This window comes from Micromonospora sp. BL4, assembly GCF_003667505.1.
GTDB lineage: Bacteria > Actinomycetota > Actinomycetes > Mycobacteriales > Micromonosporaceae > Micromonospora.
On record NZ_RCVJ01000154.1, the window covers coordinates 1 to 57,671 of the forward strand.

50 protein-coding genes and 1 tRNA gene (1 of these 51 running past the window's edge) are annotated in these 57,671 nt (G+C 71.6%); 36 read left to right on the top strand and 15 right to left on the bottom strand.

The genetic code is table 11. The features are described 5' to 3' along the window. The 5 genes from EAD89_RS20230 to EAD89_RS20250 form a co-directional block, all read right to left on the bottom strand. A partial coding sequence (locus EAD89_RS20230; protein WP_368666374.1) for a carbohydrate-binding protein occupies nt 1-308 on the bottom strand: 308 nt, incomplete at its 3' end. A 243-nt stretch (nt 309-551) separates the two neighbouring features. Next, nucleotides 552-626 (bottom strand) — tRNA-Arg (locus tag EAD89_RS20235). A 399-nt stretch (nt 627-1,025) separates the two neighbouring features. Continuing rightward, nucleotides 1,026-1,718, bottom strand: a complete 693-nt coding sequence (locus EAD89_RS20240; RefSeq protein ID WP_121654119.1) for a winged helix-turn-helix domain-containing protein — start codon at nt 1,716-1,718, stop codon at nt 1,026-1,028. A 702-nt stretch (nt 1,719-2,420) separates the two neighbouring features. Further along, nucleotides 2,421-3,092, bottom strand: a complete 672-nt coding sequence (locus tag EAD89_RS20245) for a DUF305 domain-containing protein (RefSeq protein WP_121676834.1) — start codon at nt 3,090-3,092, stop codon at nt 2,421-2,423. A gap of 8 nt (nt 3,093-3,100) precedes the next feature. Beyond that, nucleotides 3,101-3,913 (bottom strand): DUF3105 domain-containing protein, encoded by an 813-nt coding sequence (locus EAD89_RS20250; RefSeq protein ID WP_121676835.1) that lies wholly within the window; start codon nt 3,911-3,913, stop codon nt 3,101-3,103. 98 nt (nt 3,914-4,011) lie between these two features. Between EAD89_RS20250 and argS the strand changes: the two genes are divergently transcribed. The 9 genes from argS to EAD89_RS20295 all read left to right on the top strand — a co-directional run bounded on the left by argS (nt 4,012) and on the right by EAD89_RS20295 (nt 21,537). Further along, complete coding sequence (gene argS / locus EAD89_RS20255; RefSeq protein ID WP_121676836.1) at nt 4,012-5,679, top strand: arginine--tRNA ligase; 1,668 nt, start codon at nt 4,012-4,014, stop codon at nt 5,677-5,679. Nucleotides 5,680-5,685: 6 nt separating this feature from the next. Next, entirely contained in the window at nt 5,686-7,071 is a 1,386-nt protein-coding gene (gene lysA, locus EAD89_RS20260) for a diaminopimelate decarboxylase (RefSeq protein ID WP_121654115.1), read from the top strand. 8 nt (nt 7,072-7,079) lie between these two features. After that, complete coding sequence (locus tag EAD89_RS20265) at nt 7,080-8,390, top strand: homoserine dehydrogenase (RefSeq protein WP_199733570.1); 1,311 nt, start codon at nt 7,080-7,082, stop codon at nt 8,388-8,390. Between the two features lie 139 nt (nt 8,391-8,529). Further along, on the top strand, nt 8,530-9,579 hold the full coding sequence (thrC, locus tag EAD89_RS20270) for a threonine synthase (RefSeq protein ID WP_121676838.1): 1,050 nt from the start codon (nt 8,530-8,532) through the stop codon (nt 9,577-9,579). A gap of 162 nt (nt 9,580-9,741) precedes the next feature. Next, nucleotides 9,742-13,029, top strand: coding sequence for an efflux RND transporter permease subunit (locus EAD89_RS20275; protein WP_121676839.1), 3,288 nt, complete (start codon nt 9,742-9,744; stop codon nt 13,027-13,029). 154 nt (nt 13,030-13,183) lie between these two features. After that, nucleotides 13,184-14,428, top strand: coding sequence for an MFS transporter (locus EAD89_RS20280; RefSeq protein ID WP_121676840.1), 1,245 nt, complete (start codon nt 13,184-13,186; stop codon nt 14,426-14,428). Nucleotides 14,429-14,499: 71 nt separating this feature from the next. Next, complete coding sequence (gene thrB / locus EAD89_RS20285; protein WP_121676841.1) at nt 14,500-15,438, top strand: homoserine kinase; 939 nt, start codon at nt 14,500-14,502, stop codon at nt 15,436-15,438. 294 nt (nt 15,439-15,732) lie between these two features. Continuing rightward, entirely contained in the window at nt 15,733-17,904 is a 2,172-nt protein-coding gene (rho, locus tag EAD89_RS20290) for a transcription termination factor Rho (RefSeq protein WP_121676842.1), read from the top strand. A 153-nt stretch (nt 17,905-18,057) separates the two neighbouring features. Next, on the top strand, nt 18,058-21,537 hold the full coding sequence (locus tag EAD89_RS20295; RefSeq protein WP_121676843.1) for a phosphodiester glycosidase family protein: 3,480 nt from the start codon (nt 18,058-18,060) through the stop codon (nt 21,535-21,537). Between the two features lie 53 nt (nt 21,538-21,590). Here the strand turns inward: EAD89_RS20295 and EAD89_RS20300 are convergent, their stop codons facing one another. Further along, complete coding sequence (locus tag EAD89_RS20300) at nt 21,591-22,487, bottom strand: AAA family ATPase (protein ID WP_121654107.1); 897 nt, start codon at nt 22,485-22,487, stop codon at nt 21,591-21,593. Nucleotides 22,488-22,762: 275 nt separating this feature from the next. Between EAD89_RS20300 and rpmE the strand changes: the two genes are divergently transcribed. Continuing rightward, nucleotides 22,763-22,987 (top strand): 50S ribosomal protein L31, encoded by a 225-nt coding sequence (rpmE, locus tag EAD89_RS20305; RefSeq protein WP_007464546.1) that lies wholly within the window; start codon nt 22,763-22,765, stop codon nt 22,985-22,987. Nucleotides 22,988-23,122: 135 nt separating this feature from the next. Next, the gene (gene prfA, locus EAD89_RS20310; RefSeq protein ID WP_121654106.1) at nt 23,123-24,211 is read left to right on the top strand and encodes a peptide chain release factor 1; all 1,089 of its coding nucleotides are present in this window, start codon (nt 23,123-23,125) and stop codon (nt 24,209-24,211) included. A 95-nt stretch (nt 24,212-24,306) separates the two neighbouring features. Here the strand turns inward: prfA and EAD89_RS20315 are convergent, their stop codons facing one another. Further along, nucleotides 24,307-25,854 (bottom strand): diguanylate cyclase, encoded by a 1,548-nt coding sequence (locus EAD89_RS20315; RefSeq protein ID WP_121654105.1) that lies wholly within the window; start codon nt 25,852-25,854, stop codon nt 24,307-24,309. Between the two features lie 72 nt (nt 25,855-25,926). On the opposite strand from EAD89_RS20315, the gene prmC reads away from it, so the two are divergent. From prmC to EAD89_RS20335, 4 genes are all read left to right on the top strand, one after another. Further along, nucleotides 25,927-26,874 carry a peptide chain release factor N(5)-glutamine methyltransferase gene (gene prmC, locus EAD89_RS20320; protein ID WP_121676844.1) on the top strand — a complete coding sequence of 316 codons (948 nt, stop codon included), beginning with the start codon at nt 25,927-25,929 and terminating at the stop codon, nt 26,872-26,874. After that, nucleotides 26,874-27,521, top strand: coding sequence for an L-threonylcarbamoyladenylate synthase (locus tag EAD89_RS20325; RefSeq protein WP_121654121.1), 648 nt, complete (start codon nt 26,874-26,876; stop codon nt 27,519-27,521). Before prmC ends, EAD89_RS20325 begins: the two co-directional genes overlap by 1 nt. After that, on the top strand, nt 27,522-28,133 hold the full coding sequence (locus EAD89_RS20330; RefSeq protein ID WP_121654103.1) for a phosphotyrosine protein phosphatase: 612 nt from the start codon (nt 27,522-27,524) through the stop codon (nt 28,131-28,133). A 106-nt stretch (nt 28,134-28,239) separates the two neighbouring features. Then, nucleotides 28,240-30,354 carry a transglycosylase domain-containing protein gene (locus EAD89_RS20335; protein ID WP_121654102.1) on the top strand — a complete coding sequence of 705 codons (2,115 nt, stop codon included), beginning with the start codon at nt 28,240-28,242 and terminating at the stop codon, nt 30,352-30,354. Nucleotides 30,355-30,382: 28 nt separating this feature from the next. Here EAD89_RS20335 and EAD89_RS20340 read toward each other — a convergent pair whose 3' ends face one another. Then, a complete protein-coding gene (locus EAD89_RS20340) occupies nt 30,383-31,870 on the bottom strand; it encodes an SDR family oxidoreductase (RefSeq protein WP_121676845.1) in 1,488 nt (495 codons plus the stop codon). A 35-nt stretch (nt 31,871-31,905) separates the two neighbouring features. Here EAD89_RS20340 and glyA point away from each other — a divergent pair, with 35 nt between their 5' ends. From glyA to EAD89_RS20405, 13 genes are all read left to right on the top strand, one after another. Beyond that, entirely contained in the window at nt 31,906-33,195 is a 1,290-nt protein-coding gene (gene glyA, locus EAD89_RS20345; protein WP_199733568.1) for a serine hydroxymethyltransferase, read from the top strand. Further along, nucleotides 33,188-33,607 carry a hypothetical protein gene (locus tag EAD89_RS20350; protein ID WP_121654099.1) on the top strand — a complete coding sequence of 140 codons (420 nt, stop codon included), beginning with the start codon at nt 33,188-33,190 and terminating at the stop codon, nt 33,605-33,607. Before glyA ends, EAD89_RS20350 begins: the two co-directional genes overlap by 8 nt. Nucleotides 33,608-33,788: 181 nt before the next feature. Further along, nucleotides 33,789-34,025, top strand: a complete 237-nt coding sequence (locus EAD89_RS20355) for an AtpZ/AtpI family protein (RefSeq protein WP_121654120.1) — start codon at nt 33,789-33,791, stop codon at nt 34,023-34,025. Between the two features lie 11 nt (nt 34,026-34,036). Then, on the top strand, nt 34,037-34,834 hold the full coding sequence (gene atpB / locus EAD89_RS20360) for a F0F1 ATP synthase subunit A (RefSeq protein WP_121676847.1): 798 nt from the start codon (nt 34,037-34,039) through the stop codon (nt 34,832-34,834). 66 nt (nt 34,835-34,900) lie between these two features. Further along, nucleotides 34,901-35,134 (top strand): ATP synthase F0 subunit C, encoded by a 234-nt coding sequence (locus tag EAD89_RS20365; protein WP_030488047.1) that lies wholly within the window; start codon nt 34,901-34,903, stop codon nt 35,132-35,134. Between the two features lie 26 nt (nt 35,135-35,160). After that, a complete protein-coding gene (locus EAD89_RS20370) occupies nt 35,161-35,700 on the top strand; it encodes a F0F1 ATP synthase subunit B (RefSeq protein WP_121654097.1) in 540 nt (179 codons plus the stop codon). Next, complete coding sequence (locus EAD89_RS20375; protein WP_121654096.1) at nt 35,700-36,521, top strand: F0F1 ATP synthase subunit delta; 822 nt, start codon at nt 35,700-35,702, stop codon at nt 36,519-36,521. The genes EAD89_RS20370 and EAD89_RS20375 overlap by 1 nt, the downstream gene beginning before the upstream one ends. A 116-nt stretch (nt 36,522-36,637) precedes the next feature. After that, on the top strand, nt 36,638-38,290 hold the full coding sequence (gene atpA, locus EAD89_RS20380; protein ID WP_121654095.1) for a F0F1 ATP synthase subunit alpha: 1,653 nt from the start codon (nt 36,638-36,640) through the stop codon (nt 38,288-38,290). A gap of 4 nt (nt 38,291-38,294) precedes the next feature. Beyond that, nucleotides 38,295-39,224 carry a F0F1 ATP synthase subunit gamma gene (locus EAD89_RS20385; protein ID WP_121654094.1) on the top strand — a complete coding sequence of 310 codons (930 nt, stop codon included), beginning with the start codon at nt 38,295-38,297 and terminating at the stop codon, nt 39,222-39,224. Beyond that, nucleotides 39,224-40,660 (top strand): F0F1 ATP synthase subunit beta, encoded by a 1,437-nt coding sequence (gene atpD / locus EAD89_RS20390; protein ID WP_121654093.1) that lies wholly within the window; start codon nt 39,224-39,226, stop codon nt 40,658-40,660. Before EAD89_RS20385 ends, atpD begins: the two co-directional genes overlap by 1 nt. Nucleotides 40,661-40,881: 221 nt before the next feature. Beyond that, a complete protein-coding gene (locus EAD89_RS20395; protein WP_121676848.1) occupies nt 40,882-42,024 on the top strand; it encodes an LCP family protein in 1,143 nt (380 codons plus the stop codon). 89 nt (nt 42,025-42,113) lie between these two features. After that, nucleotides 42,114-42,395, top strand: coding sequence for a F0F1 ATP synthase subunit epsilon (locus EAD89_RS20400; RefSeq protein ID WP_121654091.1), 282 nt, complete (start codon nt 42,114-42,116; stop codon nt 42,393-42,395). 12 nt (nt 42,396-42,407) lie between these two features. Beyond that, nucleotides 42,408-42,863, top strand: coding sequence for a DUF2550 domain-containing protein (locus tag EAD89_RS20405; protein WP_121654090.1), 456 nt, complete (start codon nt 42,408-42,410; stop codon nt 42,861-42,863). A gap of 131 nt (nt 42,864-42,994) precedes the next feature. Here the strand turns inward: EAD89_RS20405 and EAD89_RS20410 are convergent, their stop codons facing one another. Together EAD89_RS20410 and EAD89_RS20415 are read right to left on the bottom strand one after the other, a co-directional pair. Next, complete coding sequence (locus EAD89_RS20410; RefSeq protein WP_121676849.1) at nt 42,995-43,423, bottom strand: VOC family protein; 429 nt, start codon at nt 43,421-43,423, stop codon at nt 42,995-42,997. Further along, the gene (locus tag EAD89_RS20415; RefSeq protein WP_121676850.1) at nt 43,399-43,971 is read right to left on the bottom strand and encodes a cob(I)yrinic acid a,c-diamide adenosyltransferase; all 573 of its coding nucleotides are present in this window, start codon (nt 43,969-43,971) and stop codon (nt 43,399-43,401) included. The genes EAD89_RS20410 and EAD89_RS20415 overlap by 25 nt, the downstream gene beginning before the upstream one ends. On the opposite strand from EAD89_RS20415, the gene murA reads away from it, so the two are divergent. Together murA and EAD89_RS20425 are read left to right on the top strand one after the other, a co-directional pair. Then, on the top strand, nt 43,970-45,409 hold the full coding sequence (gene murA / locus EAD89_RS20420) for a UDP-N-acetylglucosamine 1-carboxyvinyltransferase (RefSeq protein ID WP_121654087.1): 1,440 nt from the start codon (nt 43,970-43,972) through the stop codon (nt 45,407-45,409). The genes EAD89_RS20415 and murA overlap by 2 nt on opposite strands. Nucleotides 45,410-45,485: 76 nt before the next feature. Beyond that, nucleotides 45,486-46,334: a 3-hydroxyacyl-CoA dehydrogenase family protein gene (locus EAD89_RS20425; protein WP_121654086.1), complete on the top strand. Its 849-nt coding sequence runs from the start codon at nt 45,486-45,488 to the stop codon at nt 46,332-46,334. 57 nt (nt 46,335-46,391) lie between these two features. On the opposite strand, the gene EAD89_RS20430 is transcribed toward EAD89_RS20425, so the two are convergent. Together EAD89_RS20430 and EAD89_RS20435 are read right to left on the bottom strand one after the other, a co-directional pair. Further along, nucleotides 46,392-47,237: an ABC transporter permease gene (locus EAD89_RS20430; protein ID WP_121654085.1), complete on the bottom strand. Its 846-nt coding sequence runs from the start codon at nt 47,235-47,237 to the stop codon at nt 46,392-46,394. After that, nucleotides 47,234-48,085, bottom strand: coding sequence for an ABC transporter ATP-binding protein (locus EAD89_RS20435; protein WP_121654084.1), 852 nt, complete (start codon nt 48,083-48,085; stop codon nt 47,234-47,236). The genes EAD89_RS20430 and EAD89_RS20435 overlap by 4 nt, the downstream gene beginning before the upstream one ends. 151 nt (nt 48,086-48,236) lie before the next feature. Between EAD89_RS20435 and EAD89_RS20440 the strand changes: the two genes are divergently transcribed. Continuing rightward, complete coding sequence (locus tag EAD89_RS20440) at nt 48,237-50,243, top strand: protein meaA (protein ID WP_121676851.1); 2,007 nt, start codon at nt 48,237-48,239, stop codon at nt 50,241-50,243. A 28-nt stretch (nt 50,244-50,271) separates the two neighbouring features. On the opposite strand, the gene EAD89_RS20445 is transcribed toward EAD89_RS20440, so the two are convergent. Beyond that, complete coding sequence (locus tag EAD89_RS20445) at nt 50,272-50,568, bottom strand: DUF1540 domain-containing protein (protein ID WP_074314020.1); 297 nt, start codon at nt 50,566-50,568, stop codon at nt 50,272-50,274. 1,153 nt (nt 50,569-51,721) lie between these two features. On the opposite strand from EAD89_RS20445, the gene EAD89_RS20450 reads away from it, so the two are divergent. Continuing rightward, nucleotides 51,722-52,279 carry a hypothetical protein gene (locus tag EAD89_RS20450; RefSeq protein ID WP_121676852.1) on the top strand — a complete coding sequence of 186 codons (558 nt, stop codon included), beginning with the start codon at nt 51,722-51,724 and terminating at the stop codon, nt 52,277-52,279. Between the two features lie 105 nt (nt 52,280-52,384). Here EAD89_RS20450 and EAD89_RS20455 read toward each other — a convergent pair whose 3' ends face one another. Then, nucleotides 52,385-53,002 carry a DUF4126 domain-containing protein gene (locus tag EAD89_RS20455; RefSeq protein ID WP_121676859.1) on the bottom strand — a complete coding sequence of 206 codons (618 nt, stop codon included), beginning with the start codon at nt 53,000-53,002 and terminating at the stop codon, nt 52,385-52,387. 71 nt (nt 53,003-53,073) lie between these two features. On the opposite strand from EAD89_RS20455, the gene nucS reads away from it, so the two are divergent. Beyond that, the gene (gene nucS, locus EAD89_RS20460) at nt 53,074-53,733 is read left to right on the top strand and encodes an endonuclease NucS (protein WP_121676860.1); all 660 of its coding nucleotides are present in this window, start codon (nt 53,074-53,076) and stop codon (nt 53,731-53,733) included. A gap of 55 nt (nt 53,734-53,788) precedes the next feature. On the opposite strand, the gene EAD89_RS20465 is transcribed toward nucS, so the two are convergent. Beyond that, nucleotides 53,789-55,285, bottom strand: a complete 1,497-nt coding sequence (locus EAD89_RS20465) for an aldehyde dehydrogenase family protein (RefSeq protein ID WP_121676853.1) — start codon at nt 55,283-55,285, stop codon at nt 53,789-53,791. Nucleotides 55,286-55,540: 255 nt separating this feature from the next. Here EAD89_RS20465 and EAD89_RS20470 point away from each other — a divergent pair, with 255 nt between their 5' ends. The 3 genes from EAD89_RS20470 to EAD89_RS20480 form a co-directional block, all read left to right on the top strand. Then, a complete protein-coding gene (locus EAD89_RS20470; protein ID WP_121656004.1) occupies nt 55,541-55,957 on the top strand; it encodes an FHA domain-containing protein in 417 nt (138 codons plus the stop codon). 199 nt (nt 55,958-56,156) lie between these two features. Next, on the top strand, nt 56,157-57,227 hold the full coding sequence (locus tag EAD89_RS20475) for an alpha/beta fold hydrolase (RefSeq protein ID WP_199733569.1): 1,071 nt from the start codon (nt 56,157-56,159) through the stop codon (nt 57,225-57,227). 125 nt (nt 57,228-57,352) lie between these two features. After that, nucleotides 57,353-57,671: the beginning of a 3-hydroxyacyl-CoA dehydrogenase family protein gene (locus tag EAD89_RS20480; protein ID WP_121676854.1), read on the top strand. Its footprint extends 1,472 nt past the window's final position; 319 of the gene's 1,791 nt are visible here — the first part of the coding sequence; the start codon lies at nt 57,353-57,355; its stop codon lies off the right edge, out of view.

A 57,671-nucleotide genomic window follows, 5' to 3' on the forward strand; every position in this document is an offset into this window, starting at 1 on the left:
GTCGGCGGCGGGGTGCCGCCCGAGCAGGCGCCCAGGTCACGCCAGAGCGACGGGGTCGAGGCGGGGTTCCAGCCGGCGCCGGGATGGGCGGTGTGGGTGACCAGAGCCTGGTAGAGCCGGCCGCCGTAGGTGACCTGCGTGCCCGCCTGGTAGGTCCTGCCCTCGGCCCAGGCCGGCGCGGTGCAGGCGACCATCAGGGTGGCGTCCGCCGAGGACACGGCGGCGGTGCTGCTGGGGACGAAGGCGACGGCGGTCGCGACGGTCATCGCCGCCCCGGCCACCACTGCGAAAATCCGACGGCTTCTCATGGCTCACTCCCCAGGCATCGACGACCCGCGACCTCCACATATTGACGTTCGTGAAGTTTAATATCAAGGGTTGTTAACAGATCCGAGGAAGACGGAGTGCGGCCGGCGTCGTAGCGACCGGGCCGGCGGTGCCGCGCGCGTCTGTTTCGGCACGGAACCCCGCCGTGGACGGCTGTCGGCCGCGCACATGATGAAGGCCCCTGACCGGTTGAACCCTGGTCAGAGGCCTTGCGTGCTGAGCTTTGGTGCCCCCGGCAGGATTCGAACCTGCGCCCCCGCCTCCGGAGGGCGGTGCTCTATCCCCTGAGCTACGGGGGCTCAGCGACTGGAGAAGACTAGCAAACCTCCTCCGCGAACGCCGAATCGGTATCCGGCGCCCGGATCGTGTCGCCAACGGCCCGACCGCCCTGGTCGCCGGGGGCCGTGATGGTCCGCGCGGCCCTGTTGTTCTTGACGGCCTGTTGATCCTTGCCGGCCTGTTGATTCGGGCGGTCCTGTTGGTCCGAGCGGGCTTGGTCCTGGCGGCCCTGATGGTTCGGGCGGCCTTGTTGGTCCGGGCGGCCTTGTTGGTTCGGGCGGTCCTGTTGGTCCGAGCGGGCTTGGTCCTGGCGGCCCTGATGGTTCGGGCGGCCCTGATGGTTCGGACGGCCTTGTTGGTCCGGGCGGTTCCTGCGATCCGGGCGGCGAATGGTCAGGCTGCGACCACCCCGGAAGCGGTCAGGCCGCGACCGCCCGGCCGCAACTGGGCAGCGGGTGCAGCACGATCCGCCGGGGGAGCCGACGCGGCCACTCGTTGCGCGGCCATGAGCCGTCCACGATCAGGTGAACCGTGCGCTGTTCCTCGCCGCTCAGTCGCAGCACGAAGTCGCGAGGGAGCGGCGGGTCGACCGTCGGCGTGGTGATCATGAAGCGCACCCGGCCGCGGGACGAGACGGCGGAGATCACGTCGGCCGCCGGCATGGTCCCGCGCAGCCGTACCCGGCCGATCCAGTAGACCTCGGCGAGGTGCTCCTGGGCAGCCCGGGTGATCGCCGGGTACTCGCTGCGTACCCAACGTTCGACCGCGCTGACGCAGAGCCCGCAGGCGCGCTCGCGCGGTTCCCGCGGACCCAACCCCCAGGCCCGCAGGTACGCGCCGACCGCGCCCGCGTCCAGCGGCAGGTCGAACCTGCGCTGGATGAGCGTGGTGAGGCTCTGCCGCGTCCACAGCTCCTCGTCCAGGCCGAACTCGTCGGGGTGGACGCCCCGCAGCACGTCGATCAGTTCGAGTTCCTGTTCGCGGCTGAGCATTCCCGGCTCGCCCTGCCGCTGTCCGCGACGGACGGCTGCCACCGCCCCGTCACCGCCGATGGTGTGGCGTCGGCACCAGCTGGTGACCGAACGCCGTGCGTCTCTGAGTGCAACCCCCACGTCCTGCGCAACGAGCCCGAATCGCAACTGGTCACGATATGTGTGGAGAAAACTCTCTAAGCAACGTAATCGGTTGCACCGCTCAAATCGACCAGACCGCGCAGCAAGGAACAAAGCGCCCAAAAGTCAACGTCCAGAGCCCAAGTGGATCAAGCCCCGCCCGCTGAATCGGCCTTGATCCACTCCAGGTCGGCGATATCGGGGCATCCGCTCGTGGGGACACCCCGACATCGGCGATCTGGAGTGGATCAAGGTGCACGGGTCGTTGTCACCCCCGCCCACGCCCGCCGCTCGCAGCCCGCGCCCTGCCAGCCGGCCCGCGCCCTGCCAACCGGCCCCGCCTGCCTTCCGCGCCCCGTGCCGCTCACCGCTCGCCGTCCGTGGCCCCGCGCCGTCGCGCTCGCCATCCGCGCCGCTCGCTCTCCGCGTCGGCGCGCTCGCCCTCCACGTCCACGCCGCTCGCTGTTCGCCGACCACGTCCAGGCCGCTCGCCGTCGGCGTCCGGGCCCGCTCGCCGTCCATGTCCGCGCCGCTCGCTGTTCGCTGACCATGTCCGCGCCGCTCGCTGTTCGCCGACCACGTCCAAGCCGCTCGCCGCTCGCCGTCTGCGCCGCTCGCCGTCCGGGCCGCTTGGCCGGCGCGCCGACAGAAACGGGCCCGCGCCCCGCCGCTGTGCGGCAGAACGCGGGCCCGTCCGGTCGCTCAGCCCTTGGCGGCCTGTGCCTGGAGCTGCCGGAGGTTGTTCAGCTCGGTCTGCTGGGTGGCCTTCATCGTCTGCGCCACCCGCACGACCTCGGCGTTGTCGGTCTCGGCGAGCGCAGCGTCGATCATGTGGATGCCACCCAGGTGGTGGTTGTACATCAGGGCCAGGAACTGCCGGTCGACCTCGATGCCCTTGGCGTCGCGCAGCGCGGCCATCTCCTGCGGGGTGGCCATGCCGGGCATCAGCCCGTTCTTGACGCCGGCCCCGTCGGACATCCACGACATCGGGGGCTCGGACCCGGTCGGGCTCAGCTCCCACTCCCGCAGCCAGGTCTGCATGGCGCCGATCTCGCCCTGCTGCTCGGTGGCGATGTCCACGGCGATCTGGCGTACCTCGGGCAGCGTCGCCGACCGGTAGGCGGTCAGGCTCATTTCCACCGCCTGGGTGTGGTGCGTGGTCATGTCCCGCGCGAAGCCCGCCTCGACCGAGGTGTCACCGGGCCGGGTGAGCCCCGGGGTGAGCAGGCCGCCGGCGTACCCGAGCAGCAGGCCCACCACCAGCATGGCGGCGAGCGCCAGCAGGCCGTAGCGCCGCGTCGGGGCCCGGTCGCCGTGATCCGGAGCGACCGGAGCCTCGTCGTGCGCGCTGTCGGTGGTGGCGGGAGCGGTCATTGCGGTCCTTACTGGGTCGGCGGCTGCTGCTGAAGCTCACGCGGCGTGGTGCCGGTGGCGGTCACACCCTGGTTGCACAGCGCGGTCGGGCCTTCGACGGAGGCGTTCACCCGCAGGTCCTTGATGAACTCGTCGATCCGCGAGTCGTCGGCGTTGTCGAGCTTGAGCTGGTAGCCCCACGCCTGCAGCGAGATCGGCTTGTCCAGGCCCTCGTACGGGCTCATCATCGTCTTCTCGACGCCCCGCACCTTGCCGGCGAGCTTGTCGACCTGGTCCTTCGGCAGGTCCGGGCGGTAGGTGATCCACACCGCGCCGTGCTCCAGGCTGTGCACCGCGTGCTCGTTGGCGATCGGGGCGTCGTACACCTCGCCCATGCAGTTCTGCCAGGCGGCGTTGTGCACCCCACCCACCGGCGGCGTGAACTTCCAGGTCAGCGGACCGGACTTGTGCGACTCGTACTTCAGGCTTTCCGGGTCCGACTTGCGGATGTTGACGATGCCGTCGATGGCGTTGGCCCGCTTGTCCCACGGCTTGGAGCCCTGGAACGACGCCCAGGCGCCGTAGCCGATGATGCCGGCCGCCAGCACACCCACGGCGACGAAGAGCGCGATCGGGCCCCAGGCCCGGCCCTGGCTCACCTTGACCGGGGCGATCGGCTTGCGGGGACCCTTGCCACCTGCCCGGGGGGAACCCGCCGGCTTGCCTGTCGGCTTGCCGGAACCAGCCTTGGCGCCGGACGCCGGCCGGCCTGCGGCCGGCTTCTTGCCGGTGCTGACCACGGTCGGGCGGCGCTCAGGGCCACCCGGGGTGCTGATGCTCATCGTGCCTCGTCAGGTCGGTTGGTCAGGGGAGGTGGCGGGCCGGATGACGCGCAGGGTCGCCGCCGAGTGCCCGAGTCTACCCCCGATAACATGGTTCGGTGACTCCTGCAGAACTAGCCTCGGTCGTCCTCACCGCTGCCCACGCCGTCTTCGCCGAGCGTGGCCTGGATCACGCCGCGCTGCCGGAGCGTACGGCGGTGGAGCGACCCCGCAACCCCGAGCACGGCGACTACGCCTCGACGCTCGCCCTGCAGTTGAGCAAGAAGGTGGGCGTACCGCCGCGTGAGCTGGCCGCAGCGCTGGCCGATGAGCTGGGTCGGGCGCCGGGGGTCAAGTCGGTGGAGATCGCCGGGCCGGGCTTTCTGAACATCCGGCTCGACGCGGCCGCCGCCGGTCAGCTCGCCCGGGTGATCGTCGAGGCGGGCGCGGAGTACGGCCGCAGCGACCGGCTCGCCGGTGAGAAGATCAATCTGGAGTTCGTCTCGGCCAACCCGACCGGCCCGGTGCACATCGGTGGGGTCCGCTGGGCGGCCGTCGGTGACGCGCTCAGCCGGCTGCTGCGGGCCACCGGCGCCGAGGTGGGCACGGAGTACTACTTCAACGACGCCGGGTCGCAGATCGACCGGTACGCCCGCTCGCTGCTCGCCGCCGCCAAGGGCCAGCCCACGCCGGAGGACGGCTACGGCGGGGCGTACATCGGGGAGATCGCCGCCGAGGTGCAGGCCCGCCGGCCGGAGGTGCTGACCCTGGACGACGTCGCCGCCCAGGAGGTGTTCCGGGTCGAGGGCGTCGCGCTGATGTTCGACGAGATCCGCTCCTCGTTGCGCGACTTCGGGGTGGAGTTCGACACCTACTTCAACGAGAAGGACCTGCACGACCGGGGTGAGCTGGACCTCGCCCTGGCCCGGCTGCGCGAGCAGGGCCAGGTCTACGAGGCCGAGGGCGCCACCTGGCTGCGCACCACCGACTTCGGCGACGACAAGGACCGGGTGCTGCGCAAGTCCGACGGCGAGTGGACCTACTTCGCCGCGGACTGCGCCTACTACCTGGACAAGCGGGAGCGCGGCTTCGAGCGGGTCGTGATCATGCTGGGCGCCGACCACCACGGCTACATCGGCCGGATGAAGGCGATGGTCGCCTGCTTCGGCGACGACCCGGAGCGCAACCTGGAGATCCTCATCGGGCAGCTGGTCAGCCTGCTGCGCGACGGCGCCCCGATGCGGATGAGCAAGCGGGCCGGCACCGTGATCACCCTGGAGGATCTGGTCGACGCGATCGGCGTGGACGCCTCCCGGTACGCGCTGGCCCGCTACTCCAGCGACTCGCCGATCGACATCGACATCGAGCTGTGGACCCGGGCGACCCGCGACAACCCGGTCTACTACGTGCAGTACGTGGCCGCCCGGACGGCGGGTGTGGCCCGCAACGCGGCCGAGGTGGGGCTGGTCCCGGGCGACGCCGACGACTTCCGCCCCGAGCTGCTCGGGCACGAGAAGGAGAATGAGCTGCTCAAGGCGCTCGCCGAGTTCCCGGCGGTGGTGGCCACCGCCGCCGAGCTGCGGGAGCCGCACCGGGTGGCCCGCTACCTGGAGGAGAGCGTCGCCGCCTCCTTCCACCGGTTCTACGACAACTGTCGGGTGCTGCCGTTGGGCGACGAGGAGGTCACCGACCTGCACCGGGCACGGCTCTGGCTCAACAACGCCACCCGCACGGTGATCGCCAACGGCCTGCACCTGCTCGGCGTCTCCGCTCCCGAGAGGATGTAGTACCTGATGCGTGCTCACGAGGCTGGTGCGCTGCACGGCGACATCGGCAACCGGGGGCCGGCCTGGCTGCGTACCCCCGACGACGTCAACGCCCTGATGCCGGCGCTGTGGCCGCGGACGGTGACGCGCGGCGCCGACGGCGCGGTCGCCGTCGCGGGCCTGAGCGTCCGCGACATCGCGGCCGAGTTCGGCACCCCGGTGTACGTGCTCGACGAGGACGACCTGCGCTCACGCTGCCGGGACTTCCGGGCCGCCTTCCCGACCGAGGACGTCTACTACGCGGGCAAGGCGTTCCTGTGCCGGGCGGTGGTCCGGATGATCGCCGAGGAGGGGCTGCACCTCGACGTCTGCACCGGTGGTGAGCTGGCCACCGCCCTCGCGGCCGGGATGCCGCCGGAGCGGATCGGCTTCCACGGCAACAACAAGTCGGTGGTCGAGCTGGCCCGGGCGCTGGACGCCGGTGTCGGGCGGATCATCCTCGACTCGTTCACCGAGATCGACCGGCTCACCGCGCTGGCCCGCGAGCGGGGCGTCCGCCCCCGGGTGCTGGTCCGGGTCACGGTCGGGGTCGAGGCGCACACCCACGAGTTCATCGCCACCGCCCACGAGGACCAGAAGTTCGGGTTCTCGCTGGCCGGCGGGGCGGCCGCGGCGGCCGCGTTCAAGGTGCTCGACGAGGACGTGCTGGAGCTGCGTGGCCTGCACTCGCACATCGGCTCGCAGATCTTCGACGCCAGCGGTTTCGAGGTCTCCGCCCGCCGGGTGCTCGCCCTCCAGGCGCAGATCCGCGACGCACGCGGGGTGGAGCTGCCCGAGCTGGACCTGGGCGGCGGCTTCGGCATCGCGTACACCACCCAGGACGACCCGGCCGCTCCGCAGGACCTGGCCAAGCGGCTCCGCAAGATCGTCGACTCGGAGTGCGCCGCCGAGCGGCTGGCCGTGCCGCGGCTCTCCATCGAGCCGGGGCGGGCCATCGTCGGGCCGTCCGTGTTCACCCTCTACGAGGTCGGCACGGTGAAGGACCTCGACGGCATCCGGACGTACGTCAGCGTCGACGGCGGGATGAGCGACAACATCCGCACCGCGCTCTACGACGCCTCGTACTCGGCGACGTTGGCCTCCCGCGCCTCGACCGCGCAGCCGATGCTCGCCCGCGTGGTGGGAAAGCACTGTGAGTCCGGGGACATCGTGGTGAAGGATGAATTCCTGCCCGCCGACGTGCAGCCCGGAGATCTTGTCGCGGTGCCCGGCACGGGCGCCTACTGCCGCAGCATGGCCAGCAACTACAACCACGTGCCGCGGCCCCCGGTGGTCGCGGTGCGCGACGGCCAGGCGCGTCTGATCGTCCGGCGGGAAACCGAAGAGGACCTGCTCGCATTGGATGTTGGATGACGTCACCTGTGCGCTTGGCGCTGCTCGGCTGTGGCACGGTCGGCCAGGAGGTGGTCCGGCTGCTGCACGAGCAGGGCCCCGACCTGGCCGCCCGGATCGGCGCTCCGCTGGAGATCGCCGGCATCGCCGTCCGGCGACTCGGCCGCGATCGCGGTGACCTGCCGATCGACCCGACCCTGTTCACCACCGACGCGCTCGGCCTGATCAAGCGCGACGACGTGGATGTCGTGATCGAGGTGGTCGGCGGTATCGAGCCGGCCCGGAGCTGGCTGGTCGAAGCGCTGCGTGCCGGCAAGAGCGTCGTCACCGCCAACAAGGCGCTGCTCGCCGAGGACGGCGTGGCGCTGCACGAAGCGGCCGCCGAGGGCGGCGGCGACCTCTACTACGAGGCGTCCGTGGCCGGGGCCATCCCGCTGCTGCGCCCGCTGCGCGAGTCGCTGCACGGCGACCGGATCAACCGGGTCACCGGCATCGTCAACGGCACCACCAACTTCATCCTCTCCGCCATGGACGCCACCGGCGCCGGCTTCGCCGAGGCCCTCGACGAGGCCACCGAGCTGGGGTACGCGGAGGCCGACCCGACCGCCGACGTGGAGGGCTTCGACGCGGCGGCCAAGGCGGCGATCCTCGCCTCGCTGGCGTTCCACACCCGGGTCGGCGCCGCCGACGTGCACCGGGAGGGCATCACCGAGGTGACCGCCGCGGACGTGGCCAGCGCGCAGGCGATGGGCTGCACGATCAAGCTGCTCTGCATCGCGGCCCGCGGTGTCGACCCGGCCGGCCGGGAGACGGTCAGCGTCCGGGTGCACCCGGCGATGATCCCGCGCAGCCACCCGCTGGCCAGCGTCGGCGACGCGTTCAACGCGGTCTTCGTGGAGGCGGACGCGGCCGGGGAGCTGATGTTCTACGGCCGGGGCGCGGGTGGCGCGCCGACCGCCAGCGCGGTGCTCGGCGACGTGGTGGCGGTGTCCCGCAACCGGCTCGCCGGGGTGCGCGCGGCCAGCGAGAGCGCGTACGCCGACCTCGCGGTCCGGCCGATGGGCGAGGCGCTGACCCGCTACCACGTCAGCCTGGACGTGGCCGACCGTCCGGGTGTGCTGGCCGCGGTGGCGGGCGTCTTCGCCCGGCACGACGTGTCGATCGCGACCGTGCGGCAGGGTTCGGCCGGCGGTCCACCCGGCCGGGACGGCGACGCCGAACTGGTGATCGTCACCCACGTGGCGCCGGACGCCGCGCTCGCCGCGACCGTAAGTGAGCTGCGCGGCCTGGACATCGTCCGGTCGGTGACCAGCGTGCTGCGGGTCGAGGGCGGGGTGTGAGTCGTTGACTCCGGTGGTGGGGCGGCGCGCTCGTCCCGCCAGGTGGGTAACCCGGGGTCTTCCGCCGGTCGCTCCGGCAGGCTGGTCCAGGGTGGCCTGATCCGCAGGTCGGCGCGACGCTAGAGGCGAGGAGAACGACATGTGGCGGGGTCTGATCGAGGCGTACCGGGACCGGCTACCGGTCACCGCGGCCACGCCCGTCGTCACGCTGCACGAGGGGAACACTCCGCTGCTGCCCGCGCCGGTGCTCTCCGCCCGCCTCGGGTGCGACGTGCACCTCAAGGTGGAGGGGGCCAACCCGACCGGCTCGTTCAAGGACCGCGGAATGACCCTCGCGGTCTCCAAGGCGGTCGAGGCCGGCAACAAGGCCATCATCTGCGCCTCCACCGGCAACACCAGCGCCTCCGCCGCGGCGTACGCGGCACGGGCCGGGCTGACCTGCGCGGTGCTGGTGCCCCAGGGCAAGATCGCGCTGGGCAAGCTGGCCCAGGCGCTGGTGCACGGCGCGAAGCTGCTCCAGGTGAGCGGCAACTTCGACGACTGCCTGGCGACGGCCGCCAAGCTCGCTCAGGACTATCCGGTCGCGCTGGTCAACTCGGTCAACATCGACCGGCTGCACGGGCAGAAGACCGCCGCCTTCGAGATCGTCGAGGCGCTCGGTGACGCGCCCGACATCCACTGCCTGCCGGTCGGCAACGCCGGCAACATCTCCGCCTACTGGATGGGGTACGCGGAGGAGAACGCCGCCGGCGCCACGACCCGGACGCCGAAGATGTACGGCTTCCAGGCCGCCGGTGCGGCGCCGATCGTCACCGGCCAGGTGGTGCCGGAGCCGTCGACCATCGCCACCGCGATCCGGATCGGCAACCCGGCGAGCTGGACCAGGGCGCTGGACGCCCGGGACGCCTCGGGCGGTCTGATCGCGGCGGTGACCGACCGGGAGATCCTGTCCGCGTACCGGCTGCTCGCCCGCGAGGTGGGCGTCTTCGTCGAGCTGGGCAGCGCGGCCAGCGTGGCCGGTCTGCTCCAGCAGGCCGCGGCGGGCGCGATCCCGGCCGGGTCGACGGTGGTCTGCACGGTGACCGGCCACGGCTTGAAGGACCCGGAATGGGCGATCTCCACCGCGCCCGCCCCGGTGACCATCCCGAACGACCCGCTGGCCGCGGCCCGCGCCCTCGATCTGGCCTGAGCGGCCACCGCGCCGGCCGGTCGTGGCCCGCGGGGTGGCGATCCGGGGGTGAATCGCGTCCGCTGTCGGTACGGCAGGGGTCCGGCGGGGGTCGGGGTGATCGAGTCAGGCACACTTTCGGGTATCCCCACCCGCAATCTCTTTCAGGAGTGAGCCAGGCCGATGTCGCTGCTCGCCAGATTCAGCCTCGCCAACCGAGGGCTTGTCGCCCTCATCGCGGTGGTGATCACGGCGTTCGGAGCGTTCGCCGTGCCATCACTGAAGCAGCAACTGCTGCCGTCGCTCGAATTCCCGGCCGCGTTCATCGTGGCCCCCTACCCCGGTGCCGGACCCGAGATCGTCGAGTCGCAGGTGACCGAGCCGATCGAGAACGCCCTCCAGGGCATCCCCGGTCTGGACCAGATCACCTCCACCTCCCGCGAGGGGGCGGCCACCGTCCAGGTGCAGTACGAGTTCGGCAGTGACCTGGACGACATGGTCAACAAGATGCAGACCGCGCTGAGTCGTATCGACTCGCAGCTGCCGGAGGACGTCGACCCGCAGGTCATCGCGGGCAGCACCGACGACCTGCCGGCGGTGGTGCTGGCTGCGGCCGGCGGGGGGGACCAGCGGGCGCTCGCCGAGAAGCTGCGCGACACGGTGGTGCCGGAGCTGGAGGCCATCGAGGGAGTCCGCACGGTCGAGGTGAGCGGGACCCGCGACGACATCGTGGTGGTCACCCCGGACCTGGCCAAGCTGGCCGCGGCGAAGCTCCAGCCCACGGCGATCGGCGCCGCGCTGAAGACCAACGGCGTGACGATCCCGGCTGGCGCGGTGAACGACGGCAGCCAGGCCCTCCCGGTGCAGGTCGGCACGCCGGTCGCCACCCTGGACGACCTGCGCGGCATCGTGGTCGCCCCCGGGGCTGCCCCGGTCCGTCTCGGTGACGTGGCGGCCGTCGAGCAGACGCAGGCCCCGGCCACCGCGATCACCCGGACCAACGGCCAGGACAGCCTCGGCATCGCGGTCACCGCGGCGCCGGACGGCAACGCCGTGGAGATCTCGCACGAGATCCGGGACAAGCTGGCCGACCTGAAGGACGCCTCCGGCGCCGAGCTGACCGTGGTCTTCGACCAGGCGCCGTTCGTCGAGAAGTCGATCGAGTCGTTGACCACCGAGGGTCTGCTGGGCCTGGTGATGGCGGTCATCGTCATCCTGGTCTTCCTGCTGTCGGTGCGCTCGACCGTGGTCACCGCGGTCTCCATCCCGCTCTCCGTGCTGGTGGCGCTGATCGCCCTGTGGATCGGCGACTACTCGCTCAACCTGCTCACCCTCGGCGCGCTGACCATCGCGGTGGGCCGGGTGGTGGACGACTCGATCGTGGTGTTGGAGAACATCAAACGACACCTGGAGTACGGCGAGGAGAAGCAGCGCGCGATCATCACCGGCGTCCGCGAGGTGGCCGGCGCGGTGACCGCGTCCACCCTCACCACGGTCGCGGTGTTCGCACCGATCGCGCTGGTCGGCGGGTTCGTCGGGCAGCTCTTCGCGCCGTTCGCGATCACCGTGACGGTGGCCCTGCTCGCCTCGCTGCTGGTGTCGCTGACCGTGATCCCGGTGCTGGCGTACTGGTTCCTCAAGCCGCGCGGCGGCACCGTGGACGACGAGGCGGTGCGTCGCGGCGCCGAGGAGAAGGAGCTGCGCAGCCCGTTGCAGCGGGCGTACCTGCCGGTGATCGGGTTCGCCACCCGCAAGCGGTCCACCCGCTGGATCACCGTCGGTCTCGGCCTGCTGGTGCTCTTCGGCACCTTCGGGCTGGCCCAGAAGCTGGAGACCAACTTCCTGGACGACTCCGGTCAGGACACGCTCAGCTTCCAGCAGGAGTTGCCGGCGGGTAGTGGCCTGGCCGCCACCGACGCGGCGGCCAAGCAGGTCGAGACGGTGCTCGGACGTACCGACGGGGTCGAGACCTACCAGGTGACCGCCGGCGGCGGGGACAACCCGTTCGGGGGCGGCGGCAACAACATCGCGAGCTGGTCGGTGGCGCTCGACGGGGACACCGACGCGAAGCAGATGCGCGAGGTGCTGCGCAAGGAGTTCGACACCCTCGGCGGCGGGCTGGGTGAGATCAGCTTCGGTGGTGGACAGGAAGCCTCGACCAGCCAGCTGGAGGTGATCGTCCAGGCCAGCGACCCGGAGGTGCTGACCCGGGCCGCCGAGGCGGCCCGGACGGCGATGGCCGAGGTGCCGGACGTCGAGGACGTCACCACCAGCCTCGCCGCGGAGGTGCCGCGGGTCGACGTGACCGTCGACCGGGTCGCCGCCGGCCGCGCCGGGCTCACCGAGGCCGCGGTGGGTCAGGTCGTGTCGCAGGCGTTCCGTGGGGCGCCGCTGGGTCGGGTCACGCTCGACGGCCAGCAGCAGAACGTGGTGCTGCGGCTGGGCGCACAGCCGCCGGTGTCGGTGGAGCAGTTGAACGCCCTGCCGATCGGTCCGGTCAAGCTGGGCGACATCGCGAAGGTCAGCCGGGTCGAGGGGCCGCAGCAGATCAGCCGGATCGACGGTGAGCGCAGCGTCTCGGTCACCGGCACGGCGACCGGCTCGAACCTGGGCGCGACCAGCCAGGCGTTGCAGGAGAAGCTGGACGGCATCGACGTGCCGGGTGCGACCTTCACCATCGGTGGGGTCAGCGCGGACCAGGCGGACGCCTTCGGCGACCTGGGCCTGGCGGTGCTGGCCGCGATCGCGATCGTGTTCCTGATCATGGTGGCCACGTTCCGCAGCCTCACCCAGTCGCTGATCCTGCTGATCTCCATCCCGTTCGCGGCGACCGGGGCGATCGGCCTGCTGCTGATCACCGGGACGCCGCTGGGCGTGCCGGCGTTGATCGGCGTGCTGATGCTGGTCGGCATCGTGGTGACCAACGCGATCGTGCTGCTCGACCTGATCAACCAGTACCGGGCCCAGGGCATGGGGGTCCGGGACGCGGTGGTCGAGGGCGGCCGGCGCCGGCTGCGCCCGATCCTCATGACGGCGGTCGCGACCATCTTCGCGCTGCTGCCGATGGCGCTCGGGTTGACCGGTGAGGGCGGCTTCATCTCGCAGCCGCTGGCCGTCGTGGTGATCGGTGGCCTGCTCAGCTCCACGCTGCTGACGCTGATCCTGGTGCCGACGCTGTACACGATGGTGGAACACACCAAGGAGTCGCTGCGGGAGCGGCGCCGCCGGCGGCGGTCCGGCGACCCGGCGGTGGCCGGGCCGACCGAGGCGGAGACCGCCGAGCCGGCCAGCCCGAACAAGGTGGCGGTGCCGTCCGGTGCGCCGGCGGCGACGCACGCCGAGGGTTCGCAGTCGGCGGCGGGGCGACCCGCACCGTCGGGCGCGCTGGTGGAGGGTACGGACCAGTTCGAGGTGCTACGGCTGCCACGCAGCCGCACTTCGCCGCTGCCCCCCGCGGAGCCGACCGAGTAGTCGGACCAGCACCTCGGAACGCCCCCGGCGGGTTCACCTGCCGGGGGCGTTCCGGCTTTCTGCGCGCCGGCCGCTGCCGACCGCAACGGGGGGCCTCTGTCGTTGCTGCTCGCGATCGGTATCGAGCGGTGTCGACCGGGTAGCGTCGCGCTACGTGGCGTCCACCCTCTCCGTCCTGACCGGCAACCGGAGCTTTCGTAACCTCTTCCTCGCTGAGCTGGTCGTCTTCGGCGCCGACTGGTTCGTCATGGTGCCGCTGCTGGTGCTGCTGCCCCAGTTGACCGGCAGCGGGGTCTGGGGTGCGCTGGTGCTGGCCGTCGACACCGGCATCGTGGCGCTGCTGCTGCCGTACACCGGCACCGTGGCCGACCGGTTCGACCGGCGCAAGGTCATGGTCGCGGCGAACGTGGCGGCGCTGGCGGGCGTGCTGCTGCTGCTCGGCGTCCGGGGCGCCGGGACGGCCTGGCTGGCGCTGGTGGCGATCGGAGTGGTCGCGGTCGCCAAGGCGTTCTACTCGCCGGCCGCGCAGGCCGCGCTGCCCAACGTGCTGGAGCCGCACGAACTGGCCGCCGGTAACGCCGTGGCCGGCTCGGCCTGGGGCACCATGACGGTGGTCGGCGCCTCGCTCGGTGGCGTGCTCAGCTCGGCCGTCGGCCCGTACGCCTGCTTCTGGGTGGCGGCCGTCGGCCTGGCGCTGGCCGCGGGCCTCGCCGGGCGGATCCGCCGGCCCTTGCAGGCGCCCCGGGACGTCGACCGCCCGGCCCAACGGACCTGGCCGGCGGTCCGCGAGGCGCTCGTCTACATCGGGCACCGTCCGCGGGTCCTGGCGCTGGTCACGGTGAAGTCGGCCGTCGGCCTGGGTAACGGCGTGCTGACGGTGTTTCCGCTGCTCGCCGGCGTGTACGGGGTCGGCTCGCTGGGTGCCGGCCTGCTCTTCGCGGTACGCGGGGCGGGCGCCCTGGTGGGACCCATCCTGATGCGTCGGGTGCTGACCAACCGGTCCTGGCTGCTGCCGGGGCTCGCGCTGTCCATGTCGCTCTACGGCCTGTCCTACCTGGGCGCGTCGGTGGTCCGCTGGTTTCCGTTGGTGCTGCTGCTGGTCTTCGTGGCGCACTTCGCCGGCGGCAGCAACTGGGTGATGTCGAACTTCGCCCTGCAGGGCGAGGTGCCGGACCGGTTGCGTGGTCGCGTCTTCGCCACCGACATGATGCTCGCGACGCTGGCCATCTCGGTGAGCCAGCTGGCGGTGGCCCTGGTGGTGGACGTGGTGGACGAGCGGGTGGTGCTGGCCGGGTGCGGGCTGGTCACCCTCGTGTACGCGGTCGGCTGGCGGATCGCCACCCGCCGTCTCTCGCTCACCGATCCGGCCGCCGAACCGGTTCCGGACCCGGCCGGCTGAGTTCGTCCGGTCCCACGCTGCGGGCGTCGGACCGGATCGTCGGTGCCGACCCCTAGCATGAGCCCGTGCCGATGAACTTCAGCGCCGGGCCGGTCCGGGTCCGGGTCCCCGCGACCAGCGCCAACCTGGGCCCGGGCTTCGACGCGCTGGGTCTCGCCCTGGGGCTCTACGACGACCTGGCAGCCGAGGTCGCGCCGGCTGGGGTCCGGGTGACCGTGAGCGGGCAGGGTGCCGGTGAGCTGCCCGACGACGATCGGCACCTGGTGGTGCGCGCCATGCGGGCCACCTTCGACGTGCTCGGTGCGCAGCCCTCCGGGCTGATCGTGGAGTGCGTCAACCGAATCCCGCAGGCGCGCGGGTTGGGCTCCTCGTCCGCCGCGATCGTCGCCGGGGTGCTGCTGGCCCGCGCCCTGTCCGCCGACGGGGAGCGCCGGATGGACAAGCCGGCCGTGCTCCGGCTGGCCGCCGAGATCGAGGGCCACCCCGACAACGTCGCGCCGTGCCTGCTCGGTGGCTTCACACTCGCCTGGTCCGAGCCGACCGGCGCTCGCGCGGTGTCCCTGGCGGTCGCCGACGAGGTGCGGCCGACGGTCTTCGTGCCGGCGGAGCGGGGGTTGACCGCGACCGCGCGGGCGGCGTTACCGGCCACCGTGCCGCACGGCGACGCCGCGTTGACCGCCGGCCGTGCGGCGCTGCTGGTGCACGCGCTGACCGCGGACCCGTCGCTGCTGGTGCCCGCCACCGTCGACCGCCTCCATCAGGACTATCGCGCGCCGGGGATGCCGGGCACATCAGCCCTGGTCAACGCGTTGCGAGCGGCTGGTGTGGCGGCTGTGGTCAGTGGGGCGGGGCCGACCGTGCTGGCGCTCAGCGAGCCCCCGCCGAGCTTCCCGGTGGGAACAGACTGGCAGATCTGGCAGTTACCGATAGACGTCAGCGGTGCGCGGGTTGCCCGGGGTAGACTTGGACACGCCGAGCGGGACCCTGTTGCCGCAGGTCGGAAGAGTTGATTACGCTCTAGACCTAGCACAGCCGCGAAGCACGCGATCTCCTGCGGGGCGGCGCACCCCCGAAGCTCTCGGCGGTAAGCCCGTCACCCCTGCCAAGGCCCACGCCGCGCCGCAGTTTCCACAGGTCGCCGCAGACGGCGAGACCTGCTCACCGACGTTTGGTGAGTCGGGAAACCACCGGCTGCTGTGTCACAGACTCCCGCGACGCGTCCTTGCGAGGCGGGTGCACCGAGGCCGCCCGGCCACCTGAGTCCGACTCCGGGCAGTCCCGGCCTTATCGAGGGAAGGAATCCATTGAGCGACACCACCGACGTGACGTCGGATGTTTCCAACGTCGCTGGCGATGCCACCACCGCCGCTCCCGCCCGTCGTCGGCGCAGCGGCACCGGTCTGTCGGCGATGCTGCTGCCAGAGCTGCAGAGCCTGGCTGCGTCGCTCGGCATCTCCGGCACGGCTCGCATGCGTAAGGGCGAGCTGATCGCCGCGATCTCCGAGCGGCAGGGCGGCAACGCCGCCGGTACCCCTCGACCGCGGGCCGAGGTCGCGGCCGCGGCCGCTCCGACGCGCGAGGAGGTGCGGGAGACCGTGGACCGTCCGGCGACGGAGGGACGCACTGACCAGGCGCCGGCCGAGCCGGCCGCCGAGACCGAGGGCCGGGGTCGTACCCGGCGCAGCCGGACCGCCACGGCGGAGGCGCGCGCCACTGAGGCGCGTACCGACGAGGCGGAGGCCGGCGAGCGGACCGACCGGAGCGAGAACCGCCGGGACCGGGCCGAGCGTCCGGAGCGCACCGAGCGTGCCGACCGGGGCGAGCGGGCCGAGCGCACCGAGCGTGCGGATCGGGCCGAGCGCACCGAGCGTGCGGATCGGGCCGAGCGCACTGACCGCACCGAGCGTGCCGATCGGGGCGAGCGTGCCGACCGGGGCGAGCGTGCCGAGCGCACCGACCGGGGCGAGCGTCCCGAGCGCACCGAGCGTGCGGAGCGGGGCGAGCGTGCCGAGCGGGGTGACCGTGTCGAGCGGGGCGAGCGCAACGACCGTGGCGAGCGTGCCGAGCGGGGCGAGCGCAACGATCGGTCGGAGCGTTCCGACCGTGGCGAGCGGGCCGAGCGCAACGAGCGTGGTGACCGCAACGACCGGGGCGACCGCAACGACCGCAACGACCGTGGCCAGCGCGCCGAGCGGGACAACGACGACGATGACGGCGAGGGCGGCGGTCGGCGTGGCCGGCGCAGCCGCTTCCGGGACCGCCGGCGCGGCCGCGGCGAGCGCTCCGAGACCGGTGGCGACGCCGGTGGGCGCGAGCCGCAGGTCGGCGAGGACGACGTGCTCGTCCCGGTGGCCGGCATCATCGACGTGCTCGACAACTACGCCTTCGTGCGGACGACCGGCTACCTGGCCGGCCCGAACGACGTGTACGTCTCGATGTCCCAGATCAAGAAGTACGGCCTGCGCCGCGGTGACGCGATCACCGGTGCGGTGCGTGCGGCCCGTGAGGGCGGCAACAGCGGCGATCAGCGGCGGGACAAGTACAACCCGCTGATGCGGCTGGACACGATCAACGGCATGGAGCCGGAGGAGGCGCGGCGGCGGCCGGAGTTCTACAAGCTCACGCCGCTCTACCCGCAGGAGCGCCTGCGGCTGGAGACCGAGCCGCACATCCTGACGACCCGGGTCATCGACCTGGTCATGCCGATCGGCAAGGGCCAGCGCGCGCTCATCCAGTCGCCGCCGAAGGCCGGTAAGACGATGGTGCTCCAGGCGATCGCGAACGCGATCACCCGGAACAACCCGGAGTGCCACCTGATGGTGGTGCTGGTGGACGAGCGGCCTGAAGAGGTCACCGACATGCAGCGGTCGATCAAGGGCGAGGTCATCGCGGCCACGTTCGACCGTCCGCCGCAGGACCACACCACGGTGGCCGAGCTGGCGATCGAGCGGGCGAAGCGCCTGGTCGAGCTGGGGCACGACGTGGTCGTGCTGCTGGACTCGGTGACCCGGCTCGGTCGGTCGTACAACCTGGCGGCGCCGGCCAGCGGCCGGATCATGTCGGGTGGTATCGACTCCACCGCCCTCTACCCGCCGAAGCGCTTCCTCGGCGCGGCTCGCAACATCGAGAACGGCGGCTCGCTGACCATCATCGCCACCGCGCTGGTGGAGACCGGGTCCATGGCGGACACGGTCATCTTCGAGGAGTTCAAGGGCACCGGCAACGCGGAGCTGAAGCTGGACCGGAAGATCGCCGACAAGCGGACCTTCCCGGCCATCGACATCAACCCGTCCGGCACCCGTAAGGAAGAGGTCCTGCTCGCGCCCGAAGAGCTGGCCATCATCCACAAGCTCCGGAAGGTGCTGCACTCGCTGGACTCGCAGGCCGCGATGGATCTGCTGCTGGACCGCCTCAAGCAGTCCCGCACCAACATCGAGTTCCTGATGCAGATCGCGAAGTCGACGCCGGGGGAGTAACCACCCTCGGTTGACCAACGAAGGGGCACGGCCACCGCGGCCGTGCCCCTTCGTCATGTCCATCGCCCCCTTTGCTCTGCATGGTTGAAGTTTTCCTTCGGTTCCGTCGGTGCATCTTGAAACTTCTATTCGCGATCCGGTTGACTGTCGTCCATGCGTACCCGCAGACGATCCGCCCGCCGCACCGGCGTCCTGCTGCTGACGCCGCTGCTCATCCTGGTCGGTCCGGTGCCGGCGACAGCCGCCGCGCCGGCAGCCGCCCCCGTGGCCCCGTCCACCGTCGCCGAGGACGCGCCGCCCGCGTCGTCCCGGTCGGCCGGCTCGGTCAGTCTGGCCGCCGACCCGGCCACCGCGACCGCCGCGACCGCCGCCGCCGACGGCCTGGAGCCGGCCGGCGGCCTGGAGACCACGAAGGCCACCCGGCCGGTCGCGCCGGGCGTGCAACTCACCTCCTTCGACCGGTACGACGCCGAGGGCTGGCTGCGTGCCGACGCGCTCACCACCGACCTCGGCGGCGGGGCGACGGTCGACTACGTCAACTCCGGAGCCGTCAGCCGGGCCGAGCCGCTGCGGGGGGCGGTGGACCGCTCGCGCGCCGTCGCCGCGGTCAACGGTGACTTCTTCGACATCAACAACTCCGGCGCCGCCCAGGGCGTCGGCATCCGTGACGGCGAGCTGATCCAGTCGGCGGTCAGCGGTCACCGCAACGCGGTGGCGGTCACCGCGGACGGCCTCGGTCGAGTCATCGAGGTGAACTTCGACGGCACGGCCACGCTGCCCACCGGGCCGGTGCCGTTGACGCAGTTCAACAACATCGTGCAGGCCGACGGCATCGGCGCGTTCACCGAGCTCTGGGGGACGTACCCGCGCGAGCGGGCGGTCTCGGGCTCGGCCCGCGTCGTCGAGGTCGTCGTGACCGGTGGCCGCGTGGCCGCGGTGGCCGGCGGGGCCGGTAGCGGCCCGATCGTCGCCGGCAGCACCGTGCTGCTCGGCCGCGACGCCGGGGCGGACGCGTTGGCCGGGCTCCGCCCGGGTGACCCGGTGACGGTGGCCTGGCAGCCGAAGCCGTCCGACGGCAGCACCCTGCACGCGGCGGTCGGCGGTGGCAACGTGCTGGTCCGCGACGGGGTCGTGCAGAGCATCGCCGACCCGACGCTGGCGCCGCGCACGGCGGTCGGCTTCACCGCCGACGGTCGTAAAATGATCATGTTGACCGTGGATGGTCGGCAGGTCGACAGTCGCGGCGTCACCCAGACCGAGATGGGCCGGATGATGGCCGAACTGGGCGCCCACCACGCGCTCAACCTGGACGGTGGTGGCTCGTCCACCCTGCTGGCCCGGGAGCCCGGCGCGCCGGCCGTGCAGGTCGAGAACGCGCCCTCGGACGGCAGCGAGCGGGCCGTGCCGAACGGCCTGGCCATCTACGCGCCGAAGGGCAGCGGCCGGCTCACCGGCTACTGGGTGGAGACTGCCAGCGACCCCACCGCCGCCCCCGGCATCTCACCGGTGCGCGGCGGCCGCCCCGACCGCGTCTTCCCCGGCCTCACCCGCACCCTAACCGCGGCCGGCTACGACGAGACGTACGGCCCGGCGGCCGGCGCACCGACCTGGCGCGTGACTCCGGCGGCACAGGGCCGGGTCGACCGTGACGGGGTGTTCCACGCCCGCGTGCCGGGGGCCAGCACGGTCACCGCGGCGCGCGGTCGGGCAACCGGCTCGCTGGGCCTCACGGTGCTCGGACCGCTGGCCCGAGTCGACTCCACAGTGGAACGGGTCGGGCTGACCGGTCGGGACGGCAACGCCCTCGTCGGTGTGGTCGGCTACGACGCCGAGGGCAACACCGCACCGATCGAGCCGGCCGACCTGACCCTCGACTACGACCGGGACCTGCTGCGGATCACCCCCACCGACGACGGCAACCTCGCCGTCACCGCGCTGCGCGAGACCGGCTCCGGACTGGTCACCGTCCACGTCGGACGCCACACCACCGTCCTGCCGGTCACCGTCGGACTGACCGACGTTCCGGTGGCCGGCTTCGACGACGCCGCGTCCTGGCGGTTCAGCCAGGCCCGGGCCAGCGGCTCGGTCGCGCCCGCGCCGGGCCACACCGGCACGGGCCTGCGGATGTCGTACGACTTCAGCCAGTCCACCGGCACCCGGGCCGCGTACGCGGACCCGCCGGCCTGGATCGAGGTGCCCGGTCAGCCGCAGGCGTTCGGCATGTGGATCCACGGCAACGGCACCGGGGAGTGGCCCAGCCTGCACCTGCACGACGCCCAGGACACCCAGCACGTGCTGCGCGGTCCGCTGATCACCTGGACCGGCTGGCGGTACGTGGAGTTCGCGGTGCCGGCGGGGGTGCAGTACCCGGTGCGTGTCCGCCGGTTCTACGTGGCCGAGACCAACGCCGCCGCGCAGTACACCAGCGAGGTCATCATCGACGACCTGGTGGCGAAGGTGCCGCCCACGGTCGACGTGCCGCCGGTGGCGCCGCGTACCGATCGGGTCGTGGTCCGCGACGGCACCGTGGACGGCGCACCCTGGCGGTTCGCGGTGCTGTCCGACGCCCAGTTCGTCGCCGCCGACCCGGACAGCGACCTGGTCGCCCAGGCCCGGCGGACGCTGCGCGAGGTGAAGGCGGCCCGGCCGGACTTCCTGCTGATCAACGGGGACCTCGTGGACACCGCGTACCCGGCCGACTTCGCGCTGGCGAAGCGGATCCTCGACGAGGAGCTGGGCGACGCGCTGCCCTGGTACTACGTGCCCGGCAACCACGAGATCATGGGCGCCCCGATCAGCAACTTCCAGGCCGTGTTCGGCGCGACCTCGCGGGTGTTCGACCACGCCGGCACCCGGTTCGTCACGCTGAACTCGTCCACCGGGACGCTGCGCGGCGGAGGCTTCGACCAGGTGCGGATGCTGCGCGAGACGCTGGACGCGGCGGCCGCCGACCGGCGGGTCGGGTCGGTGGTCGTCCTGCACCATCACCCGCCGCGCGACCCCAGCCCGGCGCAGGCCAGCCAGCTCGGTGACCGCAAGGAGGCGGCGCTGCTGGAGCAGTGGCTGGCCGACTTCCAGCACCGCACCGGCAAGGGCGCGCTGTTCGTGGGCGGGCACGTCGGCACGTTCCACGCCGACCGGGTCGACGGGGTGCCGTACGTCATCAACGGCAACTCGGGCAAGACGCCGTCCACCCCGGCGGACCAGGGCGGCTTCACCGGCTGGACGGAGTTCGGCGTGGACCCGGTCACCCGGGCCGAGGCCGAACGTGCCCGGCGCGACCCGCTCGCCGAGGGGCCGCGCTGGGTGGACGCGGAGTTCCACGCGCACGTGGACCAGCTCGCGGTGAACGCCCCGCCCAGCGTCGCGGTCGGCGTCCCGGCGTCGGTCACCGCCACGCTGACCCAGCCGGGTGGGCGTACCGTCCCGGTGGCCGCCCCGGTCAGCGCGGACTGGTCCGCCTCGCCGGGGGTGCACATCGGCGCCGCGGCCGGAGTCCGCCCGTGGCACACCGCCCGCTTCGACCCGGCCACCGGCACCCTGACCGCGCTGCGCCCCGGCGCCCCCGTCCGCCTGACCGTCACCGTCAACAACCTTCGCGCCGAAGCCACCGTCAAGCTGACGGCCCGCTGAGGGCTGGGAAGGGCCCCTTCCTGTCGCCTCCCGCGCAGGAAGGGGCCCGCCTTTCAGAAGTCGCCGTCGGCCACCTGGAAGACGGTGAGGCCGAGGGCCCGCCACATCTGGACCACCTGGGCGCGGTCGTCGAACACACCGACCACCCGGTAGCGGTCCCGGATCTCCCGCTCGTAGATCTCCCGCTTGACGACGGAGTCCTTGCGGGAGTCGCCCACCGCGCGTAGGTGCAGGCCGAGGTAGGGCACCCGGACGTGTCGGGCCAGCCACGTCTCGGTGGCCGCCCGCGCCGAGGCGTCCCGCCCGGAGCAGAAGACCACCCCGTACCCGGCGGCGTGCATGGCCCGGACCGCCGCGATCACCGCCGGGTTCGGCTGGTCCTCGCCCACCCTGGTCATGTCGTACGGGCTGCGCGAGACGGCCAGCGCGACGGTGCCGTCGATGTCCACCAGGACGATCTCCGGTGGTTCGGTCGACGGCGGGCGCACGGTGGCGGGTCGTCCGGTGCGGGCCTGTGGCACCGGCAGCGGCAGCGTCCGCCCCTCCAGGTAGCGCTCGTGCAGCCGGCGGATCACGTCCGCGCCGACCCGGTCGGCCTCCGGGCGGGCGGCGTCGCGGCGCAGGCACTCGGCCAGTGGCACGTCGGTGAAGTCGTGCACCTCGAACTCGGCGCCGTACCGGGCGGCCAGGTCGGCCCAGTCCCGCAGGGTTCGCGAGCGCAGGTTGGTGTCGTCCACGCAGACGTCCGCCCGGGTCCGCAGCAGCGCCTCGACCTGCGCCCGCTGGACGGTGGTCACCTGCGCCTCGGCCCACTGGGTGAAGAGCCGCTCGCCGTGCAGCATCCGGCGCAGGTCGTCACGGTTGACCCGGACCACGGACGGCTGGAGGGTCCGGGCGAAGGTCGTCTTGCCGGACGCCGGCAGGCCCCGGGTGGCGATCAGGCGGGTCATCGGCTCCCCTCCGGCTGGGCGGGCGTACCCCCGGCGGGGCACTCGGCGGCGTCCCGCCGGGTGGGTGAATGCCCGGCCGGACGCCGGGAATGCGGACGGGGAGGCACGTGTTGACGATGCCGGACGAGGTGTGCGGCCCGATTACCGGGTCGGCTCAGGCCCATGGCACACTGGTCAATCGGCCACCGGTTCCGGTTCACGCCCGAGCCCGTCGCGCACGGCGCGACGGGCGGTGACGGCGACCCGGCGACCACCAACGAGAGGACCGAGGCGAGATGAAGGCAAACATCCACCCGGAGTACGTGACCACCGAGGTCAGCTGCTCCTGTGGCAACACGTTCACGACCCGCAGCACCGCCAAGGGCGGGGCGATCCACGTCGAGACCTGCAGCGCCTGCCACCCGTTCTACACCGGTAAGCAGCGCGTTCTCGACACCGCCGGCCGGGTCGCGAAGTTCCAGCAGAAGTACGCCAAGGTTCAGGCCAAGAAGGCCAAGTAGTTCCTCGTTCGGCGCCCGCGTCCGGTTTTCCGCCGGACGCGGGCGCCGTCCGCATTCCGCCCTGTTTTCCCGCCCGGCGACCGGCACCTCGGTCCGGCCCGGCCGGCGCCGCACCCTCGAAGGAGCATCCGCAGCATGAGCAGCGAGCGTCTGGCCGGCCTCCTCGACGAGTACGCGGAGCTGGAGAAGCGGCTGGCCGATCCGGCCATCCACGCCGACCAGGCGACCGCGCGGCGGGTCGGCCGCCGGTACGCCGAGCTGGTGCCGCTGCACAAGGCTGCCGGCGAGCTGGAGCAGGCGCGTGCCGACCTAGCGGCTGCCCGTGAGCTGGCTGCCGAGGATCCCTCCTTCGCCGCCGAGACCGAGGCGATCGCGGCGTCCCTGCCGGTCCTGGAGGAGCGGCTCGCCGAGCTGCTCATCCCGCGTGACCCGCACGACGCCAAGGACGTGATCGTCGAGATCAAGGCCGGTGAGGGCGGCGAGGAGTCGGCGCTGTTCGCCGGCGACCTGCTGCGGATGTACAGCCGGTACGCCGAGCGCCACGGCTGGATCACCGAGGTGATCGACGCGCAGGACTCCGACCTGGGCGGCGTCAAGGACGTCTCGCTGTCGATCAAGACCAAGGGCGTCCCGGAGGGCGGCAACGGCGTCTGGTCGCGGCTCAAGTGGGAGGGCGGCGTGCACCGGGTGCAGCGCGTCCCGGTCACCGAGTCGCAGGGTCGGATCCACACCAGCGCCGCCGGGGTGCTGGTGCTGCCGGAGGCCGAGGACGTCGACGTCACCATCGACCAGAACGACCTGCGTATCGACGTGTTCCGCTCGTCCGGCCCGGGCGGCCAGTCGGTGAACACCACCGACTCGGCGGTGCGGATCACCCACCTGCCGACCGGCATCGTCGTCTCCTGCCAGAACGAGAAGTCCCAGTTGCAGAACCGGGAGCAGGCGATGCGGATCCTGCGGGCCCGGTTGCTCGCCGCCGCCCAGGAGCAGGCCGACGCCGCCGCATCGGACGCCCGGAAGGCGCAGGTGCGTACGGTGGACCGCTCGGAGCGGATCCGCACCTACAACTTCCCGCAGAACCGGATCACCGACCACCGGATCGGCTACACCGCGTACAACCTGGATCTGGCTCTGGCCGGCGAGCTGGACGGGGTGCTGGACGCCCTGACCGAGGCCGACCGCGCCGCCCGGCTGGCCGGCGACACCGAGCTGACCCGCCGCTGACCGCAGCGCAGCAACTGACGCAGCGCCGCCGTTGACCGCAGCGCCGGCAGTCGGCGCGCGGTGCCGGCGGGCGGCGCCGACCCGTGTTCGGGCGGTCAGCTCGCGCGCGGGCGGCTCTTGGCTCGCAGCATCTCCCGGTCGGCCTCCTCGAAGGCGACGCTGAGCGCGTCGCGCAGCCCACTCCCGCCGGAGACCTCGGCGAAGCCGATGCTCACCCCGACCGGGGTTCCCGGCACCAGCGACTCCCAGTCCTCGGCGCGGACCGCGGCTTCGATCCGGCGGGCCACCTCGGTGGCCTCGGTCATGCCGGTGTCCGGGAGCACCACCACGAACTCGTCACCGCCGTAGCGGGCCACGAAGTCGCCGCGCCGCATCACCCGGTTGATCACCCCGGCGATGCGTTGCAGCACCAGGTCACCGGAGTGGTGCCCGTGCCGGGTGTTGACCGCCTTGAAGCCGTCCAGATCGCAGACGCCGATCACCACCCGCTCGCCGCGGGTGACCACGGCGGTGATGTACCGCTCCAGCCGCCGCCGGTTGGGCAGCCCGGTGAGCGGGTCGGTCAGCGCCTCTCCCTCGAACCGCGCCGCCTCGCGGCGCATCTCCTCGTGGTCGATCCGGGCGGCGATGCCGTCGATGTAGACGTCGCGCAGCCGGTCGTTGCGCTGCGCGGCGAGCCGGAACGCCAGCCGGTCCGCCCGGTGCGCCGCCACGTGGTCGCCGGCCCGGGCCAGCGCGATGCTGCGCAGGCGGGCCGGCTCGGCCGCGCCGAGCGTCTCGGTGGACACCCGGATGGAGTCCAGGCGGGTGACCGCCTCGATCGGCCGCCCGGCGGCGACGGCCAGGCAGACCTGGCCGAGTTGACGCATGTCGCGCGCGCGGGCGCTGTCCCCGCCGTGGCTGAGCAGGCGGGACGGATCGCCCTCTCCGCCGGACTCCACCCGGTCGCCGAGCGCCGCCTGCCGGGCGGTCGCGTAGCCGTACGCGGCGAGGCTGCTGGGACGCAGCCGGCCGGCCCGCCCGGCATGCATGAACCGGGCCAGGTCGGCCGCGACGTCCCGGAGCACACGCAGGCAGCCGTCGCTGTCGCCGTTGTGGTCCAGCGCCACGGCGTTGCGCAGCCGGATGCCCGGCGCGGCGAACGTCTCCTCCGGGATCCCGGCGGTCAGCCCCAGCTGCCGGGCGCGTTCGATCGCCCCGAGGGCGTACCCGTGGAAGCTGAGGTAGCTGTACGCCATGGCGAGGTCGTGCCAGCCCCAGGCGGTGTCCCGGTCCGGGTCCTCCACCGCGCCGAGCGCCCGGGCAGCCTTCACCAGGTGGGTGACGCAGCGGTCCAGTGCGCCCTGGTGGTGCGCGGCGAGCGCGGCGAGCGCGTTGAGGTGCCCGTGCAGGTAGGGCTCGGCGAGGTCGCGGACCGCCGCCGAGGCCTCCTCGATGGCCCGGGTGAACTCCGCCGTGCGACCGAGATTGATCAGCGCGGAGAGTCGCTGCACCATGGCGTCCGCTCGCGCCGCCGGGTCCGTCGTGGTGCGGATCACCCGCTCCAGCAGGGCGTACGACTCTGCGGAACGACTGGCCTCCTGCAACGCCCGGGCGTGCGTGAGGGCGTCAACCTGGTCATCGACCCGGTCGAGCCAGCCCACTCGCGACCTCCCGTCGTGTGCGCCTCGACGCACCGGTTCGTGGCGTCGCCCGCGACGCTTCATGATTATGACGTGACCACTCTGCCGCAACACCCCCCCGAAGGGACAGGGCGGCTCCGTCCGTCCGCCGCGGTGGCCCGGGCGGCCCGTCTGCTCGCCGACGCCGGGGTGGGCCCGGCCCGGGTGGAGGCCGAGTTGCTGGCGGCGTACGTGCTGGGGGTGCCCCGGGGTCGGCTGGCGCTCGCCGACGACCTGACCGACGACCACCTGGCCCGGCTCGACGAGCTGGTGCGTCGCCGTGCCGCCCGGGAGCCGTTGCAGCACCTGACCGGTCGGGCCGGCTTCCGACACCTGGAGCTGGCGGTCGGTCCGGGCGTCTTCGTGCCCCGGCCGGAGACGGAGCTGCTGGCCGGCTGGGGCCTCGATGAGGGCCGCCGCCGGACCGATCCGTTGGTGGTGGACCTGTGCAGCGGGTCCGGCGCGATCGCGCTGGCGGTCGCTCAGGAGCTGCCGGGCGCGCGGGTGGTGGCGGTGGAGCGGTCGCCGGCCGCGTTGGCCTGGCTGCGCCGCAACGCGGCGGAGCGCGCGGAGGCAGGGGACCGCCCGATCGAGGTGGTCGAGGCCGACGTCACCGCGCCGGACCTGCTGGCCGAACTCGTCGGCCGGGTGGACGTGCTGCTCTGCAACCCGCCGTACGTGCCGGTCGAGGTGGTGGTGCCGCCGGAGGTGGCCGGGCACGACCCGGCGGAGGCGGTCTTCGGCGGCGCGGACGGTCTGGCGGTGATCCGGCCGGTGATCACCCGGGCGGCGGCGCTGCTGCGGCCCGGCGGCGTGCTCGGGGTGGAGCACGACGACACGCACGGCTCGGCGGTGCCCGGGCTGCTGGCCGCGGACGGCCGATTCACCGCGATCACGGAGCATCCGGACCTCACCGGCCGCCCTCGCTACGCCACCGCGTCCCGACGGGCGGACGGCCAGCACGCCCCGAGCGGGACGGCGTGGCAGACTGACTCCTCGTGATGCTCTACGACTGCCGGTCGCCCGCTGATCGGGACCGCGGCATCGCTGCGGCCATCGAGGCGGTCAAGAACGGCGAGCTGGTCGTCCTGCCGACGGACACTGTTTACGGCATCGGCGCGGACGCGTTCACCCCGTACGCGGTCAAGGCGCTGCTGGACGCGAAGGGCCGGGGCCGGCAGATGCCGCCGCCGGTGCTGATCGGCTCGCGGCAGACCCTCGACGGGTTGGTCTTCTCGCTGCCCAGCGCCGCCCGGGACCTGGTGGAGGCGTTCTGGCCGGGTGCCTTGACGATCGTGGTCGAGCACTCGCCGAGCCTCCAGTGGGACCTGGGCGACAAGTCGGGCACGGTGGCGGTGCGGATGCCGCTGCACCCGGTGGCGCTGGAGGTGCTGCGGGAGACCGGCCCGATGGCGGTCTCCTCGGCCAACAAGACCGGCCAGCCCGCCGCGGTCACCGCCGAGGAGGCGCGCGACCAGCTCAGCTACTCCGTGCGGGCATACCTGGAAGCCGGGCCCTGCCCGGATCCGGTGCCCAGCACGATCGTGGACCTGACCGGCGAGGTGCCGCAGCTGCTGCGGGCCGGCGCGATTCCGCTGGAGAAGCTGCGCGACGTCGTGCCGGATCTCGTCGACGACCGGGGAGTCTGAGTGCCCCCGTTCACCGTGCTGCACGTCTGCATGGGCAACATCTGCCGCTCGCCGATGGCCGAGCGGCTGCTCGCCCTGGCCGTGCGGGAGCGGTTGGCCCGGCGTGAGCAGGACCCGGCCCGGGCCGAGGAGCTGCTGCACAGCCACAGCGCCGGCACGGGTGGCTGGCACGCCGGCGAGGAGATGAACCCGCCGGCGGCCCGGCAGGTCATCGGCCGGGGCGGGGACGTCGAGGGGTTCGCCGCGCGCAAGCTGCGTTCGGAGCACATCGACGCCGCCGACCTGGTCCTGACCGCGACGGCGGATCAGCAGGAGTACGTGGTGGCGCTGCGTCCGGACGCGGCGGCCCGCACGTTCGTGCTGGGTGAGTTCGGCCGCCTGCTGGCCGGGGTGGACGCCGCCGCGCTGCCGCCGGCCGAGGCGACCCCGGAGGCGGTGTACGCCCGGGGCGTGGCCCTGGTGGCGGCGGCCCACGACGCCCGGCTGGGCGCCGCGCTGCTGCCGAGCGACGATCTCGACGACCCGTGGGGTCGCGGCGACCAGTGCTTCAGCCGGGTCGCCGACGAGATCGAGGAGACGGTCCACCCGCTGGCCGCCGCGCTGCTGCCCTGAGCGGCGTGCGAGTTTCCTCCGGGTTTGGGGAAAACCCGGGGCGAAAGGGGCGTTCCGGGTCATTCTGAACGGGTCCTAGCGTGACCGGCTCCTGCGGGGAGAGCTGATGATCCGGGCCCATCTCGACAAACTGCTGACCGTGGTGATCGCCGGCGTGCTCGCCGGCTTGGTGCTGGCGGCGGCCGCCCTGCCGGTGGCCCTGGTCTTCGGGATCGGCTTCAGCGCCCTGTCCACGCCCTACTCGGAACTGCCGAACACGCTGCGCACGCCGCCCACCGCCCAGCGTTCCAACCTGTACGCCAACGACGGCACCACCCTGATCACCTCCTTCTACCAGGAGGACCGGGTGGACGTGCCGCTGCACGAGGTCGCGCCGGTGATGCGCCAGGCCATCGTGGCCGCCGAGGACGTCCGGTTCTTCCAGCACAGCGGGGTGGACCTGCGGGGTGTGGTGCGCGCGTTCACCGTGAACAAGCGCGACGGTCAGACCCGGCAGGGCGCCTCCACGCTGACCATGCAGTACGTCCGCAACGTGCTCAGCAGCGATCCCCGGCTGACCGAGAGCCAGCGCAGGGCGGCCACCGACGTCACCACCGCTCGCAAGATCCAGGAGATGCGGTACGCGCTGGCGCTGGAGCGGGAGCTGAGCAAGGACGAGATCCTCACCCGCTACCTCAACATCGCCTACTTCGGGGCCGGGGCGTACGGCATCGCGGCGGCCAGCAAGCGCTACTTCTCCCGGGCTCCCGCCGATCTGACCCTGGCGCAGGCCGCTCTGCTGGCCGGGCTGGTCCAGTCGCCGGACAGCGACGACCCGATCAACGGCGACGCCGACAGCGCGCTGCGCCGGCGGGCGTACGTGCTGGAGCAGATGGTGGAGTCGAGCCAGGTGTCGGCGGACGCGGCGGCGGCGGCGCGGGCCGAGCCGTTGGACCTGCGCCCCAGCGAGACCCCGAACGACTGCACGGCCGTGCCGGACGGGCACAACGACTGGGGCTTCTTCTGCGACTGGTTCACCCGGTGGTGGAGCAACCAGCCGGCGTTCGGGTCGACCGCCGACGAGCGGCAGCGCACGCTGCGCCGGGGCGGGTTCTCCATCGTCTCCTCGCTCGACCCGGCCGTGCAGCGGGCCACCATCGAGCAGGTGCTGCGTATCTACAAGCCGACCGACGCCCGGGCGGTGCCGACCGCGGTGGTGCAGCCCGGCACCGGTCGGGTGCTGGCGATGGCGGTGAACCGCAGCTACAGCGTGGCGGACAACCCGGCCGGACAGAAGAACCACCCGAACACGGTGAACCAGCTGGTCGCCGGTGGCGGGGCGATCGACGGGTACCAGGGCGGGTCGACGTTCAAGCTCTTCACCATGCTGGCCGCGCTGGAGTCCGGCATGCCGCTGTCGACCGAGTTCACCGCGCCGACCCGGCTGCTCACGAAGTTCCCGGTGACCGGTGCGGCGAGCTGTGACGGTCGCTGGTGCCCGGCGAACGCCAGCCCGTCGTCGATGGACGGCCCGCGCACCATGTGGACCGCGTTCGGGCGTTCGGTGAACACGTACTTCGCCTGGCTCACCGAGCGGGTCGGCGCCGACCGGGTGGTGGAGATGGCCGAGCGGCTCGGCATCGTGCTGCGCGCCGACTCCGACGCCCGGCTGGCCCGGTACGGGGCGAAGAACTGGGGCCCGTTCACCCTGGGCGTGGCCGCCACGACCCCGCTCGACCTGGCCACGGCGTACGCCACGGTGGCCGCCGAGGGGACCTGGTGCGCCCCGCTGCCGGTGGTCTCGATCACCGACTCGGCGGGCCACCCGGTCGACGCCGCCAAGCCGGACTGCCGGCAGGCGCTCGACACCGATGTGGCCCGGGCGGCCGCCGACGCGGCCCGTTGCCCGGTCGGCGACCAGTCGATGTACGGGCGTTGCGACGGCGCCACCGCACGCGACCTGCGGGCCAAGCTCGGCCGCCCGGTGGCCGGCAAGACCGGCAGCTCGGAGCGGTACGAGGCGGAGACGGTGGTGGCGTTCACCCCGCAGCTCGCGGTGGCCTCGATGGCGGCGAACCCGGACGACCCACGCGACGCGGTGGGTCAGGCGGTGCAGGGCGCGATGGTGGACGCGGTCGGCGCGGTGCTCGCCTCCGCCCTGCGCGACCAGCCGGTCCAGGACTTCGTCCCGCCCAGCGAACGGGTCGCCTTCGAGGTCACCGGCGCGCGTACGGGCAACTGAGCCCGCGTTCCGGCCGGCCCCGGCGGGCTCAGGCGGTGCGCGCGGCCGGGTGGTCGGGGGCCTGTTCGGCGCCGCGGGCGATGTTGCGGGCCATCCCGCCGAAGACGACGGCGTGGAACGGGGCCACCGACCCCCAGTAGGCGTGCCCGGCCAGCCCGCGCGGCAGGAAGACCGCGCGTTGCAGGTAGCGGCTGCGTCCGTTGTCAGCGGGGAGCACCCGCATCTCCAGCCAGGCTCGGCCGGGCAGTCGCATCTCGGCGCGCAGCCGCAGCAACTCGCCGGGAACGATCTCCTCCACCCGCCAGAAGTCCAGGGCCTCACCGACCTGGAGGCGGTGCGGGTCGCGCCGGCCCCGGCGCAGCCCGACCCCGCCGATCAGCCGGTCCATCCAGCCGCGAATCGACCAGGCGAGCGGAAAAGAGTACCAGCCGTGCTCGCCGCCGACGCCCTCGACGACCCGCCAGAGCTTCGCCGGCGGCGCGTCCACCGTCCGTTCCCGTACGTCGGTGTAGGCGGTGCCGCCGGACCAGTCCGGGTCGGTGGGCAGCGGCTCGGCCGGTGCGTCCGGGCCACTCGCGGTCGACCAGCGCGTCTCCACCTGGGCGTCGCGCACCCTGGCCAGCGCCAGCGCCACCGCCTCGTCGAAGCCGGTCAGCCCGCCCGGCGGGTCGGGCACGTACCGGGCGATGTCGTGTTCGTGCGCGATCGCCTCGTGGACCAGGCTCTCCACCAGCGGGCGGGCGATGGCGTTCGGCACCGGCGTGACCAGACCGACCCAGTGCGAGGAGAGCGACGGGGTGAGCGGGCGGACCGGCACGATGATCCGCCGGCGCAGGCCGGCCACCCGGGCGTAGCGCTGCATCATGTCGCGGAAGCTGAGCACGTCCGGCCCGCCGATGTCGAAGCCGCGGTTGACCTCCGGCGGCAGCGCGGTGCAGCCGGCCAGGTAGCGCAGCACGTCACGGACCGCGATCGGCTGGATCCGGTTGCGGACCCAGCGCGGGGTGACCATGACGGGCAGCCGCTCGGTCAGGTAGCGCAGCATCTCGAACGAGGCCGAGCCGGAGCCGATGATCACCGCGGCCCGGAGCACCGCCGTGGGCACGCCGCTGGCCAGCAGGATCCGGCCCACCTCGGCCCGGGACCGCAGGTGCGGGGAGGGGACCTCCTCGTCGGCCGCCGGCTCCGGGCCGCCCAGGTAGACGATCCGGCGTACGCCGGCCGCCCGGGCCGCCGCCGCGAAGTTGGTCGCCGCCGCCCGGTCGGCGGCCTCGAAGTCGGGCCGGCCCAGCGAGTGCACCAGGAAGTAGGCGACGTCCACGTCGCTGAACGCGGCGGGCAGCGTCTCCGGTCGGCTCAGGTCGCCCTCGACGATCTCGGCGGCCGACGACCAGGGCACGTCGCGCAGCCGCACGGCCTTGCGGGCCAGGCAGCGCACGGTGTGCCCCTCGTTGAGCAGCGATGGCACCAGCCGCCCGCCGATGTATCCGGTGGCTCCGGTGACGAGGCATCTCACGGCTTCCAGTGTGCGGCCCCCTAGACTCGTTCGCTGTGGACACCGAGACGAGCACCTTCTGGGGGCCGGATTTCGCCCAGCTCAGGGCCACCGACCCGGAGATCGCCGGGGTGGTCCTCGGCGAGCTGGACCGGTTGCGCGGCGGCCTTCAGCTGATCGCGAGCGAGAACCTGACCTCGCCGGCGGTGCTGGCCGCGCTCGGTTCGACCCTGACCAACAAGTACGCCGAGGGCTACCCGGGCCGGCGCTACTACGGCGGCTGCGCCGAGGTGGACCGGGCCGAGGAGATCGGCATCGCGCGGGCGAAGGAGCTCTTCGCCGCCGAGCACGCCAACCTCCAGCCGCACTCCGGTGCCAGCGCGAACCTGGCCGCGTACGCCGCGCTGGTGCAGCCGGGGGACACGGTGCTCGCGATGGACCTGCCGCACGGCGGGCACCTGACCCACGGCAGCCGGGTGAACTTCTCCGGCAAGTGGTTCGCCACCGTGGGGTACACCGTCCGTCCGGACACCGAGCTGATCGACTACGACGAGGTGCGGGATCTGGCCCGGGCACACCGGCCCAAGATGATCATCTGCGGCGCCACCGCGTATCCCCGGTTGATCGACTTCGCCGCGTTCCGGGAGATCGCCGACGAGGTCGGCGCGTACCTGATGGTGGACGCGGCGCACTTCATCGGCCTGGTGGCCGGTCGGGCGATCCCGTCCCCGGTGCCGTACGCCGACGTCGTCTGCGCCACCACCCACAAGGTGCTGCGCGGCCCGCGCGGCGGCATGATCCTCTGCCGCGAGTCGCTGGCGCAGCGGATCGACAAGGCGGTCTTTCCGTTCACCCAGGGCGGTCCGCTGATGCACGCGGTCGCGGCCAAGGCGGTCGCGCTGCGCGAGGCCGCCCAGCCCGAATTCCAGACGTACGCCAGCCAGGTGGTCAGCAACGCCCAGGCGCTCGCCGCCGGGCTGGCCGCCGAGGGCATGCGCCCGGTGTCCGGGGGCACCGACACCCACCTCGCCCTGATCGACCTGCGCGAGCTGGAGGTGACCGGCACCGAGGCCGAGGCACGCTGCGACGCCGCGTCGATCACTCTGAACAAGAACGCGATCCCGTACGACCCGCGTCCGCCGATGGTGGCCTCCGGCCTCCGGGTCGGCACGCCCAGCGTCACCACACAGGGCATGCGGGAGGGGGAGCTGCGGCAGGTGGCCGCCCTGATCGCGCGGGCGGTACGCGCCGATTCCGGCGCCCCGGGCGGCGCCGACGAGCTGACCCGGGTCGGTGCCGAGGTGGCCGAGCTGGTCGCCGCGTTCCCGGCGTACCCCCGTGGCTGAGCCCACGATCGCCGACGCCGGCACCGACCGGCGCTGGCGGCTGCGACACCTGCCGGTGCTCCTGGTGGCGTCGGTGGCGCTCGCCGCGGTCGCCGCGGTGGTCGGTGGCGCGACCGGTGGCGTGACGGCCGCGTTCGGCGCGGCGGCCGGGGTCGGCGTCACGGTGCTCAGCTACACCCTCACCACGGTGGTGCTGGCCTGGGCCGACAAGATCAACCCGCAGCTGCTGCTGCCCCTCGGGCTGGGCCTGTACGCGCTGAAGTTCACCCTGCTGGGTGTGGTGATGGTGGCGGTGGCGTCGACCGGCTGGCCCGGTCTGGTCCCGCTCTGCCTCGGCATCGTCGCCGGGGTGGCGGTGTGGACGGCGGTGCACATCTGGTGGCTGACCACGGTGCACGCCCGCCGGGCCTGACCTGGCGATCATCCCATCCTGCGGACGCGTAACAACCTGTCGCCCATCGGTCATTCTCCCACGGGCGGAAGGGGAGTAGCGTGCCCACAGACGACGCGGCCCCCGAGATGCCCACACAACGACGGTTGTGCGGGGGGTGAGGCACAGCCTCGTCTTCCCGGCTGATATCGTTCGCCCCGTCATGGCTGGTGACCAAACCCCCCGTCCCGCCGGTGAACCGGACGACCTTCCGTCCGGCGCCGGTCAGGGTTGGACCGCGCTCAGCTACCTCATCGGAGGCATGCTCGTGTGGGGTTTCATCGGCTGGCTGGTTGACCAGTGGCTCGACACCGGCGGCGTCGCCACCGGGATCGGCGTCGTGCTCGGCATGGCCGGGGGGATCATCCTGGTCGTCCGCCGGCTCGGCACGCCTACTTAGGAAGGGACGCGGTGTTCGGACAGGCGAACGTTCTGGCAGCGGGCCAGGCGGGATTCCCACCCACGGTGGAGGACTTCTACCTGCCCAGCATCCTGCCCTGGGGTGTTGAGAACTCGTACTGGTTCACCAAGATCACGGCGATGGTTTGGATCGCCGTCGGCGTTCTGATCATCTTCTTCCTGGCGAGCTACCGGAACCCGCAGCTGGTGCCGACCAAGAAGCAGTGGTTCGCCGAGTCGATCTACGGCTTCGTGCGGAACAACATCGCCGTCGACATGATCGGCCGCGCGGGTGTGCGGTTCGCCCCTTACTTCACGACGCTGTTCTGCTTCGTGCTGCTGACGAACGCGTTCGCGATCATCCCGTTCTTTCAGATCTCGCCGAACTCGCACATCGCCTTCCCGGCGATCCTCGCGATCATCAGCTACCTGCTGTTCAACTACATCGGCATCAAGCAGCACGGCTTCGTCAAGTACTTCAGGAACTCGCTGATCCCGCCGGCGCCCTGGTACATCCTGCCGCTGCTGATCCCGATCGAGCTCTTCTCGACCTTCATCGTCCGGCCGTTCTCGCTCGCGGTGCGTCTCTTCGCGAACATGTTCGCCGGTCACATGCTCCTGCTGGTCTTCACGCTCGGCGGCTTCGCGATGCTGAGCGCCAACGCCTGGCTGGCCCCGGTCTCGGTGCTCTCCTGGGTGATGACCATCGCGCTCACCTTCCTCGAGTTCCTGGTGATCTGCCTGCAGGCATACGTCTTCACCGTCCTCACCGCCAGCTACGTGCAGGGCGCGCTCGCCGAAGAGCACTGATCCACCGCACCAACCGTTGTCGTCCCGCGTGAGAGTCACGCGTGATAACCAGGAGGAACCACACCAATGGACGCTAGCGTTCTCGCCGCGGTAGAGGGCAGCACCGCCGCCATCGGCTACGGCCTCGCGGCCATCGGCCCGGGCATCGGCGTCGGCCTGGTCTTCGCCGCCTACATCCAGTCGACCGCCCGCCAGCCGGAGTCGTCGCGGATGACCCTGCCGTACGTCTGGATCGGCTTCGCCGTCATCGAGGCGCTGGCGCTGCTGGGCATCGCCTTCGGCTTCATCTGGGCCGGCTGATCCCGCCCTTAGACCGGGAGGTAACCATGTACTTCCTCGCCGCTGAGGGTGGTGAGTCGACCCACAACCCGATCATCCCGCTCTGGCAGGAGATCGTGGTCGGTTCGGTCGCCTTCGCCGTGCTCTGCTTCGTGCTGATGAAGTTCGTCTTCCCCCGCATGGAGCAGACGTTCCAGGCTCGGGTCGACGCGATCGAGGGCGGCATCAAGCGCGCCGAGGCCGCTCAGGCCGAGGCGAACCAGCTGCTCGAGCAGTACCGTGCCCAGCTCGCCGAGGCCCGCACCGACGCCGCGAAGATCCGCGACGACGCCCGGGCCGACGCCGAGGGGATCCGGCAGGACGTCCTCGCCAAGGCGCGGGAGGAGTCCGACCGGATCATCGCGGCCGGCAAGGACCAGCTCGCCGCCGAGCGGGCCACCATCGTGCGCGAGCTGCGCACGGAGGTCGGCACCATCGCGGTGGACCTGGCCAGCAAGATCGTCGGTGAGTCGCTGGCCGACGAGGCGCGGCGCAAGGGCACCGTCGACCGGTTCCTGAGCGGTCTCGAGAGCACGGGGGCCCGCTGATGCAGGCCGCCAGCCGGGAGTCGTACAAGATCGCGGCCGAGCGCCTCGACGCGTACGTCCGCGGCACCGACCCGGCCACGGTGGCCCACGCCGCGAACGACCTGCTCGCGGTCGCCGGGTTGCTGCGGCGCGAGCCGCGGTTGCGTCGGGCGCTCTCGGATCCGGCCCGGTCCGGCACGGACCGCGCCGAACTGCTCAGCGGAATGCTGCGCGGCAAGATCGGCGACGGGGCGCTCGACCTGGTCGCCGCACTGGTCTCCGGTCGTTGGTCGACGCCGACGGAGCTGCTCGACGGTGTCGAGCGGCTCGGCGTCGAGGCCGCGCTGGCCAGCGTCGACGCGGCCGGTGACCTGGGCGAGGTCGAGGACGAGCTGTTCCGCTTCGGGCAGGTCGTCGCCGGCCAGCCCGAGCTCTCCGCGGTGCTCTCCAACTCGTCGGCCCCGGTGGACCAGCGGGGGGTCCTGGTCGGCGAGCTGCTGGCCGGCAAGGCTCGCCTGGCCACCGTCCGCCTCATCGAGGTGGCGCTGGCCGGCTTCGGCGGGCGCTCCTTCGCCGGATCGCTCACCCGGCTGGTGGAACTCGCCGCCGAACGGCGGGACCGCCAGGTGGCGTACGTCACCGTGGCAGCCCCGTTGAGTGACGAGGAGGAGCACCGGCTGGGCGCGAGTCTCGCCGGGATATACGGTCGAGAGGTCTCCGTCAAGCAGACGGTCGACCCTCACGTCCTGGGTGGCGTGAGCGTGCGGGTCGGCTCCGACCTGTACGACGGCACCATCCTGCGCCGCCTCAACGAGACCCGCAACGCGCTCGCGAAGCGCTGACCGGCTCCGCCGCCCGCGTTGCGGCGACTCCGCCGCGAAGCGCCCGGAATGACAGACGCCATTCGGACCGGTCGGTACTAGGTATCCCGGGCCCCTGAATTTTAAGGAAGCAGAGGATGGCCGAGCTGACCATCTCGACGGAGGAGATCCGCGGCGCCCTGGAGCGCTACGTCTCCTCCTACTCGACCGACGTCTCCCGCGAGGAGGTCGGCACCGTCGCCGACACCGGTGACGGCATCGCCCACGTCGAGGGCCTGCCCTCGACCAAGACCAACGAGCTGCTGGAGTTCGAGGACGGCACGCTCGGCGTGGCGCTGAACCTCGACGTCCGGGAGATCGGTGTCGTCGTTCTCGGTGACTCCGCCAAGTTGGAGGAGGGGCAGCGCGTCAAGCGCACCGACCGGGTGCTCTCCGTGCCCGTCGGCGACGCCTTCCTCGGCCGCGTGGTCAACGCGCTCGGCCAGCCGATCGACGGCCTCGGCGACATCGCCGACGAGGGCTACCGCGAGCTGGAGCTGCAGGCTCCGAACGTGATGTCCCGGCAGTCGGTGTTCGAGCCGCTGCAGACCGGCATCAAGGCGATCGACGCGATGACGCCGATCGGTCGGGGCCAGCGGCAGCTGATCATCGGTGACCGGAAGACCGGTAAGACCACGGTCGCTCTGGACGCCATCCTCAACCAGCGGGACAACTGGCGCACCGGCGACCCGAAGAAGCAGGTTCGCTGCATCTACGTCGCCATCGGCCAGAAGGCCTCCACCATCGCCTCGATCAAGGGGCAGCTGGAGGAGGCGGGCGCGATGGAGTACACCACCATCGTGGCCTCCCCGGCGTCCGACCCGGCCGGCTTCAAGTACATCGCCCCGTACACCGGCTCGTCCATCGGACAGCACTGGATGTACGGCGGCAAGCACGTCCTGATCGTCTTCGACGACCTGAGCAAGCAGGCCGAGGCGTACCGGGCCGTGTCGCTGCTGCTGCGTCGCCCGCCGGGCCGTGAGGCGTACCCGGGTGACGTCTTCTACCTGCACTCGCGTCTGCTGGAGCGCTGCGCGAAGCTCTCCGACGAGCTGGGTGGCGGCTCGATGACCGGTCTGCCGATCATCGAGACGAAGGCCAACGACATCTCGGCCTTCATCCCGACCAACGTCATCTCGATCACCGACGGCCAGATCTTCCTGGAGACCGACCTGTTCAACCAGGGCGTCCGTCCGGCGATCAACGTCGGTACCTCGGTCTCCCGGGTCGGTGGCGCCGCGCAGGTGAAGCCGATGCGCAAGGTTGCCGGTTCGCTGCGCCTCAACCTGGCCCAGTACCGCGAGCTGGAGGCGTTCGCCGCCTTCGCCTCCGACCTGGACAAGGCCTCCCGGGCCCAGCTGGACCGCGGTGTCCGGCTGGTCGAGCTGCTCAAGCAGCCGAACTACTCGCCGTACCCGGTGCAGGAAGAGGTCGTCTCGGTCTGGGCCGGCACCGAGGGCAAGCTGGACGACATCCCGGTGGGTGAGGTCCGGCGCTTCGAGTCGGAGTTCCTCCAGTACCTGCGGCACAAGCACGCGGGTGTGCTGGCCGGGATCGCCGACAACCAGTGGAGCGACGACATCGTCGGTTCCCTGGACAACGCGATCAGCGAGTTCAAGCAGGTCTTCCTCGGTAAGGCGGACGAGCGTCAGGTCAACGACGCGCCGGCCGCGCCGCTGGAGGGCGAGGAGAACCGCGAGACGGTGACCCGCTTCCGCGACGGCGCGACCGACCGCCCGGCCGAGAGCTGATCCCATGGCGGCCCAGGTACGCGTTCTTCGTCAACGAATCCGCTCGGCGAAGTCGATGAAGAAGATCACCAAGGCGATGGAGCTCGTGGCGACGAGCCGGATCGCCAAGGCCCAGGCCCGGGTGCAGGCGTCCCTGCCGTACGCCCAGGCCATCACCGGCGTGCTCACGGCGCTGGCGTCCAACGCGCGGATCGACCACCCGCTGCTCACCCCGCGCGAGCGGGTGCGGCGGGCGGGCGTCCTGCTGGTCACCAGCGACCGTGGCCTGGCCGGCGGCTACAGCGCCAACGCGATCAAGATGGCGGAGTCGCTGATCGCGCGGCTCAAGGCGGACGGCAAGGAGCCGGTGCTCTACGTCATCGGGCGTAAGGGCGTCGGGTTCTACCGGTTCCGCAACCGGCCGATCGAGGCCAACTGGACGGGCTTCAGCGAGCAGCCGTCGTTCGAGGACGCCCGCACGGTGGGTGAGACGCTGATCAAGGCGTTCACCGCCGGTGCGGACGACGTCGACGGTGGTGCCGGTGCCGACGGGGTGCTCGGCGTCGACGAGTTGCACATCGTCTACACCGAGTTCCACTCGCTGATGACGCAGAACCCGGTCACCAAGATCGTTGGGCCGATGCAGGTGGAGGACCGGCCGCGCTCCGAGGGGCTGCTGCCGGCGTACGAGTTCGAGCCGGAGGCGGAGGCGCTGCTCGACGCGCTCCTGCCGAGGTACATCAACACGCGGATCTACGCGGCGTTGATCGAGTCGGCGGCGAGTGAGTCGGCGGCACGGCGGCGGGCGATGAAGAGCGCCACCGACAACGCCGAGGAAATGATCGAGAAGTACACGCGTGAGATGAACTCGGCTCGCCAGGCCGGGATCACCCAGGAGATCAGCGAGATCGTCGGCGGCGCCAACGCGCTGGCCGCGTCGGGAAGTGAAGTGTGATGACTGCACCAGTAGAGACCAAAACGGCCACGGGTCGCGTGGTCCGGGTCATCGGCCCGGTCGTCGACGCCGAGTTCCCGCGCGACGCCATGCCGGCCCTGTTCAACGCCCTGAACGTTGACGTGAACCTGTCCGGCGGTGAGAAGACGCTGACCCTGGAGGTCGCCCAGCACCTGGGTGACAACCTGGTCCGTGCCATCTCGATGCAGCCGACGGACGGCCTGGTCCGCGGCGCGGAGGTGCGTGACCGCGGCAAGCCGATCACCGTGCCGGTGGGCGACGCGGTCAAGGGCCACGTGTTCAACGCGATCGGCGAGGTGCTCAACCTCACCGAGGGCGAGACCCTGACCCCGGACGACCACTGGGGTATCCACCGCAAGGCCCCGGCCTTCGCGGACCTGGAGCCGAAGACCGAGATGCTGGAGACCGGCATCAAGGTCATCGACCTGCTCGCCCCGTACGTCAAGGGCGGCAAGATCGGCCTGTTCGGCGGCGCGGGTGTGGGCAAGACGGTGCTCATCCAGGAGATGATCACCCGTGTGGCCCGCAACTTCGGTGGTACCTCGGTCTTCGCCGGCGTGGGTGAGCGCACCCGTGAGGGCAACGACCTCATCGCCGAGATGACCGAGTCCGGCGTCATCGACAAGACCGCGCTGGTCTACGGCCAGATGGACGAGCCGCCGGGCACCCGGCTGCGGGTGGCGCTCTCCGCGCTGACCATGGCCGAGTACTTCCGCGACGTGAAGAAGCAGGAGGTGCTGCTCTTCATCGACAACATCTTCCGCTTCACCCAGGCCGGTTCGGAGGTCTCCACCCTGCTCGGCCGGATGCCGAGCGCGGTGGGTTACCAGCCGACCCTGGCCGACGAGATGGGCGAGCTCCAGGAGCGGATCACCTCCGTCCGGGGCCAGGCCATCACCTCCATGCAGGCGATCTACGTGCCGGCGGACGACTACACCGACCCCGCCCCGGCCACCACGTTCGCCCACCTGGACGCGACCACCAACCTGGAGCGGTCGATCTCCGACAAGGGCATCTACCCGGCCGTGGACCCGCTGGCGTCCTCGTCCCGGATCCTCGCCCCGGAGTTCGTCGGCGCCGAGCACTTCCAGGTCGCCACCGAGGTGAAGCGGATCCTGCAGCGCTACAAGGACCTGCAGGACATCATCGCCATCCTCGGCATCGAGGAGCTCTCCGAGGAAGACAAGATCACCGTGGCCCGGGCCCGGCGGATCGAGCGCTTCCTGTCGCAGAACACCTACGCGGCGGAGCAGTTCACCGGCGTGCCGGGCTCGACGGTCCCGATCAAGGAGACCATCGAGGCGTTCCGCAAGATCAGCGAGGGCGAGTACGACCACTTCCCCGAGCAGGCGTTCTTCATGTGCGGCGGTCTCGAGGACCTGGAGCGTAAGGCTGAGGAGCTGATGAAGGGCTGACCGCCCACTCAGATCCGCAACCAAAAGACTGCCCCGGCAATGCCGGGGCAGTCTTTTGTTCACCTTCGAGTCCTATCATCGCCGCGGTCCGTTACTCGCGGTCGTCGGTTCCCCACCACCCGAGCTACGGTCGTTTCGCGCGCTCACGTGAACGAGCGTTGAAATTGGCAACCTTTCGGCTGCGTGCGCCCGTCTCCTCTTCGTGGGCGTAACGAACGGAGATGCTCGTGGGTCAGGCCGGCAAGAGTGGCCGTAAGGCGTCCATCTGGCGTGGTGTGCCGCGCTGGGCCAGGGTCTGCACGGTGTTCGGCACCGTGCTGACCATGCTCAGCGGGGCCGTGCTGGTCGGCACCGAGGTGCTGATGGCCCGCTACGAGGGCGCGGTCGGCAAGGCCGACCTGTTCGGCGACCAGGCGGCCGGGGCGCAGGCGAAGAAGACCGACATCAAGGGCCCGCTCAACATCCTGCTGGTCGGCATCGACCCGCGTACGCCGACGGCGGCGCCACTGGCCGACTCGATCATGGTGCTGCACGTGCCGTCGTCGATGGACCGGGCCTATCTGTTCTCGCTGCCACGGGACCTCTACGTGCAGATCCCGCCGTTCAAGAAGGCCGACTTCGCCGGCGAGACCACGAAGATCAACGCCGCCATGTCGTTCGGCAGCCGGGTGCCGGGAGGAAACCCCGACGCCGCACGGGGCTTCGAGTTGCTGGCCACCACCGTGCAGAACGTGACCGGCATCAAGCGGTTCGACGCTGGCGCGATCATCAACTTCACCGGCTTCCAGAAGATCGTCGACGCCATGGGCGGCGTCGACATGTACATCGAGCGGGAAGTGAAGTCCGAGCACAAGCAGCCGGACGGTAAGCCGCGGCCGGGCAACACGCGCGGCGAGGGCTACGTCGGCCCGCAGGCGGTCTACGAGAAGGGCAACCAACACCTCAGCGGGTGGCAGGCGCTGGACTACGTCCGGCAGCGCTACCCGAAGAACGGTGTCCCCGACGCCGACTACGGCCGGCAGCGTCACCAGCAGCAGTTCGTCAAGGCCATGGTCGGGCAGGCGTTCAGCGCCGACGTGGTGTCCAACCCAATCAAGCTGGACAAGGTGCTTCGTGCCGCCGGCCAGTCGCTGATCTTCAACGGTCGCGGCAACAGCGTGGTCGACTACGGCATCGCCCTCAAGAACATCCGGCCCAACACGATCCAAATGATCAAGCTCCCCGGTGGCGGTGTCTTCGACGGCAAGAAGTACAAGGGCGAGCAGTTCAAGCCAGGCGTGTCGGACTTCTTCACCGCCCTGCACAATGAACAACTGGACCCGTTCCTGCTGGAGCACCCGGAATTCCAGAACAAGACCAAGTAGTCGTGGCGCAGCTCTCCCCACCCGCCTTGGGGGCGGGTCAGCGTCAGGACTAGACTTTCGGCAATCCGCCGCCGCAGCAAGGAGACAGCGTGGCACAGCAGCTTCACGTCGAGCTCGTCGCCGTCGAGGAGAAGGTCTGGTCCGGTGACGCCGAAATGGTCGTCGCCCGGACGACCGAAGGTGAACTCGGTGTCCTGCCGGGGCACGCGCCGCTGCTCGGCCAGCTCGCCGAGCCCGGCCAGGTCCGCATCAAGCTTGCCGGCGGTCAGCAGGTCTCCTACGACGTGGCCGGCGGCTTCCTCTCGGTGAGCGCCGACGGCGTCACCGTGCTGGCCGAGAGCGCGACCCCGGTCTCCTCGCAGAGCCACTGAGCCGTACCGGGGATGGAGATCGTCGAGGGAGTCGGGATCGGCGTCGCCGTCATCCTGGCTGCGCTCCTCATCCTCTTCGTCCGACGGGCACTGGTCACCCGTAGCGGTGGCATCATCCGGCTCAGCGTCCGGGTCTCCACGATGCTCGACGGCCGCGGCTGGTCGCCGGGCTTCGGCCGGTTCGCCGGTGACGAGCTGCGCTGGTACCGGATGTTCAGCTTCGCGCTTCGTCCCAAGCGGGTGCTCTCCCGCAAAGGGCTCGCGGTGGAGCGCCGCCGGTTGCCCGAGGGGCAGGAACGCCTCTCCATGCCGGCCGACTGGGTGATTCTCCGCTGTACCAGTCACCACGCACCGGTGGAGATTGCCATGGCGCGGTCGACAGTGACCGGTTTCCTCTCCTGGCTCGAGGCCGCCCCTCCGGGGGCGGTCTCGCCGCGTATGGCCTCCCAGGATTGGCCTGCTGCCTGACCTCCTTGGTCACTCTTGGGGGTTTCCGGGGAGCCCGCCCGGCTCCGGGCGGTCAGGCTTGATCCCTCCGCCGGGCGGGCTCCCCGGAAACCCTGCCCGGGGCGCTGTGCGTCGTTCGGGCGCCGCTTTCGTCAACTGCCGTTACCGGTGGTGGCGACCAGTTCTGCCTCGTAGCCCTGGTTGTCGGTGAGGTAGGCGGCGTAGGTGTCGGGGCCGCCGGCGTGTGGGTGTTGGTCCGGGAAGAGCAGTGCCCAGCCATGTGCCGGTGCGGCCGTAACCAGGCGGTCCACGGCGGCCGGCGGGCCGGCGTGGAACGCCAGGTGGTTCAGCCCCGGAGCCAGCCGGTCGTGCCGGGGCCCGGAGAGCGCGGGCGACTGCTCCAGCACGATGTAGGTGGGGCCGAGGCGCCAGGAGCGGCCGGCCGGCCAGTCCTGGCGCAGCGTCCAGCCCAGCTCGCCCAGGAGCCAGCCCCAGCTACGCGTGGCCGCCGCGAGATCGGGAACCCAGACCTCGACGTGGTGCAGTGCGCCGACGTTCAGCGCTTCCCGCCCGGCACCCATAGCACATCTCCCGCCGGATTTGCCGTTCTTGACAGGATAAAGAGCAGATCGGAGAGCCGGTTGAGATACTTTGCCGGGAGCGGGCTGGTCCGTTCCGGATCGTGGCTGACCAGCGCCCACGCTGCCCGTTCGGCACGCCGGGCGATGGTCCGTGCCACGTGCAGCAGCGCCGCGCCCGTGGTGCCGCCGGGGAGGATGAAGGAGTCGAGCTTGCTCAGGCGTGCGTTGTACTCGTCGCACCAGCCCTCAAGGCGCTCGACGTACTCCTCGGTCACCCGCAGCGGCGGATACTTCGGCTCCGGCTCGACCGGCGTGGACAGGTCCGCGCCGACGTCGAACAGATCGTTCTGGATCGACGCCAGCGCGCCCCGCAGTTCCTCGTCGAGCTGGCCCAGGGCGATCGCGACGCCGATCGCCGCGTTGCACTCGTCGACATCCGCGTACGCGGCGATCCGTGGATCGGTCTTCGGCACCTGCTCGTTGTTGCTCAGCCTGGTCATGCCGGCGTCGCCGGCCTTGGTGTAGATGCGCGTGAGGTGGACGGCCATGACGCACAGCCTACGGATACCGGACCTGACGATCCCGGCACGGCCGGACACCACCGCCGGCTGGCCGGCGGTGGGTCCCGGGGACGCGGGCGATCCGGCGGTCAACGATGTCGACGTCATCCGGGTACGCGGTGACGCCCGGCTGGCCGGCACCGTGCACGTGGTCGGTGCCAAGAACTCGGCGTTGAAGTTGATGGCCGCCGCGCTGCTCGCTCCGGGCCGCAGCGTGATCACCAACGTCCCGCGGATCACCGACATCGCGATCATGGGGGAGGTGCTGCGCCGGCTGGGCTGCGACGTGCGGTTCGACGCGGACGACCCGGTCGACCCGATGGTCGCGCGGGGCGGGGTCGCCCGGTCCCGCTCGGTGACCATCGACGTACCCGAACAGCCCGGCGCGGACGCGGACTACGACCTGGTCCGCCGGCTGCGCGCGTCGATCTGCGTGCTCGGCCCCCTGCTGGCCCGCCGGGGGTACGTGCGGGTGGCGCACCCGGGCGGCGACGCCATCGGCTCGCGCGGGCTGGACATGCACGTCTCCGGGCTGACCCGGATGGGCGCGGACATCTCCGGTGAACACGGCTTCGTCATCGCCACCGCGCCGCACGGGCTGCGCGGCGCGGACATCATGCTGGACTTCCCCAGCGTGGGCGCGACCGAGAACCTGGTGATGGCGGCGGTGCTCGCCCAGGGCACCACGACGATCGACAACGCCGCTCGGGAGCCGGAGATCGTCGACATCTGCACCATGCTCAACCAGATGGGCGCGCGGATCACCGGCGCCGGAACGTCCACCCTGCGGATCACCGGCGTACCCGGGCTGCGCCCGGTGCGGCACGCCACGGTGGGGGACCGGATCGTCGCCGGCACCTGGGCGTTCGGCGCGGCCATGACCCGGGGCGACGTGACGGTGACCGGGCTCGACCCGGCCTTCCTGGAGGTCGCGCTGGACAAGGTGGTCGCGGCCGGAGGGCTGGTGGAGACCCGGGGCGACGGCTTCCGGGTGCGGATGGACGACCGGCCGCGGGCGGTCGACGTGGTGACGCTGCCGTACCCCGGCTTCGCCACCGACCTGCTGCCGATGGCGATCGGCCTCGCCGCGGTCAGCGACGGCGCCTCGTTGATCACCGAGAACATCTTCGACGGCCGGTTCATGTTCGCCAACGAGATGATGCGCCTCGGCGCGGACATCAAGACCGACGGGCACCACGCGGTCGTCCGGGGCCGCAGCCGACTCTCCGGGGCGCCGGTGCGGGCCACCGACATCCGCGCCGGGGCCGGGCTGATCATCGCCGGGCTCTGCGCGGACGGGGTCACCGAGGTCTCCCACGTGCACCACGTCGACCGGGGTTACCCGGACTTCGTGGCCGACCTGCGCGCGCTCGGGGTCGCCGTCGAGCGCGGCACGACGCCGGAGGAGCCGGCGCTGGAGATCTGACGGCACTCCCTTAGCCGTCGTTCAGGCCCGCCGACTAGGGTGCAGTCAGGCACTCAAGCAGGCGAGGGAGAAGCAGATGGCGGGTCGACTCGCGGTCGTCGGGGCCGGGCTCATGGGCTCCGGCATCGCCCAGGTGGCGGCGCAGGCGGGCTGGCAGGTGACGCTGCGCGACCTGGACGACGCGGCCACCACGCGCGGCCTCGGCGGCATCCGGAAGTCGCTGGAGAAGTTCGCCGAGAAGGGCAAGATCGAGGCGTCGGACGTCGAGGCGACGCTCGCCCGGATCACCCCCACCACCGACCTGGAGGCGGCGGCGGACGCGGACATCGTGGTCGAGGCGGTCTTCGAACGCCTCGAGATCAAGCACGAGGTGTTCCGCGCCCTGGACAAGATCTGCAAGTCCGACGCGGTGCTCGCCACCAACACGTCGGCCATCCCGGTCACCCAGATCGCCGCGGTCACCGAGCGGCCCGAGGCGGTCGTCGGCACCCACTTCTTCTCCCCGGTGCCGATGATGCAGCTCTGCGAGCTGGTCCGCGGCTACAAGACCAGTGATGCCACGCTGGCCACCGTACGGGCCTTCGCCGAGGAGATCGGCAAGACGGTGGTGGTGGTCAACCGGGACATCGCCGGCTTCGTCACCACCCGGCTGATCTCCGCCCTGGTGGTGGAGGCGGTCAAGCTGGTCGAGTCCGGCGTGGTGTCGGCGGAGGACCTGGACACCGCCTGCCGGCTGGGCTTCGGGCACGCGATGGGCCCGCTGGCCACCACCGACCTGACCGGCGTCGACGTGCTGCTGCATGCCTCGAAGAACATCTACACCGACACCGCGGACGAGAAGTTCTTCCCGCCGGAGCTGCTCCAGCGAATGGTCACCGCCGGCGACCTGGGCCGCAAGACCGGTAAGGGCTTCTACACGTACTGAGCCCCGGCAACGAAAAAGGGGGGCGGGCGCCGTGCGCCCGCCCCCCTTTTCAACCGCTCAGCCGTCGCGCTTGGTGGTCCAGCGGAAGGTGGTCAGGCAGAGCACCAGGCCGAGCACGCACCACACGGCCAGCACCAGCGCAACGCGGCCCAGCTCGAACGAGCCACCCGGCTCCTGCGCGCCGAAGCTCTCCGGCAGGAAGACCGCCCGCAGCCCCTGGCACATCCACTTGAGCGGGAACAGCGCCGCCACCTGCTGCATCCAGGTGGGCAGGTCGGTGAAGACGAAGAACACCCCGGAGATGAACTGGAGCACCAGGGCGACCGGGGTGACCACCGCAGAGCCGCTGCGCGCGGTGCGGGCCAGCGACGAGATGGCGATGCCGCAGAGGGTGCAGGCGGTCACGCCGAGCACGGCGACCCAGCCGAAGGTGAACCACTTCCCGGCGGTGCCCGGCAGGTCGAGGTCGAACAGCGCCACCGCGACCGCCAGCAGCAGCACGGTCTCGGCGATGCCGATCGCCACCACCATGATCACCTTGCCGGCGAACCAGACCCACTTCGGCATCGGCGTGCCCCGGTAGCGCTTGAGCACACCCCGGTCCCGCTCGATCGGGATCCAGATGCCGAGGTTCTGAAAGCTGACCGTCATCAGGCCGGTCGCGATCATCCCGGTGATGAAGTACTGGGTGAACTTGACCCCGCCGCCGATCGTGCCGCCGAAGATCGACGCGAAGATCAGGATCATGATGATGGGGAAGCCCATCGTGAAGACCACGGACTCCCGGCTGCGCAGGAACTGGGTGATCTCCAGCCGGCCCTGCCGCAGGGCGAGCGCGCCCGCGCCCGGCCGCCGGCCCCGGGTCGCGGTGACCGGCGTCGCCGGCTTCGTCGTGGTCGTCATCGCGCGTGTCCGATCATCGTGAGGTAGACGTCCTCCAGGGTCGGCCGGGTCACGGTGAGCCCGGGGACCTCGCCGCCGTAGCGCGCGGCCAACTCGGCCACCAGGGCCGTCGGCGTCGCGCTCTGCGCGCTCTCCGGCGTCCCGTCCGGGGTACGCCAGGAGACCGTCGCGAGGGCCTCCTGCCGGTTGCCCAGCCGGTTCGGCGCGGCCACCTCGACCAACCGGCCGCCGGCGATCACGCCGACCCGGTCGGCGAGCGACTCCGCCTCGTCCAGGTAGTGCGTGGTCAGCACGATGGTGGTGCCGGCCGCGGCGAGGTCGCGGATCAGCTCCCAGAACTCGCGACGGGCCTCCGGGTCGAAGCCGGTGGTCGGTTCGTCGAGGAAGAGCAGCTCGGGGCGGCCGATGATGCCCAGCGCCACGTCGAGGCGGCGCTTCTGCCCGCCCGAGAGGGTGTGGGTGCGGGCCTTCGCCTTGCCGGCCAGCCCGACCCGCTCGATCACCTTGTCCGGGTCGTCGGCGTCCGGGTAGAAGCCGGAGAAGTGGCGGATCACCTCGGCCACGGTCAGCTCGTCGAACTCGCCGGTGCCCTGGAGCACGATGCCGACGCGGGAGCGCCAGCCGGCATCTGGGTGGGCCGGATCCGCGCCGAGCACGGTGACCTCGCCGGCATCCCGCCGTCGGTAGCCCTCCAGGATCTCCACGGTGGTGGTCTTGCCGGCGCCGTTCGGGCCGAGCAGCGCGAACACCTCGCCGCGGCGGACGTCGAGGTCCACACCCGCCACGGCCACGTTGTCGCCGTACGCCTTGCGCAGCCCCCGGACGGAGATGGCCAGCTCGTCATCCATGGCGTCCAGTGTGCGTCCTGGCTGGGGCGACGTGGCGCCCGGGGTGTGGTGGTCCGGACCACTGCGGGAGCTTCGGACCCGGACGTCCGCGACATGGACCTGTGTGGTTTTCCACAACCCGTTTTACTGAACGGTAACTTAGACTCCGGCCATGGATGAGAAGGCATTCCCGGGGCGTTTGCCCGAGCGGGACCGCCCGTGGGTGATGCGCACCTACGCCGGCCACTCGTCGGCCGCGGCGACCAACGCCCTCTTCCGCCGCAACCTGGCGAAGGGGCAGACCGGTCTCTCGGTCGCCTTCGACCTGCCGACCCAGACCGGGTACGACCCCGACCACGAGCTGGCCGCCGGTGAGGTCGGCCGGGTGGGCGTGCCGGTGGCCCACCTCGGCGACATGCGGGCGCTGTTCGACGGCATCCCCTTGGCCGAGATGAACACCTCGATGACCATCAACGCCCCGGCGATGTGGCTGCTCGCCCTGTACGGCACCGTGGGGCTGGAGCAGAACGCGGAGCTGGCCCGCTGCGCCGGCACCACCCAGAACGACATCATCAAGGAGTACCTGTCCCGGGGGACGTACATCTTCCCGCCGGCGGCGTCGCTGCGGCTCACCGCCGACGTGGTGGCGTACACGCTGACTGAGATGCCGCGGTGGAACCCGGTCAACATCTGCTCGTACCACCTCCAGGAGGCCGGCGCCACGCCGGTGCAGGAGGTCGGCTTCGCGCTCGCCACGGCGGTCGCCGTGCTCGACGCGGTCCGCGACTCCGGCCAGGTGCCCGCCGAGCGGATGGGTGACGTGGTGCAGCGGATCTCGTTCTTCGTCAACGCCGGGGTGCGGTTCGTGGAGGAGATTGCCAAGATGCGCGCGTTCGGCGTGCTCTGGGACGAGATCACCCGCGACCGGTACGGGGTCACCGAGGCCAGGCAGCGGCGGTTCCGCTACGGCGTACAGGTCAACTCGCTCGGCCTGACCGAAGCGCAACCGGAGAACAACATCCAGCGCATCGTGCTGGAGATGCTCGGTGTCACGATGTCCCGTGACGCCCGGGCCCGAGCGGTGCAGCTGCCCGCCTGGAACGAGGCGCTGGGCCTGCCCCGCCCCTGGGACCAGCAGTGGTCGCTGCGGATGCAGCAGGTCCTGGCGTACGAGTCGGACCTGCTCGAATACCCCGACCTCTTCGCCGGCTCGCACGTGATGACCGCGCTGGTCGACGAGATCGTCACCGGCGCCCGGGTCGAGCTGGACAAGGTGCTGGAGTTGGGCGGCGTGGTAGCCGCCGTGGAGACCGGCTACCTCAAGAGCGCGCTGGTCGCCTCCCTGGCCGAGCGCCGCCGCCGGATGGAGTCCGGCGCCGACGTGGTGGTTGGCGTCAATCGCTTCACCGAAACCGAGTCGTCCCCGCTGACCGCCGCCGGAGCGGAGGCGGTCGAGCAGGTCGATCCGGCGGTCGAGGCAGCCGCCGCGGACGGCGTACGCCGGTGGCGGGCCGACCGGGACGCCACCGCCGTCGACGCGGCGCTGGCCCGGCTCCGCGCGGACGCCGCGACCACCACGAACCTGATGCCGGCCACCCTGGAGTGCGTGCGGGCCGGGGTGACCACCGGCGAGTGGGCCGGCGCGCTGCGCCAGGTCTTCGGCGAGTACCGGGCGCCCACCGGATTGGCCGGCGGCACCGGCACCGGCGGCGACCCGGGCCTCGCAGCCGTCCGCGAGCGGGTCACCGCCACCGCCCGCGAGCTGGGCAGCGGCCGGCTGCGGCTGCTGGTCGGCAAACCCGGCCTGGACGGGCACTCCAACGGCGCCGAGCAGATCGCGGTACGCGCCCGCGACGCCGGCTTCGAGGTCGTATACCAGGGCATCCGGCTGACCGCCGGGCAGATCGTCGCCGCCGCCGTCGAGGAGGACGTCGACCTGGTGGGGCTCTCCGTGCTGTCCGGCTCGCACCTCGCCGCCGTGCCGGCCGTACTCGACGGGCTGCGCGCAGCCGGCCGGGCGGACCTGCCGGTGGTCGTGGGCGGCATCATCCCCGCCGCGGACGCCGACACGCTGCGGGCGGCCGGGGTGGCCCGGGTCTTCACCCCGAAGGACTTCGCCCTCACCACCATCATCGACGACCTGGTGACGGTCATCCGCCGCGCCAACGATCTGCCCTGATCTGCCCTGACGGGACGGCTGTGGCAGGTCAGCGGCCGTCGTAGGTCATGCAGTCGGCCATGTCGTTGTCCGGGCCGACCCTGATCGACGAGGCATGGCACTCGAGCTGCTCGTTGTGCCGGCAGTCGGACCGTTGGCACGCGCCCACCTGCGCGATCAGGCTCTCCACACCGCCGCGCACCGGCGACTCGACGAAGGTGTGGCAGTGCGCGTGATCCATGCTGCCGATCGTGATCGCAAAGGCGTGGCAGTCGCCGGCGTCGTTGTACGCGCAAGCTACGACCACGCACTCCTGGACTCGGGGCATCTCCATCGCTGCGGTCATGCCGACCTCCTCTAGGCTTTTCCTGATCGTAGGCTTTTGCCGGCTTCGTGATGTCGTTCTGCTGCTGTTGGCGATGCCCGGGTGTTCGGGGTTTGTCGCGCTGCTTTGTCGCGCTGCTTTGTCGCGCTGCTTTTGTCGCGCTGCGTCGTGGGTGGGGTGGGGCCCGCCGGTTCGCGCGGTCGACGGGCCCGAGCAATCACCGACCCTCGATTGCCGACCCCCGATTGCCGGCCCGGCGATCCCAGCCCCCGGTCGCCGTCCGCGCGATCGCCGGGCCCGCGCGATTGCCGGCTGCCCGATCCGCGATGCCGCGCGGTCCGGCAAGCGGCCGCCGGTCCGGTCCGCACGAAATGCGGCCCCGGCCGCCTCGGGGGCGGTGGCTGTGGTGAGCGGTATACCTGTGAGTCATAAATATGCCTCTGAGGTATCGCGCTCGTTGACGACCTCGCCCGGGATCGCCTGGGCAGTGCCTCTTCGGGTGATCGACTCGATATCAGGGATGTCGCGGTATCCAGGGCGTGCGGATGCCCCGATATCGGCGATACCGAGTCGATCAACCCGCAAACCGGCCTTATCCCAATCGGCACCGACCGTGAGCCAGTCCGGCCTGTCCGGTATCGTGCGGTTTGGGTGTGGCCGGGCGCACCCGTGGGCTGGAATCCTGGCCGGCCCGGGGTCGTTACACACCCTGACGATCGCAGCACCACCGCCTAGCCACCTCACCCCTCGGGGCTGGGATGACAGCGGAGCCGGGTTGGAATGCCGGCGGGTGCGCGGTCGTTGCAGACCCCCGATCGACCGCGCCAGGAATGCACGGGGTGCGGATGGATGGGCCGGTCCCGGAATGACTTCGGCCCGGCGGTCGTTGCAGACCCGACCGACCGCACCAGCACCCGCTTCCACGAGGTGCCGATGGACGGGCCGATCCCGGAATGGCCCCGGCCCGGCGGTCGTTACACATGGACCCGGCGCCACGAGCCCCCCCGCTCGGCCGCTGGACCCCGGCGCCACGAGCCCCCCGGCTTGTCGGCCGCCGACCTTCAAGACTTTTCCCCGTGTAGGAGAAGCGCCGGACGAGGTGCTTGCACCCTGCGTGCCGTTCCCCCCGAACAAGGCCCGTGTGGTGTCTACCCCCGTGAAGGAGCCAACCCTCATGAACACGATCATTCGTAAGAGCATGCTGTCCGTTGCTGGTCTGGCGTTCGCCGGTGGTGTGTTTGCCGGTCCGATCGCCGCGCACGCCGCCCCCGCCACCGAGGGCAAGCCGGTTGCGGTTGCGGTGCAGACGGTCAAGGCGCAGGGCCCGCAGTCGCACATCGACCTCAATGACGAGCAGACCGCGAACGTCAAGGCGATCATCGCCGCCACGAAGAAGGCCGGCCTGCCCGAGCGGGCCGCGGTGATCTCGATCGCCACGAGCCTGCAGGAGTCGAAGCTGGAGAACCTGGGCCACCTCGGCGACATGAACGACCATGACTCGCTGGGCCTGTTCCAGCAGCGCCCGAGCTCGGGTTGGGGCACGCCGGAGCAGATCACCGACCCCGAGTACTCCACCACCGCGTTCCTCAAGGGCCTCAAGCAGGTCGACGGATGGCAGGACATGGCCCTGACCGACGCCGCGCAGACCGTACAGGTCTCCGCCTACCCCGACGCCTACGCCCAGTGGGAGCAGCAGGCTGCCGACCTGGTCGCCCAGCACTGGAACAGCTGACCCACCGCACAACACCGACCGACCGCTGGCCGGCACCCCGAACCCGGGGTGCCGGCCAGCGGCATGTCTGGATCTGGCGGGAGTCCGCCCCTGGTGAGTGGACCGTCAGACGCGGAAGCCGGCGGCGCGGGCGGCCTCGCGTTCCCGGCGGCGTTCGGAGCGCCGGCGGAGGAACCAGTAGACGAACGCCACCAGGCCGAGCAGGAAGGCGAGCACCAGCACCGGCAGGATGATCGCCACCAGGGAGACCACCACGCTGGTGGCGTCCTCGGCGGTGCTGGCCACCGGCGCACCGAACCCGGCGGTCGTCGCGTTGACGACCGGTCGCGCGGCGGACTTGAGCAGGTGTACGCCGAACGCGAGCAGAACGCCGGTGACCACGGGCACCCACTGGTGCGACGAGAAGAAGCTTCCCGGGTCGGTGACCGTCACCGTCTCCGACGACGATCCCGCGCCGAAGGCCAGGCCGCCGGCGGTGGGTCGGACCACGGTCTGCACCACGTCGTTGATGTGGTCGACCACCGGCACCTTGTCCGCGACCATCTCGACGGCGAGCAGCACGGCCAGGATGGCGACGACCCAGCCGTTGCCGAGCCACGTCCAGCCGCTGGGCAGGTCGATCAGATCGGTGTAGCGGGCGAGCAGACCAAGGGTGAGCAGGGGTATGTACGCGTTCAGGCCCGCCGAGGCGGCGAGACCGGTACCGGTGAGGACTTCGAGCACCATCTCAGCATCCCATCGACGCGCCAGTGCCGCTCGGTGGCGACCGGTGGGTGCTCGGCTACCCTCGTCGGGTGCGGTTGGTCATTGCGAAGTGCTCGGTGGACTACGTCGGACGGCTCTCGGCTCACCTGCCGCTGGCGACGCGGCTGTTGATGGTGAAGGCGGACGGGTCGGTGTCCATCCATGCCGACGACCGGGCGTACAAGCCGTTGAACTGGATGAGCCCGCCGTGTCGGCTGGAGGAGGCCCCCGGCGTGTGGCGGGTGGTCAACAAGGCCGGCGAGGAACTGCGGATCACCCTGGAGGAGATCTTCCAGGACACCTCGTACGAGCTGGGGGTTGATCCCGGCCTGCGCAAGGACGGGGTGGAGGCGCACCTCCAGGAGTTGCTGGCGGCCAACCCGAGCGCGTTGGGTGACGGGTACACGCTGGTCCGCCGCGAGTACATGACGGCGATCGGCCCGGTCGACCTGCTCTGCCGGGACGCCAACTCCGCCGCGGTCGCGGTCGAGGTCAAACGGCGCGGTGAGATCGACGGGGTCGAGCAGCTCACCCGTTATCTCGAACTGATGAACCGCGACCCGCTGCTCAGCCCCGTCACCGGTGTCTTCGCCGCTCAGGAGATCAAGCCGCAGGCACGGGTGCTCGCCGCCGACCGGGGCATCCGGTGCGTGGTCGTGGACTACGACAAGCTGCGCGGCATCGAGAAGGACGAGCTGACCCTCTTCTGACCGGCTCAGTTTCCGGTCCGCACCGCGATCGGCGCCGAGATCGGTTGTCCGACACTCACCTGCCGTACATCACCTTGATGGCCTTGACGAGTCGGGCCACGTCGGTCGGGGTCCGCTCGAAGGTCATCGACGGCAGCAGCGACCGGGCGCGCCGGCGGGTGATCGCCTTGGCCCGGCCGAACTCGCGTAGCCCGTCCTCGCCGTGGATCCGCCCGAAGCCGGAGTCACCGACCCCGCCGAACGGCAGGGTGGACATCCCGGCGAAGGTGAGAGTGGAGTTGACCGAGGCCATCCCGGAGCGCAGCCGTCGGGCGATGGCGACGGCGCGTCGTCGGCCGAAGACCGAACCACCCAGTCCGTACGGCAGCGCGTTGGCCCGGGCGAGGGCCTCGTCGGCGTCGCGGACGCGGTTGATGGTGAGCGTCGGCCCGAAGGTCTCCTCGCGGACGGCGGCCGACTCCTCCGGTACGTCCACCAGCACGGTCGGGTGCACGTACGGCGGCTGCACGGCGCTCGGGCCGCCGAGCACGGCGCGCCCGCCGGAGCTGACCGCGGCCTCGATGTGGCGGCGGATCACGTCGACCTGGCCCGGCATGGTGATCGGGCCGATGTCGGTGCCCTCCGGCCCGACGGTCAGCCGACCCGCGCGGGTCACCACCTTGTCGACGAAGGTGTCGAAGACCTCGTCGACGGCGTACACCCGCTCGATGCCGATGCAGGTCTGGCCGGCGTTGGTCATGCCGCCCCAGACGCAGGCCTCGGCGGCGGCGTCCAGGTCCGCGTCACTGTCGACGATCATGGCGTCCTTGCCGCCGCCCTCGATGAGCACCGGGGTCAGCGTCTCGGCGCAGGCGGCCATGACCTTGCGGGCGGTGGCGGTGGAGCCGGTGAAGGCGAGCTTGTTCACGCCGGAGCGACACAGCGCCGCACCCACGTCGCCCAGCCCGTGCACGGCGGTGAAGACCGGTTGCTCGGGTACGACCTCGGCGAAGCTGTCCACCAGCCACTGGCCGACCGCGGGCGTGTATTCGCTCGGCTTGAGCACGACGGCGTTGCCGGCGGCCAGCGCGTACGCGGCGGAGCCGATCGGGGTGAAGACCGGATAGTTCCACGGGCCGATCACGCCGATCACGCCGAACGGCTGGTATTCGAGGTGCCCGGAGAACTCGGCGAGGATGAGCCGGGACCGCACCCGGCGCGGGCCGAGCACCCGGTTGGCGTTGCGGGCGGCCCAGTCGATGTGCTCGATCGCGGTGACGATCTCGACGATGGCGTCGGCGACCGGCTTGCCACCCTCGACGTGCACCAGCTCGGCGAGCTGCTCGATCCGCTTGGCGAGCAGGGCGCGCCAGCGCAGCAGCCGTTCGCGGCGGGCGGTGAAGCCCAGCCCGGCCCACCACTCGCCCGCGGTGCGGGCGCGGTCGACGGCCCGCTGGACGTCGGCGTCGGTGGCGACCGGGAGGCGCCCGGCCTCGACGCCGGTGGCTGGGCTGGTGGAAACCAGTTGGCCCGCCTCGATGACCGGGTTGCCGGGGATCTGCACAGCCGTCATGGCGGAAGTCTAGACCCGAAGATTACTCGTCGGTAGGCCGCGATTCGGCCCGTCGGGACGGAAGTCGCAGCGGGCCGTCCACTCGTTGATCAGAGCAGGTCAGGCCCTCTGCGTCGGTTTCCGGCCGCCCGAATCGTCGAACGGGAGATGGCCGGGAGGTGGCGAGGAGCTGACCGGCCGGTCGGTATTGACGATTACCGTCTGATGGCAGGCTGACGCGCGGAGTAGTGGTGTGGGGTGGAGGGCTGACTGTCCATGGAGGAACATCCGGAACTGATGCCGCTGTTGACGGTCGCGGGTGGGCCGATGCGCGGAGCGAGCTTTCGCCTGCGGGCCGAGCCGCAGGTGATCGGTCGGGCGCCGACCGGTCACGTCGTTCTCAACGACCCGCACCTGAGCCGGCAGCACGCGGAGGTGTGGCTGGCACCGGAGGGCCCGTCGCTGCGGGACCTGGGCTCGACGAACGGCACCTGGCTCAACGACCGCCGGATCACCGAGGTGGAACGCCTCTCCGACGGCGACGTGATCCGGCTGGGCCGCACCGAGCTGCGCCTGTTCGATCCGGGAGTGGCTCACACCGATCCGGTCGGGCTCAGCTTCGGCCCGTCCCGTCGTGACGTCCGGCCGACGCTGCCGCTGCCACTGGCCACACCGCCCAGCGCACGCCGCTGACCGTCCGCCTGCTCGGCGGGACGGAGCGGACGGGCCAGTCGGGCCGGACGCCGGCAGGTCGCCGGCGTTTGCGCGCAGGCGAACGGTCGTCCCGTCGCCCGGTCGCGTGGGCGAGCGACCCTCCTGGTGGCCGGCCACATCAAGCACTGCCGGCAGGTGGCTGCCGCACACCTGGATCGCCGTGGACCGGCGTGGCAGCATGCCGCGGGTGGAGACCGAGCAGCGGACCGTGACGGCGAACGGCATCACCCAGGCGGTACGGGTGGCCGGCCCGCCCGACGGCACCCCGGTGCTGCTGATCCACGGCAACTGTTCGTCCGCGCTGTTCTGGGAGCCGTTGGTCCGGCGGCTCCCGCCGACGCTGCGGCTGGTCGCCCCGGACCTGCGCGGTTACGGCGCCTCGGAGACCGCCCCGGTGAACGCGACCCGTGGCCTTCGGGACTTCTCCGACGATGTGGCCGCCCTGCTGGACGACCCGACGCTCTTCGCAGCCGACGCCCGCCCGGTGGTGGTGGGGCACTCCCTCGGCGGGGGCGTGGCGATGCGGCTGTTGGTCGACCATCCGCACCGGGTGGGTGCGCTGCTGCTCGCCGCGCCGGTCTCCCCGTACGGCTTCGGTGGCACCCGCGACCTGGCCGGCACGCCGACGACGCCCGACTTCGCCGGCACCGGCGCCGGCACGGCTAATCCGGACTTCGTCGCCCGGCTCACCGCCGGTGATCGCGGCACCGACGCCCCGACCAGCCCGCGCGCTGTGCTGCGAGCCACCTATGTGGCCGATCCGGCGTCGCTGGGCGGCGATGAGGACTTGCTGCTCGACAGCCTGCTCTCCACCGCCACGGGGGACGACAACTACCCCGGCACGGCGGCGTCGTCGGAGAACTGGCCGGGCATGGCGCCGGGGGAGCGCGGGGTGCTCAACGCGCTCGCGCCGACCTGGTTCCGGCTCGCCGACGAGCTGGTGGCCGTCGCCGACAAGCCTCCGGTCATCTGGGTACGCGGTGACGCCGACGTGATCGTCTCGGACACCTCGCTGTTCGACCTGGCGTACCTGGGCTCGCTGGGCGCCGTACCCGGCTGGCCGGGCGAGGCGGAGTGCCCGCCGCAGCCGATGGTCGGCCAGACCCGGGCGGTGCTGGAGCGGTACGCGGCGGCCGGCGGCGCGTACCACGAGGTGGTGCTGCCCGGCTGCGGGCACAGCCCGCACCTGGAGCGCCCCGCGGAGTTCGTGGCGGAGCTGCTGGCGCTGACCACCGTCCCGGCCAGCTGAGCGCGCCTGGCGTGGTGGGTGAAATATCCCACGGCGTCTCGACAACGAATCGTCACGTGGCAGACTCGCGCGCAAAGCCTTAGCGGCCGTTCAGTGGCCGTGCGGAGTGTCTGGGGAGGCCGGTCGTGGCGCGCGAGTTCAGCACCGTGGGTGTGGTGGGGCTGGGCACCATGGGTGCCGGCATCGTCGAGGTCTTCGCCCGCAACGGCATCGACGTGGTGGCGGTCGAGATCTCCGAGCCGGCGCTGGAGCGTGGCCGGGTCACCCTCACCGGCTCCACCGACCGGGCGGTGGCCAAGGGCAAACTCGCCCCGGAGGACCGGGACGCGCTGCTCGACCGGGTGCACTTCGCGGTCGGACTGGACGCGTTGCACTCCGTCGACCTGGTCATCGAGGCGGTGCCCGAGCACCTGGACCTCAAGCAGCGGATCTTCGCGGAGCTGG

Bases quoted from the DNA above. Each gene is read 5' to 3' on its own strand.
- EAD89_RS20475 (WP_199733569.1), top strand. From the start codon at position 56,157: ATGCCGCGGGTGGAGACCGAGCAGCGGACCGTGACGGCGAACGGCATC.
- EAD89_RS20470 (WP_121656004.1), top strand. From the start codon at position 55,541: ATGGAGGAACATCCGGAACTGATGCCGCTGTTGACGGTCGCGGGTGGG.
- thrB (WP_121676841.1), top strand. From the start codon at position 14,500: ATGAACTTCAGCGCCGGGCCGGTCCGGGTCCGGGTCCCCGCGACCAGC.
- EAD89_RS20325 (WP_121654121.1), top strand. From the start codon at position 26,874: ATGCTCTACGACTGCCGGTCGCCCGCTGATCGGGACCGCGGCATCGCT.
- atpA (WP_121654095.1), top strand. From the start codon at position 36,638: ATGGCCGAGCTGACCATCTCGACGGAGGAGATCCGCGGCGCCCTGGAG.
- EAD89_RS20430 (WP_121654085.1), bottom strand. From the start codon at position 47,237: ATGACGACCACGACGAAGCCGGCGACGCCGGTCACCGCGACCCGGGGC.
- EAD89_RS20465 (WP_121676853.1), bottom strand. From the start codon at position 55,285: ATGACGGCTGTGCAGATCCCCGGCAACCCGGTCATCGAGGCGGGCCAA.
- thrC (WP_121676838.1), top strand. From the start codon at position 8,530: ATGTGGCGGGGTCTGATCGAGGCGTACCGGGACCGGCTACCGGTCACC.
- EAD89_RS20370 (WP_121654097.1), top strand. From the start codon at position 35,161: ATGTACTTCCTCGCCGCTGAGGGTGGTGAGTCGACCCACAACCCGATC.
- EAD89_RS20365 (WP_030488047.1), top strand. From the start codon at position 34,901: ATGGACGCTAGCGTTCTCGCCGCGGTAGAGGGCAGCACCGCCGCCATC.
- EAD89_RS20440 (WP_121676851.1), top strand. From the start codon at position 48,237: ATGGATGAGAAGGCATTCCCGGGGCGTTTGCCCGAGCGGGACCGCCCG.
- murA (WP_121654087.1), top strand. From the start codon at position 43,970: ATGACGCACAGCCTACGGATACCGGACCTGACGATCCCGGCACGGCCG.
- EAD89_RS20275 (WP_121676839.1), top strand. From the start codon at position 9,742: ATGTCGCTGCTCGCCAGATTCAGCCTCGCCAACCGAGGGCTTGTCGCC.
- EAD89_RS20335 (WP_121654102.1), top strand. From the start codon at position 28,240: ATGATCCGGGCCCATCTCGACAAACTGCTGACCGTGGTGATCGCCGGC.
- prfA (WP_121654106.1), top strand. From the start codon at position 23,123: ATGAGCAGCGAGCGTCTGGCCGGCCTCCTCGACGAGTACGCGGAGCTG.
- EAD89_RS20245 (WP_121676834.1), bottom strand. From the start codon at position 3,092: ATGACCGCTCCCGCCACCACCGACAGCGCGCACGACGAGGCTCCGGTC.
- rpmE (WP_007464546.1), top strand. From the start codon at position 22,763: ATGAAGGCAAACATCCACCCGGAGTACGTGACCACCGAGGTCAGCTGC.
- EAD89_RS20355 (WP_121654120.1), top strand. From the start codon at position 33,789: ATGGCTGGTGACCAAACCCCCCGTCCCGCCGGTGAACCGGACGACCTT.
- atpD (WP_121654093.1), top strand. From the start codon at position 39,224: ATGACTGCACCAGTAGAGACCAAAACGGCCACGGGTCGCGTGGTCCGG.
- EAD89_RS20375 (WP_121654096.1), top strand. From the start codon at position 35,700: ATGCAGGCCGCCAGCCGGGAGTCGTACAAGATCGCGGCCGAGCGCCTC.
- EAD89_RS20425 (WP_121654086.1), top strand. From the start codon at position 45,486: ATGGCGGGTCGACTCGCGGTCGTCGGGGCCGGGCTCATGGGCTCCGGC.
- EAD89_RS20415 (WP_121676850.1), bottom strand. From the start codon at position 43,971: ATGGCCGTCCACCTCACGCGCATCTACACCAAGGCCGGCGACGCCGGC.
- EAD89_RS20450 (WP_121676852.1), top strand. From the start codon at position 51,722: ATGAACACGATCATTCGTAAGAGCATGCTGTCCGTTGCTGGTCTGGCG.
- EAD89_RS20405 (WP_121654090.1), top strand. From the start codon at position 42,408: ATGGAGATCGTCGAGGGAGTCGGGATCGGCGTCGCCGTCATCCTGGCT.
- EAD89_RS20300 (WP_121654107.1), bottom strand. From the start codon at position 22,487: ATGACCCGCCTGATCGCCACCCGGGGCCTGCCGGCGTCCGGCAAGACG.
- EAD89_RS20410 (WP_121676849.1), bottom strand. From the start codon at position 43,423: ATGGGTGCCGGGCGGGAAGCGCTGAACGTCGGCGCACTGCACCACGTC.
- EAD89_RS20435 (WP_121654084.1), bottom strand. From the start codon at position 48,085: ATGGATGACGAGCTGGCCATCTCCGTCCGGGGGCTGCGCAAGGCGTAC.
- EAD89_RS20250 (WP_121676835.1), bottom strand. From the start codon at position 3,913: ATGAGCATCAGCACCCCGGGTGGCCCTGAGCGCCGCCCGACCGTGGTC.
- EAD89_RS20295 (WP_121676843.1), top strand. From the start codon at position 18,058: ATGCGTACCCGCAGACGATCCGCCCGCCGCACCGGCGTCCTGCTGCTG.
- lysA (WP_121654115.1), top strand. From the start codon at position 5,686: ATGCGTGCTCACGAGGCTGGTGCGCTGCACGGCGACATCGGCAACCGG.
- EAD89_RS20385 (WP_121654094.1), top strand. From the start codon at position 38,295: ATGGCGGCCCAGGTACGCGTTCTTCGTCAACGAATCCGCTCGGCGAAG.
- EAD89_RS20445 (WP_074314020.1), bottom strand. From the start codon at position 50,568: ATGACCGCAGCGATGGAGATGCCCCGAGTCCAGGAGTGCGTGGTCGTA.
- EAD89_RS20395 (WP_121676848.1), top strand. From the start codon at position 40,882: ATGCTCGTGGGTCAGGCCGGCAAGAGTGGCCGTAAGGCGTCCATCTGG.